Source organism: Snodgrassella sp. W6238H11 (assembly GCF_016100525.1).
Classification (GTDB): domain Bacteria; phylum Pseudomonadota; class Gammaproteobacteria; order Burkholderiales; family Neisseriaceae; genus Snodgrassella; species Snodgrassella alvi.
Window position 1 is genome coordinate 461372 of sequence record NZ_JACFSH010000001.1, and the last position, 57671, is coordinate 519042.

Consider the following 57671-nt stretch of genomic DNA (forward strand, 5'->3'; position numbering starts at 1 on the left):
GGCATGTAAAAAAGAAACAATTTCCAGAGCAATTGACGAAGTAACAACCCAGTCAGCCCTGGCCTTAACTTCGGCACTGGTATTGGCGTAAACCACAACTGTCCGATCCGGATACTGGTTGCAGAAAGCAGTAAATTCTTCTGCCGGACAGCCCAGATCAAGAGAGCAGGTCGCTTCAGTATCGGGCATAAGAATAGTTTTTTCCGGACTGAGTATTCGTGCAGTTTCGCCCATAAATTTCACTCCGGCTACCAATAATGTCTTTGCCGGATGCTGTGCTCCGAAACGTGCCATTTCCAGTGAATCACCAACCATGCCGCCAGTAGCCAGAGCCAGATCCTGCAATTCAGGTTCAACATAGTAATGTGCCAGCATCACAGCCTGCTGTTGCAGTAATAGAGCTTTTACCTGTTCAATATAATTTTGCTTTTGTTGCCGGTCCAGTTGCTGTGGAATTTTAGCCCAGGCACATTGCAGCACAGCAGATTCATCTTTAGTAGTTTGTGCAGCATTCTCAGTAGCTGCAACTGATGACAATTGTGGTTTTTCGTAATCGAATGCACGCCATTGATTGGTACTTTGCATAATCGCTCCTGAAAGGAATAATTAATTATGCTCATAATGAGTATATAAGGCAATACGAAAAAGCCAAGAACTCGAATAAACTCGACTGAATGTGATAATCTGTTGCGTTCAGTTAGATACAACGGTGCTTTTGCGGTAATGTACTCAATCAGTGAATTTTGTTTTTTTGCGACAAATTCTTTACAATTAGCCAGCTTTAATAAAGGAGTTTATCCGCATGCACTCTTCAGCTGAATATTCATCTTCAAGTTATAGCGACAGTGCAGCTGAACTCGTGGCGGTATTGTTTGCTGTTACCGATTTCAGTGCGCGGGTACTTACCATAAACGATGGAAAACTATTGCCATATGGTCCGCTGAAACCTGTACATCATTCTTTACAGGCTGGTGCCAGAACCTGGGTACATCAGCAGACAGGTCAGCCATTAGGCTATATGGAACAGTTATATACATTTGTTGATGTCAAACGCAGTCATCATTGCGGCCATGCTGTTATTAATATCAGCTATCTCGGACTGGTAAAAGAAGCTGCTGAGAGTGGTTTAAAGCTGGAAGCCAAATGGCATGACTGGTATGAATTTTTTCCTTGGGAAGACAGCAGACTGCCTCAGCATAAGCAGATACTTGATCAATTAATTTTGCTGATGCAGAACTGGGTAGATGCTGCTCCGAATCAGGAAATCCGCAATCAGCGTCAGCAGCGCCTGAATTTATGCTGGGGAATAAACGGGCAGCAATGGCTGGCAGAAAATGCTCTGTTGCGTTATGAATTGATGTATGAAGTTGGCATGATTATTGAATCTCCCTATTTCGACGGTTGCCTGCCGGCCATGCTGACCGGTCGCTCCATGCAGTTTAATCATCGCCGTATTCTTGCTACTGCTGTATCTCGTTTACGAGCTAAATTGCAGTATCGTCCGGTGATTTTTGATTTAATGCCGCCTCAATTTACTCTATATCAGTTGCAGAGAAGCATAGAGGCGCTGAATGGCGTAGATTTGCATAAACAGAATTTTCGCAGATTAATCAACAATCAGCAGCTGGTTGTGCCAACCGGAACCACAGTAGTGGCTGAGCGCGGACGTCCGGCACAGCTGTACCGTTTTAATGAAAATGTTTTACAGGAAAGTCTGCTCTCCGGTTACAGATTACCATTAATTAATAACCATATTCAGTAATTAGGCTAGCCTAATTGTCATCAATTCCGTTGATAAAATAGAAATTTTCTGATTAAAAATTTTTGATTCTTGGTTTTAAACAAATAAATCTGATTAATTTGCTGAATTTAAAAACTACCGCTTTTCAAAATTATCTGCTTATTATTTGTTAACGTGTTTTCAGACTTTGACTACTAATATATACTCTAAAAGAGTATATATCCGGGCTTAACAATATGATTAGCGATTTACCAGAAATAATTACCCGACCACTGGTACAGGCTGCACTGTCAGAAGATTTGGGCAGACGCGGAGATGTTACCTCACAGGCAGTGATACCGGCAGACAGGATGGCCGCATTCAGTATTGTAACCAGAGTGCCCGGTGTGGTATGCGGTTTAGAGCTGGCCCGGCAGAGCTTCGCTCTGATGAATGAAAATCTGGAATTTACTGCATACAAAAATGATGGTGATGTTATTGCTGCCGGTACAGTGCTGGCCCGGGTTGCCGGTAATGCGCGTGCTATTCTCGCTGCCGAACGCACAGCGTTAAACTTTCTGACGCATCTTAGCGGAATAGCCACTACAACTCATGAAATTCAGAAATCAATAGCCCATACCGGAGCTCAGCTGACGTGTACACGTAAAACCATACCTAATTTGCGTATAGTCCAGAAATATGCAGTAAGAATGGGCGGGGGACGTAATCATCGCATGGGTCTGGATGATGCCATACTGATTAAGGACAATCACATTGCGCTTAGCGGGGGAGATATTATTACTGCTGTTAAGCAAGCTAAATCTTATGCCGGCCATTTGATTGCAGTGGAAGTAGAAGTTGACACATTGGAGCAATTGCGTCAGGTTCTGGATGAAGGCATCAGTTTGGTATTGCTGGATAATATGTCAATAGAAGAAATGCGAACAGCTGTGAGCTGGTGTAAGGGACATTGTCAGACTGAGGCTTCAGGTAATTTGCGACCTGATACTGTGGTAGCTGCTGCAGAAACAGGCGTAGATTTTCTGGCGATGGGTTATCTGACCCACAGCGCACGTTATCTGGATATTGGTCTGGATTATGCAGATAATCAGAATATTCTGAAAAAGTGAAAATAATCAAAATTTTGTTTTAGGACAAATATTATATCATCATTAATTAGTACAATAATATGTCTTCTATAAGAATAAATATTATTTAATAATGAAAAAACTAATTATTTGGTATAGCTGTTTTTGTTTGTTGCTGCCATTAACTGCGTATGCGGTGGTAGTCAATGATGTTACCGGTATGACGCCAGTACAGATGGTCGCTGTGATACAGCCGGAATCAACCGAAGAGGTTGCAGAGCTGGTTAAGCACACAACTGGTCCCATTAGTATAGCTGGTGGTAAATACAGTATGGGCGGGCAAACTGCAGTTCAGAATGGCGTGCAAATAGATACTCAAAAACTCAATCATGTAATTGCTTTTAATCCTGAACAAAAACTTTTAACTATAGAAGCAGGTGCAAACTGGCGTCAGGTACAGGAGCTGATTGATCCATATGGATTATCTGTGAAAATCATGCAAAGTCTGGCTGACTTTAGTATTGGTGGTTCTTTAAGTGTTAATGTACATGGTCGATATATGGGGGCAGGTCCTATTATCCTGTCTGTTGAGCAAATTAAAATAGTACTGGCAGATGGTTCAATAGTTTTAGCCAGCCCGCAAGAAAATTCGGATATTTTTTATGGTGCTATTGGTGGCTATGGTGCATTGGGTGTTATCACAGAAGTGACATTACGCCTTACTGAAAATGTAAAAGTAAAACGAATTAATGATGTGATGCCGATTAGTCAGTATTCCTCTTATTTCTCTGAGCAGATTCGTGCTGACAGAACGGCCATATTTCATAATGCCATTATTTATCCTCCTGATTTCAAAAAGGTTAGGGCTGTGACTTTTAAGCAGACTGATGAACCATTAACTATTTCTGCCCGTTTAAGACCACTTTCTGCACCTACACGCAAACGCCAAAGACAATTGAAAATTGTTGCTGCATCGGATTTTGGTAAAGAATTGCGCAAATTATATGATGATGCCTATTTTGTAAAACAGCCAGTAATGATGCGTAATTATGAAGCCAGCTTAGCAGTAGCACTTTTAGAGCCTATTTCCATGCAAGATAAAAGTTTTGCTTTGGAAGAATATTTCATACCGGTAGAAAAGTTTGATGATTTTTATCCGCAGATGATAGACATCCTGAAAAAGCATCAGGCAAATATTATCAATATCTCTATTCGTCATGCTATTCCTGATAGTGGTTCTTTGCTGGCATGGGCTCAAACTGAGGTATTTGCTTTTGTGATTTATTATCAGCAAGGAACTGATGAACAGAGTAAAAAGCAGGTAGGAATATGGACACGGGAATTAATAGATGCGGCATTGGCAAACAGAGGTACTTATTATTTACCTTATCAATTGCATGCAACTGATGAGCAATTTCAGCGCGCATACCCACGGGCAACAGAATTTTTTAAGCTTAAAGAGCGCTTAGATCCGGAGAATAAATTCAGTAATCTATTTCTGGAGCGATACCGTCCGGCAACTGCTCACTAGACATAGAGTTTGAACTTAGCTTTGAGCGAATTGAATATTTCCAGAGAATAAAGATGAAAAACTGGTGTGGTATAGTATTGCCACACCAGTAATCAGAAAAAAATCAGTTGATTATCCGTAGCGACGCTGAAATTCCTGCATGAACTCTACTAAAGTTTCAACTCCCTGTAAGGGCATGGCATTATAAATACTCGCCCGCATTCCACCCATTGATTTATAGCCTTGTAATCCGCTTAAACCATGAGCACCGGCTTGCATTACAAATATTTTATCCAGCTCTTTTGTGGGTGTATGGAAAATAACATTCATCTGTGAGCGTGCATGCTGTTTCACATTATTGATATAAAATCCATTGCTGTTATCAATGGCAGAATACAAAGTTTCAGCTTTAAGGGTATTAATGGCCTCCATATGTTCCACGCCACCGTGAGTTTGCAGCCAGCGAAATACCAGACCAGAAATATAAATCGGATAAGTTGCCGGAGTGTTGTACATTCCCTGCCGGCTGATATGACTTTGATAATTCCACACATCAGGTATTCGTTCAGAACAACGATCAAGCAGATCTTCCCGAATAATCACAATAGTAGCACCTGATGGTCCGATATTTTTTTGTGCACCGGCATAAATAACGCCAAAATCTGCTACATTTACCGGTCGTGATAAAATTTCGCTCGACATATCGCAAATAACAGGGGGCAAACCATCTGGTTTGGGAATATTGCGATATTGCAGGCCATGTACTGTTTCATTAATGCAGTAATGAACAAAAGCAGAATTTGGATCCACATCCCAGCTTTCAACCGGCGGTACATCTGTGTAGTTATATAAATCACCACCATGTGCTGCCAGATGTATTTCTGCATCGGAAAGTTTACCCATCTGGCTGTGTGCGATACGGCTCCAGTTACCGGAGACTACTGAATCAACCCGCTTAAAACCATTGGCCAGATTCATTACGACCATATTGAACTGGGCACTGGCACCGCCCTGCATGAACAAAACTTTATAGTTGTCCGGAATATGCATGAGCTGGCGCAGATCCTGCTCGGCATGGTGCAGAATACTGATAAAAGCATCTGATCGATGGCTCATGGTCATGACTGAGCAACCAGTACCGTTATAATCCAGCATTTCAGCCTGTGCTGTTTCTAATACGGCCTCTGGCAGTATTGCAGGACCGGCAGAAAAATTATATGTGTTCAGTGTTGTCATGAATAAATTTAAACCTGTTACAGAAATGTACTGTTGTTGATTAATTTCAGTGCGTTTGATGGTTGTGTATACACCGGCAGTCTGTTTACAGATTAATGTTGCAATCTGTCAGTGAACTGGTGAAATTCTAGTTGCTTGATAATGGGAAAGCAAATACAAAACCGTTTTGCATGTAAAGTAGCAAAAGTATGGTTATTTCTGCCTGTTAGTATAATGGATTTAGTTTAAACCACTTTTTTTTTACGTTTGAACAGGTAATTTTTCTATAAATAATCGGATTTATTCTGAGATAAGCCATCAGTCTTAACTTTATATTCAGCCCTCACTGCTTTTATCCAGTGGGATAATATTGGTTGCCCCCAGTTTTTGTAGTTCCTGTAATACATATTCCCAGGCTTCTGGTAAAAAACCAGAATTTTCACTATGTGTTTTCAGACCGAATTCCAGACGGTAATAATGTATTTGTTCTTCTGCCGGTAAATCATCACGAATGGTGGGTAAACTAAAAGTTTTAATCCCAGGCCAGTTTTGTTCAATTGCTTCCATCAATGGCGTAATTTTGGACTCAGGTACACCATCAACCAGAGCTGCTTTAGTCACCAGTTTTTGCCGGAAAAAATTTTGCTGGTAATATTGACTCAGTACCCACTGAGCCATAGGGTGTGCCATTTGGGGAAAGCCCGGGAAAAAATAATGCTCATTGATTGAAAAACCAGCAATGTTATTGAAAGGATTAGGAATCAGTGCTGAACCCTGTGGAAACTCAGCCATTTTTGCCCGTTGTAAATGTGCAGGGCTGTCAAGTGAATCTCCCTGTTTCAGTGAAATGGTTTCAATTGCTTTCAGTGCTTCCGGATGAGGTGTTAACGGCAGGTTTAGTGCCTTTGCACAGGCCTGACGAGTATGGTCGTCTGGTGTGGCACCTATGCCGCCGGTAACAAAAACAGGTATTTTTTCTTTAAATGATTCAATAAGCTGTCTGGTAATAACTGCCTGATCATCTGGTAAATATTGCGCCCAGGCCATATATAAACCGTGTTGTTGTAATAATTGTTTGAAAAAAACAAAATGGCTGTCCTGACGCGAACCATTCAGAATTTCATCACCAATTATAATGATACCGAATTGCATACGAATACTCCTGTATTTGCGGCAGTTGTTGCATGATAGCTATAACCTGTCTGCCGAATAAAACATGAATGTTGTTTTATGTGCTGAATTATTTTAATGTGCAAGTGTAGTGTTATTTTAGCAAGGATGTACTTATGAATATCAAAAAATTAGCAGTTTCCGCTCTGATTGCCGGCAGTCTTGCGGCCTGTGCACATACATCTGACCGTAAGGTAAGTATGCGTGCCGTCACTGTTCCGCAGTTAAGTGCCTATGACTGGCAGCTGGCTGAAGCTACTGACCGGCATGGTCGGCCGTTACCCGGTTTTACATCCGGTTCATCTATGACAATGAATTTTTCCGGTCAGCGGCTGAATGTTTCCGGTGGCTGCAATAATATCAGTTCTAACTATCAGTTAAATGATCAGGATATGCAAATTCAGGCTCCGGTAAGCACTATGAAAGCCTGTGCGCCTGATATTATGGCGCAGGATTCTGCAGTTGTGGCTTTTATGGATGGTCAGAAATTACATGCAGGGCTGCTTAATGCTGAGAATGACCAGAATGCGCAGCCACAATTATGGATTGAAAACCGGCGCGGCGAACATTTGCTCTGGCGCGGTGTCCCTGCTGCCGTTGCTCAGTATGGTCAGCCTACTGTGGTATTTTGGGAAATAAGTCCGCAAACCCAAACCTGCCAAACTGCACAGGGTGAAGCTCAGTGTTTGAAAGTCAGAGAAATTAGCTACAATGATCAGGGCGCTAAGGTTAAAACTGGTGTATGGCGTAATTTTGCCGGAAAGATTGATGGCTGGCAGTTTAATCCGCAGGAAAATCAGGTATTACGTCTGAATGTATATGAGGTTAAACAGGCTGATGTAACGGGTACTGCTGCAGATAACCAATATGTTTATAAGCTGGATCAGATAATCGAACGCTCAGTAGTGAAGTCTCCGAAGCATAAACATAAATAAAGTTTTCTATAATAGATAAATAAAAAGGCAATGAAAAAAATCATTGCCTTTTTATTTAACGGATATTTTGTATTCAATACATCCTAAAAAGTTGAGAATTTACTGTTGCAAATAAACATCCGGCTGACTGTTGGCATTATTCAGTATTAATGTTTTTCTGCCATTATGCTGAGTAATTTTACCTTTACGGGTAACTGATTTGCTTTTTCCATCTTTGCTAATCTGATTCTGATAAGTAAAATTCTGATTCGGATCAATGCGGAAAGATGTCGTTTCACTATATTGATGGCACTCTGGCTGTTTGCAGTTTTTAAAAAGCTTAACCTGATTATCATCCTGAATAACTGATGCGGATAATCTGTCGATTTCTTTTTCAATTTGCTGTTGCTGATGATACATTTGAGCTAAGATTTTATCTGCATCATCAAATTCATTATTATCAGCGAAGTTTTTATGGCTGGCTGCCAGAACAGGGTTAAACTGTAAACCGATTGTTACCGTTAACAGAAGTAATTTCAGTATATTCATATACTCACCCTTGATTAAATTTATAAAAATTTAATATTAATATCTTTTTATATCTCATTAATTTTGAAAATAAGTGAGAAATATATAATCGATTTCACAGAAATTTTAAAAGGGTTCGCAAATATATTTATCATCTTTACTTTCACTTGTATCATCTTTATCTTTACTTGTATCTTTTTTACAAAGTGACCACCCTTCTACAGAATTATAGACAACATTTTTGGTTTCTCCTGAATTTGCCGCAGTTGGTGTGGCTGTCAAAGTATAACTACTTTCTTTATAATCTCCCGTAATAGTAAAGAATTTTTCGCTTCTTTTTTTGGTCAGCTGAGCATCAGTATAGGTATTGAATGTTTTATTCAAGGAGTAATAACGTTCTAATAAGCTAATATTTTCTGACATGTCGGCTCTGACATTTTCTTCTCGTGCCTTAATCACATAATTCTGATATGTGGGATAGGCAATTGCAGCGAGTATGCCAATAATAGCCAAAGTAATCAATAAATCAATAATAGTAAAACCATAAGTGTGGCGTCGCATCACGTTCTCTTTCTTTTATCAATGCTTATGATCAATTGTTTTCAACAATAGTTTGGTCAGGCTGTACCAGTACATATGGTCTGACAACTACTGCCCACATCGGCTGGTTACAATCAAAATATTGTTGTGCCATTATATCGTTTACTTTACCAATTTTACCTTCTTGAATCAAAAGTGCAATGGCAGCAGAGTTATCAGTAGCTATCATGTGGGCTATATTGACCAAATCCAGTTCTGGTGCAACATATATGCAAACACCCCGGGCAAAGTGAGTTTGCAGTTCATGCCAGTTGATACGGGCAGTTTCCAGATTGAGTTTCTGTTCTAATGGCAGAGGATGGTTTGAAGTAAGATTATTCGAATGCATGGGTAGATAAACATTATTTGTAAAAGCATTCCGTTTTAAATTCATATACGGAATGCCTGCTGATGATTAATTAATTTAATTATTTTGCCGGTGCGGATGCGGGTTGAGTAGCTTGAATACCCCATGATTCAGGGTACTTATAGCCGGCAAAGCGCTTGAATGCATATTGTTTAAATGCAGCTGAATTATATGCGGCTGTTATGTCTTTTACCCATTGGCTGTCTTTATCAGCAGTGCGGATTGCTGACCAGTTAACATAAGTATAGCCGGGTTCCAGATACAGGGCAGATGTAAATTTTAAGCCAGAACTGGTCGCAAAATTACCATTGATCACTGCAAAATCAACATCATGACGCGAACGAGGTAATTGAGCAGCTTCCAATGGTACCAGTTTGATGTTTTTATTATTACCTGCTATGTCGGCAAGTGAAGCTTTAAGAGGATTAATATCGGTTTTCAGAGTAATCCAGCCTAGTTTGTCCAGCATAACGAGAGCACGTGCCAGATTGGACGGGTCATTGGGTACAGAAACACTGGAGCCTTCTTTTACTGCACTCAGTTCATGCATCCGGCCGGTATATATTCCAAGCGGACCAGTAGGAACCTGAAATGCCGGCATAATATCTAAGTGGCGTGATTGGGCAAAATCATCCAGATAGGGTTTATGCTGGAAAATATTGATGTCAATAGATTTATCTGCTAATGCCAGATTAGGGCGCACATAATCAGTAAATTCGAGTAATTGTACCCGATATCCCTGCTTTTCCAGTTCTGGTTTTACCTGATCTCTGACCATATCGGCAAAATCGCCTACAGTAGTGCCGATAATAATTTCTTTTTTATTTTGTTCAGTGGAAGCTGCAGATTGAGTGTTTTTTTCGCCGCTACAGGACGCCAGAGTGAGGATACACAAACTTAATAAAAGGAATTTCAAATAACTTTTCACTATGATACTTTCTTTTTTATGTTTTAAAAATTGAAACGGATATTGACTATATTGATACTGTTTTCTCTTTACTATTACAGTCAGATATAGGCGTAAACACATATATACTGAGCCAGGCTGCCTAACAAAACAAATAAATGCCAGATACCATGTCCATGACGAATTTTTTCATCATTGACAAACCAGTATATGCCGATGCTGTATGCCAGCCCGCCGGCAGTCAGCCAGAATAACCCTGGTGCAGACATCCGGTGAATCAACGGATAAATAGCAACAATAATCAGCCAGCCCATAATCATATACAGGACTAATGACAGGATACGGGTTTTACTTTTACGTCCGATAGTCACTTCCTGAATAATACCAAATATTGCCAGTCCCCATGATATGCCAAAAATTGACCAGCCCCAGCCGCCGTGTAATGTGGTAAGGGTAAAAGGTGTATAACTGCCTGCAATTAACAGATAAATCGCACAATGATCAAACTTTTGTAATACCGCTTTGGCCCGATGAGAATAAATTGAATGATAAAGTGTAGATATACCATATAAGAATATCAGACTGGCACCATAAATAGCTGAGCTGACAATACGGTAAGCATCTCCGTACATGGTGGATTTAATTAATAAAAATACGGTGCCTGTAATGGCAAGAATAAAACCGATAAAATGAGAGTACGCATTAAAGCGTTCACCGCGATACATATTTTGCTTGCTAAGGTAATTTGTGAGATGACTATCGTTTCACTAGCGCCCTAAAGGTGCAAGTGTTTTTTATTTTTATTATTGTGCCGGTATTTATTCACGTGCAGGTCTATGGCTGTTCAACTGCTTGCAAGCACAGTAAAATAGACAATTTTGCAGACTATCAGAAATTTCTCGTCATGCTGACTTTTCAGGAAATTATTTTTACATTACAAAACTATTGGGCTAAACAGGGCTGCGTGGTGTTACAGCCATTGGATATGGAGGTAGGAGCGGGTACCAGCCATCCGGCAACCTGTTTGCGTGCACTGGGGCCGGAACCATGGTTTGCAGCCTATGTGCAGCCGTCACGCCGTCCTAAGGACGGGCGTTATGGAGAAAATCCAAATCGTCTGCAACATTATTATCAGTTTCAGGTCGCTCTGAAGCCTGCTCCTGATAATATTCAGGAGTTATATCTGGCATCTTTACAGGAACTGGGTATAGATCCCTGTCAGCATGATATCCGTTTTGTTGAAGATGACTGGGAAAATCCGACTCTGGGTGCCTGGGGACTTGGCTGGGAAGTCTGGCTCAATGGTATGGAAGTGACTCAGTTTACTTATTTCCAGCAGGTAGGTGGTATGGACTGTTCGCCTGTATTGGGTGAAATTACCTATGGTATTGAGCGGCTGGCAATGTATCTGCAGGGTGTTGAAAATGTCTATGATCTGGTTTGGGCTAAAACTCATGACGGCCGGATTGTCACCTATGGTGATGTATATCATCAGAATGAAGTCGAGCAGTCTACTTATAATTTTGAATTCAGTAATGCAGAATGGTTACTGGCACAGTTTAATTATTATGAAACCGAAGCTAAACGTCTGCTGGCTGTAGAGGATATCAGTCTTGCATTACCAGCCTATGAATTAGTACTTAAGGCAGGACATACGTTTAATTTGCTTGATGCACGCGGCGCTATTTCTGTAACCGAGCGGGCTGCTTATATCGGCCGTGTTCGTGCTTTAAGCCGTGCAGTTGCACAAAAATATGTAGAAAGCCGTGAAAAACTTGGTTTTCCGTTACTGAATAAAAATACTACTAATCAGACTGCCTGAAACTGAATGAAAGTAATACTTGCATGAATGCTCCTTTATTAATTGAACTGCGTACTGAAGAGTTGCCGCCAAAGGCACTGAATAATCTGGGTGAAAGTCTCGCCGCTGGAGTTGTTGAGGGTCTGGAAAAGGCACAGCTGATTAGCGGTGTGGCTGATTATCAAGTATTTGCTGCACCCAGACGGCTGGGTGTTCTGGTGCAAAATGTTAAAGCGGTGCAGGCAGACCAGCAAATTGTGAAAAAAGGTCCCAGTGTAACAGCGGGTATGAAAGATGGTGAGCCTACCAAGGCTTTGCAGGGATTTGCCCGCAGTAATCAGGTAGAAATCAGTCAGCTTAGCCAGATTAATGATGGCAAACAAATGGTATTTGCCTATGAATATACTCAGGCCGGTTTACCACTGAATGCCTTGTTAAGCGATATATTGAATCAATCTATCAAAAAACTGCCTATTCCGAAAGTGATGCACTGGGGTAGCAGTACCTTTACTTTTGTCCGGCCTGTACATGGACTGGTGATGATGCATGGTAATGAAACGGTTACTGGCAGTGTCCTGGGATTAAACAGCCAGAACTGGACTTTAGGTCACCGTTTTCTGAGTAAAGACAGAATTATTTTTAACCATGCTTCAGAATATGAAAAGGTATTATTGGAGCAGGGTAAAGTAGTAGCCAGCTTTGCCGAGCGCCAAGCCCGTATTGAGCAGGGTTTAACTGTAGCGGCTGATGCACTTCATGCTCAAGTAGCCTATGCAGAAGGCTTGCTGGATGAGGTTACAGCTTTGGTTGAATGGCCAGTAGTTTTACAGGCGGGTTTTGATGAGCGCTTTTTACAAGTGCCGCAGGAATGTCTGATTTTAACCATGCAGCAAAATCAGAAATATTTTCCGCTGTTAAACAGTGATGGCAAACTAATTAATCGTTTCCTGCTGGTATCTAATCTGCAAACAGAAAATCCTGGACATATTATTCATGGAAATGAGCGTGTATTACGAGCCCGTCTGGCAGATGCCGAATTTTTCTACCGTCAGGATCAGAAAACGACTCTTGAAAGTCGTCTGCCTCGTCTGCAAAATGTGGTTTATCACAATAAGCTGGGTAGTATTGCAGAAAGAGTTCAGCGTATTACTCAGCTGGCAAAAGCTATTGCACCGTTACTTAATGCTGATGTAGATAAGGCTGTACGTGCTGCTGAGCTAGCTAAAGCTGATTTACTGACCGACATGGTAGGGGAGTTCCCTGAGCTACAGGGAACAATGGGTAAATACTATGCTTTGCATGATGGTGAAAATGCTGATGTTGCTGTAGCAATTGAGCAACATTACTGGCCGCGTTTTGCTAATGATGTTTTGCCGGACAGTTTAACTGGTACAGTGGTTGCTCTGGCAGATAAACTGGAAACTTTGCTCGGTATCTGGGGTATCGGACTTATTCCGACAGGCGATAAAGATCCGTATGCATTGCGCCGCAGTGCATTGGGTATTTTACGAATGCTGATGCAGCATAATCTGGCGCTGATGCCATTATTACAGGCAGCATTTGATACATTTGCTTCAGGCAGACTGGCTGAAAATACTGTCAGTGAAGTAGCCGGGTTTATGCAGGCCAGATTGGCAATTCTGTTACAGAATTCCTTTGCACAGGATGTAGTGGCTGCAGTACTGGCCGGTAAGGTAGAAAATCTGGGTGAGCTGGAAGCCAGACTTGCCGCAGTAACCCGCTTTAAACAGCTGGATGAAGCTACTGCACTGATTGCAGCTAATAAACGTGTTCATAATTTACTGAAAAAAGCAGATATTTCTGCTTTATCCGCTGTTAATCCAGATCTTTTGCAGCAGCAGGATGAAAAACAGCTCTATCAGGCAACTGAGCAGGTTGCAGAAAAAATTCAAGCTGTGCTGAAACGGCAGGATTTTGCTCAGGCATTAACTGAGTTGGCCGGAATTAAAGAAAAAGTGGATGCATTCTTTACTAATGTGATGGTAATGGATGAAAATGAAGCTATTAAGAATAACCGTCTGGCTTTATTACTGTGTTTATCGCAGCAGATGAATGCTGTGGCCGATATTGCCTTATTAAGTGAGTAAATAATAGCAGACATTTCTGCTCATTCTTAAATAGTGGATGAAAGCTAAATTATGATATTTGATAATATAGTATTCCATACAGAAGAAGATTATCCGCCTGCGTTGTCACTGGCTAATGCTGCTACACATATGGGTTATTACTGGTCATGGGCTGTACGCCGGGGTTTATATAATCCGCAATGGGATGAAGCGGCAGAAGAAGATATGGCAGCATTGAAAGCTCAGGTTATGAGCGGAGCTGAATTTGTTCTGAATAATATGGCCGGTTGTCTGGAAGACAGTGATTTTAATGATGAAGGACGACGGTTTTCGCTTTATTACTATGAAGATGAAGATGAGGGCTATGGTCGTTTTATGGAAGATTATGTGCAAACATTAAATACGCCGGCCTTGCAAAGTTTTTATCATGTAGAAATTAATGATGAAAATCAGTCTTTACTTGATGGCGTATTTGATAGTGCTTTGATTCAGTGGCGGCAAAGTTTGAAGCCGGTGCAATAAGGTTGATTATGGCATTGAATGGAAAAGGCAAATTAATCATACTGGATCGCGATGGTGTGTTGAATGTTATGCAACCACAGCCCATCAGCGATCCTGATCAGTGGCTTCCCTTACCGGGGAGTATGGATGCTGTTGCCTTTCTGACTCAAAGTGGTTATACCGTTGTTGTGGCGGAAAATATGTCTGGTATCGGGCGTAATCAGGTCAGTATGCAGCAGCTGAATGAAGTACATAGTAAAATGCATACTCATATACAGAAAGCTGGCGGCCGCTTAAGCGGGGTTTGGTTTTGTCCGCATACCGGTAATGCTAAATGTAAATGTCGTAAACCTGAACCGGGTCTGTTATTGGATATTCTGGATCGTCTGCATATGAAAGCAGAAAATACCTGGCTTGTCGGAGATGGTATTCGCGATATGCAGGCAATTGCCGCAATTGGCGGTCATCCTGTACTGGTTTTAACCGGTAAAGGCAAGGAAACATTAAAAATGGAAGAATTGCCGGAAGATACTCAGGTGTACGATGATTTGCTGGATTTTGCCAAATATTGTCGTACTCTGGCTGAACAGGCAGCCGAGGAATAATATAACATGCTGTTGTTGCGTAATTTGATTTACTGGTTTTGTTTGTGTGTATTTTCATTAATCTGGCTGGTGGTAGTAATTGTTTCCATGCTGGTACCAAAAGGGGTTACATGGACAACCACTGTGTGGGGAAAATCTCTTTTCTGGATGCTGGAGCACATTATCGGTTTGAAATACGAAGTTACCGGTCGGGAAAATATTCCGCGCGAACCCGGAATTGTGTGCTGTAAACACCAATCCGGCTGGGAAACGCTGGCCATGCTGGTATTTTTCCCTGATCTCGCCTTTGTGGCTAAACGCGAACTTTTTCGTATACCGGTTTTTGGCTGGGCACTGAAATGGCGCGGCACAATAGGTATTGATCGTAAAAACCCTAAAGCGGCAAATGCCCAGATTATTAGTCAGGGGAAAATATGCAAACAAAAGGGAATGTGGATTTGTATTTTTCCGGAAGGTACACGAATTAAGCCAGGTTTCCGTGGCCATTATAAAAAAGGTGCTGCCCGAATGGCACAGGAACTACATATGAATCTGGTGCCGGTCGCATTAAATAGTGGCGAATTCTGGCCTAAAGATTCCTTTTTTAAATATCCGGGTAAAGTAACAGTCGTGATTGGTGAACCGATTCATTATGAGTCAGCTCATAATCCGGAAGAATTAATCAGAATCTGTGAGCAATGGATAGAATCCGAGCAAGTAAAAATTCAAGGGGTGGGACCGTTTGCACCAGAGCATCCGCAAGTACCAACGCCGTTTGTGCCGCATTAATTGATATTAGTTGAATATTGATACTTTTTTATTTGTGAAATAGTGTTTTGCTGAATCCTGAGCAGATAAATAGATAGCCTATTTAATTTTTTTTAAGGCTGAATCTGAAACGGGATATGAATGATATGGTGTGCTGGTTAATAGAAGTGTCTGCTTGTCTCAGATAGTAATTTATTTACATTTTTAACAGATTAGTTGTCATGTCGGAATTTCTTCACACAACTACAGATGGCGATACCATCAGGCTGAAATTACGGCGTACAGCAAAAAAAAATATTATTGTACGTCCAGCATCAGGTTGTTTACTGGATATTAACGTTCCGCCATTTGTATCAATGAAATCTTTGTCTGAATGGCTGAACGTTAATGAAATCGCTATTAAAAAACTGTGGCAGCAATCAGAAAAAATAGCGGCAGCATTACCTGAATTTATCTGGTTTCGTGGTCAGGCATATCCTTTTACTCAGATATCCGTACTAACAAGAGTGCAGTGGCATAAGCAATATGGCTTTTTAGTACCACTGGTAAATTCACAGTCACCCTATGTACTTTTGAAAGCATGGTTAAAACAAAGTGCCAAAAAGGAATTGTTACTACGCTTGCAATATTGGGCAAATGTAATGCAGTTGCAGCCAATGGCAATGACATTAAGTCAGGCACGAACTTTTTGGGGAGTATGTCGCCGGCGTAGCGGAATCCGTCTGAACTGGAGATTAATTGGCGCACCTGCTGATGTGGTGGATTATGTCTGTATTCATGAGTTGTGTCACTTGCGCCATGCCAACCATGGTAAAGCTTTCTGGGCAATGGTTGCAGAATACTGTGCTGATGCTGATAATGCTCGTAAGTGGCTAAAAAAATATGCTAATGAGTTGTTTGCTCTAGATAAATTCAGCTAAAGTCTCACTCTGGAAAATTTGGTAAATTTCGGCTGTTTTCAATACTGATACAAAATAAAAAGCAGTCATACTATTTTTATCGTATGACTGCTTTTTGTTATTCAGCTTTAAATGCTGATTTTTATTTTTGGCTGTCAGCTAAAAATGCTTACCTGTTATTTTTAAGTTTAGCCGGCATCAACCGCAAGTTGTTTCATAATGTTTTTAATAATCTGGACACGTTGCATAACGTCTTCAATACCAATGCTAACTCTGAGTTTATCTGCTCCAGTCAGACGGTAGTTTTTATCACTTTGCATAATGGCTACAATAGTTGCGGGATTAATGCGATGATGTTTGCCAAAAGTAAAAGTAATGGCTTCACTACTGGCGTCAATTGAGTCTATGCCTAAGCTGGCTGCTTCAATGCGTAAATGATGGCTGGCAATCAATGTAGAGACAGCCGGTTCGGGAAGTCCGAAACGGTCGATCAGTTCTTCGAGTATCTGGTCTATCTCTGCTTCGGTTTCACAGCTTGCCAGGCGTTTGTACAACACCAGTCGGGCATGAATATCCGGGCAATAACTTTCCGGCAGCAGAGCAGGGCTATGCAATTTAATGTCACTGGTAATACCCAGCGGGGCATCCAGATCCGGCTCTCTGCCTTTTTTCAAATTGCGCACGGCCTGCTTGAGCATTTCGGTATATAAAGTAAATCCGACCTGAATCATTTCACCAGACTGTCCTTCACCCAAAATTTCGCCGGCACCACGGATTTCTAAATCCTGCATAGCTAATGTAAATCCGGCTCCCAGATCATCAGCCATTTCTATGGCTTCCAGACGTTTCTGTGCATCTTTGGTCATTGCATCCGGTATCAGTAGATAGGCATATGCCTGATGATGAGAGCGGCCTACACGGCCACGCAGCTGATGCAACTGGGCCAGACCAAATTTATCAGCTCGCTCAATAATAATCGTATTGGCATTGGGAATATCAATTCCGGTTTCAATAATAGTTGAACACAGTAACACGTTATAACGCTGCTGAAGAAAATCCCGCATAATCTGCTCCAGTTCGCGTTCACGCAGTTGTCCATGAGCGATACCGATACGGGCTTCAGGTAATAAAGTAGTTAATTTTTCATAAGTGTTAGCAATGGTATCAACTTCATTGTGCAGAAAAAACACCTGTCCACCACGTTTCAGTTCGCGTAATACGGCTTCTCGTATTAAACCATCGCTGTAAGGACGAACAAAAGTTTTTACAGCCAGCCGGCGGCTTGGAGCTGTGGTAATCAATGAAAAATCACGCAGGCCTTCCAGTGCCATACTTAATGTACGTGGAATTGGTGTTGCGGTCAGTGTAAGCACATCTACATTAGCACGCAGGCGTTTAAGCTGTTCTTTCTGACGTACGCCAAAGCGATGTTCTTCATCTATAATAACTAGTCCCAGATTTTTAAAATGGACATCCGGCTGAACCAGTTTATGGGTACCAATCACAATATCTACTGTGCCGTCAGCCAGTCCGGCAAGTGTGGCCTGTGTTTGTTTACTGGTATTAAAGCGGGAAAGCTGGGCAACTTTAATCGGGAGGTCTGCAAAGCGATCAGCAAAATTTTGTGCATGCTGCTCGACAAGCAGTGTAGTTGGTGCAAGTACTACCACCTGTTTACCAGCCATTGCTGCTACAAAAGCGGCGCGTAGCGCAACCTCAGTTTTACCAAAGCCGACATCTCCGCAAATCAGTCTGTCCATGGGCTTTTCAGCACATAAATCTTTTATGGTCGCAGCGATTGCCGCAGCCTGATCTTCGGTTTCTTCATAGCCAAAGCCATTGGCAAAAGCCTGATAATCCATTTCATTCAGACTAAAGCGGTGGCCTTGCTGAGCTTCACGCTGAGCATATAGATTTAATAATTCGGCAGCAGTATCTCTGGCTTTTTCCGCGGCTTTATGTCGTGCTTTATCCCATGCTCCATGACCCAGTTTATGCAAACTAATGTTATCATGAGCACTGCCTGCATAGCGGGAAATAAGCTGGAGCTGACTAACAGGTACATATAACTGAGAACCTTCAGCATACTCCAGTAGCATCATTTCACAGGCACCTTCACCTAAATCCAGGGTTACCAGACCCTGATAGCGTCCGATACCATGTTGTTCATGTACCACGGGATCACCAATTTTGATTTCAGCCAAATCGCGCAGCATGCCGTCAGAAACAGCACTATGTTTGCGTCTTGTACGCCGGCCGCGAATTACATACTGGTATAAATCAGCCTCAGTAATAATGGCCAGTTGCTGATCTGTCAGCAGGCAACCGTAACTTAACGGCGCAATAGTCAGGCAGAAGCTGGAATTACTGTTCAGAAAGTCCTGCCAGCTATTGACAATATCTGGCTGTAAACTGTACTGGCGCATAAAATTGAGCATGGTTTCCCGGCGTCCGAGACTTTCTGCGCAAATCAGTACCCTTCCTGACCATTGCTGGAGAAAATTTTTCAGTGTGTGCAGCGGATCATCAGCCTGTCTGTCTACTGCGACACTTGGCAGCGTATAAGTAGTGTCTTCACTGATTTGCGGAACAAGACGCGCATAAGATTTAATACGTGCTCCGAACTGGTCTTCACTAAGATAAAGATAATCTGGTGCCAGAGGTGGATAGGCCGGATCGCCCTGTGCCAGAATGTAGCGTTGTTTGACATCCTGCCAGATGCGGGCAGATTCTTGATGAATATCACCCAGACAAACCAGAATGGCTTCATCATCAGTGTAATCAAAGATACTGACGCATTCTTCTTCAAAAAATAAAGGCAGGTAATACTCAACACCCGCTCCGAAATGTCCTTCAGATACTGCATTATAAACAGTTGCTTTTCGGGCGTCGCTATTGATTTCTTCCCGAAAGCGGCTGCGGAATATTTTCTGTGCATCACTGTCGGTTGGAAATTCATGTGCCGGTAACAGACGAATTTCATTTACTGTGGTTAATGTGCGCTGGCTGTCTGCATCAAATGTTTTGATGGTATCAATTTCATTGTCAAATAAGTCCAGACGAAACGGGGTGTCACTGCCCATTGGAAAAATATCGAGAATACCGCCACGCATGGCGAATTCTCCGGTCGCTACCACATGAGAAACATGGTTGTAGCCGGCTTCAACCAGGCTATGTTTCAATGCTTCAATATTCAGTTCCTGCCCGGTTTTCAGCCAGAAAGTATGTCCCAGCAAAAATGAAGGAGGGGCAATTTTTTGCATGGCTGTTGCCAGCGGTAACAATAAAACGTCAACCAGTCCATTTTTTAGTTGCCACAGTGTACTTAGTCGCTCTGATACCAGTTCCTGATGAGGAGAAAAATGTTCGTAGGGCAGAGTTTCCCAGTCGGGGAAAAACATGATACGTGCAGCAGGATCAAAAAATTGCCATGCTGCCTGAATACGGATTGCCTGTTCGGCATCTGCAGTTAAAATAATTTTCAGTTTTTTTTCAGGTAAATGCTGGCTAAGTAATAATGGCAGACTACCAGCATTTAAATCAGACCAGATTACAGTCTGTCTGGTTTTAGGCAATGCGAATGAAGCAGCAGCGGGCATAATTTTAGTTTTACAGATAATAGAAATTGATTGCCAGTACTTATGGGCAAGCTATGATAAGACAAGCCCTGATAAGCAGACAATTGAAACAGAATTGTTTGGAATGGGTGAATAACAAGTCAGTTTCAGACACAGTCCTGAAATTATGGCTATTATTACATAATAATAATTAATATAGCGAATACAAATACATCACAGCGATAGTAATCAGAATGGCAAATGCACAGCCAATTTTGGCAACCACACCAACAACCAGACCAATCAGTGTGGCAAAACCTACCTTGCCGGCAGCGACCAGATTGCGTCTGGCAATAAATTCACCGGTTGCTGCACCAATTAACGGCCCCAATACCATGCCCGGTAAGGCAAAAAACATGCCAATAATCGCACCAATAAAAGAACCCCAGATAGCTCTTCTGCTTGCACCACTATGCTTAGCGCCCAGCATACCGGCCATATAATCCAGAAAACAACCAAATAAAGTCAGTATACCTAAAGTAATTAATGTGGGTGCTCCCATAATCTGATAATTGCTGCTCAATGCCAGTAACCATGCACCTCCGAACATGAGAGGCAGACCCGGTAAAGCAGGCATAAATGTACCTAATAAACCAATGAGTAATAAAACAATAGCCAATATTACCAATACTGCATTCATGGCAAATTAGTCCTCAATAAAATTCATAATATAGAATAGTAAAATGGGGGATGCGGTTGTCACATACAAGGATAAATTTTGTAGTGTAGATAAAAAATATGTAATCAGCCGGTGAGTAATAACAGATAATTTTATCAGTTTGGCATGGTATCTGTATATTAGTGAGCAGTTACAGTACAGACAATCTGTATAAAATATAAATGATAAATAAAGCTACGTTATTTGTTGAGACTGAATGATTCAATATCAATACATTAATCAGATTGAATATCAATGCTATTTATTAAAAATTGTTGTTCTTAAAGATAAATATTCGATATTGAAAAAAAGGCAGCCTTTAAAAAGCTGCCTATGCCAAATAAACTTTAATTAATCTAATTTTTTAAAGTGTTTGCGGCGTTCCTGTTCGCTCAGGTAGCGTTTACGCAGGCGAATGGTTTGCGGAGTAATTTCTACCAGTTCATCATCATCGATAAACTCTACCGCCGCTTCCAGAGACATCAGTACCGGCGGAGTCAGACGCACTGCTTCATCTGTGCCTGAAGCACGGACATTAGTCAGTTTTTTGCCTTTCAGCGGATTAACAACCAGATCATTGTCACGGCTGTGAATACCGATAATCATGCCTTCGTAAATTTTTTCGCCCGGATTGATAAACATACGACCGCGGTCTTCCAGATTCCATAAAGCATAGGCTACAGCATCACCTTGTTCTTGTGATACCAGTACACCATTGCGGCGGCCGGGTATTTCTGCTTTTACTGGTGCGTAATTATCAAATACGTGGCTCATCAGTCCCTGACCACGGGTCATGGTCATGAATTCACCCTGAAAACCAATCAGACCGCGCGCAGGAATACGGTATTCCAGACGGGTACGGCCTTTGCCGTCGCTTTCCATATTGGTCAGTTCACCACGGCGGCGACCCAGTTCTTCCATTACAGCACCCTGAGTATTGTCTTCTACATCGACAGTCAGGTTTTCGTAAGGTTCGCATTTAACGCCGTCAATTTCACGGAAAACCACACGTGGTTTGCCGACAGCCAGCTCATAACCTTCACGGCGCATATTTTCAATCAAGATAGTCAGATGAAGCTCACCACGGCCTGAAACACGGAATACATCTGCGTCTGCTGTGTCTTCAACGCGCAGGGCTACATTGGTCAGCAATTCTTTTTGCAAACGTTCGCGAATCTGGCGACTGGTAACAAATTTACCTTCTGTACCGGCCAGCGGGCTGGTATTGACCATGAAATCCATCGTCAGAGTAGGTTCGTCCACGCTCAGCATAGGCAGCCCCTGAGGTTGTTCACGATCAGCAATGGTAACACCGATACCTATATCTTCCAGTCCGGAAACCGTAACAATATCACCGGCTTCCGCTTCTTGTAGCGGAATGCGTTCCAATCCTTTGAAGCCAAGCAACTGATTAATGCGTCCCTGACCAATCTGCTTATCTTCATTCATGATAGCTACTACCTGACCGGGTTTAATTCGTCCGTTCAGAATACGACCGATACCCAGCCGGCCGGTATAGTTATCATAATCAAGCTGAGAAATCTGTAATTGCAGAGGTTTATCTGCATCACCGGCTGGTTCCGGGGTATATTTCAGAATGGTTTCAAACAGCGGACGCATATCGGTAGATTCGTCTTCTTCATTCAGCTTGGCAAAGCCAGACAGACCAGAAGCATAAACGATAGGGAAGTCGAGCTGTTCATCGGTAGCGCCCAGTTTATCGAATAGTTCAAATGTCTGGTCAATTACCCAGCTCGGGCGGGCACTTGGCTTATCAATTTTATTGATCACTACAATCGGTTTCAGCCCTAATGCCAGTGCTTTTTTGGTAACAAAGCGGGTTTGCGGCATCGGGCCTTCCTGGGCATCCACCAGTAGTAGCACACAATCAACCATTCCCAGTACACGTTCTACTTCACCGCCAAAATCGGCATGTCCGGGTGTATCAACGATATTAATATGGTAGCCTTCGTATTCGATGGCGGTATTTTTGGCAAGAATGGTAATGCCGCGTTCTTTTTCAAGATCGTTGCTGTCCATTACTCGTTCGTCTACCTGCTGATTGGCACGGAATGTACCGGACTGGCGTAATAACTGGTCTACCAGTGTGGTTTTGCCGTGGTCGACGTGTGCGATAATGGCAATATTACGAATTTTTTTACTCATAGGAGTGTGTAACCTAGTTTATTAGCTATTTGTAAGGAAAATTAACCTTGAATTATAACATTTACTCTGCTTTTCGTGGAATTTTTAGCAAAATCAGATGTTCTTTCAGTATTAAAGAGGCTGACTTACATCTGTGTATGTGTCATAGTTAACGTTTTTCCGGTGTTATTCCGGCTGGGTTATTTAAGGCAGTCTGTTGTAATTGTGGTATTGAAGAGGGATGCAAAACCTAGGCAATGGAACAGTTAGAATTTTTTGTTATTCCCAGTCCCTGTAAAGGTGTTTGTGAAAGCAATCATAAGGGATATTGCAAAGGCTGTCTGCGCAGCAGGGACGAGCGTCTTTACTGGTTACGTATGTCTGATACTCAGAAACAGTATGTGCTGCGTTTGTGTGCATTGCGCCGGCGCAAGCTGGAGCAAATGCAACCACAACCAGCAGACCAGACAGAACAAAATCTGATTGAGCAAATATGGCTACAGGCAGATTTTGATTTTTAGTTTTTAATAGCTGATAAGTCAGTTCATAAATTTTGATTTTGGGGGAAAAATGCATTTTCTGATTATTAGTATTCTATGTAGTGTCTCTGTGTCAGTATTACTGAAACTGGCACGCAGAAACGGTGTTAATATTGCTCAGGCCGTAGCGATTAATTACCCGGTAGCTGCTGCCTGCACCTGGTTTTTTTTACGTCCGGATTTTTCTGATTGGCATACTTATAGCAGTCACTGGATTATTTTTCTGGCTTTAGGTATTGGTCTGCCGCTCGGCTTTATTGTGCTGGGGCGGGCTATCGAACAGGCGGGAATGGTAAAAACAGATGCTGCACAGCGCCTGTCGCTATTTATGCCTATAGTGGCCGCATTTGTGCTCTTTGGAGAAACTTTAAGCACTAACAAAATTATCGGAATTGCACTGGCACTAATGGCCTTGCTTACCTTGCTGTATCGTGAGAATCCGGCTAAAAGCAAAGGAAAAGGCGATTTTTTAAGTACTGCCGGCTATTTATTCGGTGTGTGGCTTTGTTACGGAACTACAGATATTCTGTTTAAACAGATGGCGAAAAGCGGAACAGCTTTTGCACCGACCTTGCTGGTGTCATTTATCCTCGCTGCCATTCTGATTATATGTTATCTGTGTTTACGCAGAACAGTCTGGAATGCGGCCAGTATTCTGGCAGGTCTGATACTGGGTGGTTTAAATTTTGCCAATATTCTGTTTTACATTCGTGCACATCAGTATTTTCAGCAAGACCCTTCGCTGGTGTTTGCCGGTATGAATCTGGGTGTAATAACACTGGCCACTATTATTGGCGCTTTTGTGTTTAAAGAAAAAATCAATGGTTTGAATGCTGCCGGAATTGTACTGGCGATTGCTGCAATCTGGTTTCTGTTCTATGGCAGCAGGCTTAATTCTTTGTTGTAGCTGATTTATATTGAAAAGCTGTTCTGAAAATCAGAACAGCTTTTTTTGATGAGCTTAGCCGACATTACTTAATTGTGCCAGCTGCTGAGCCTGATGCTCGGCAATTAATGCCTGTGTCAGCTCAGATAAATCACCATCCATAATAAAATCCAGTTTATGCAGAGTAAGATTGATGCGATGATCGGTTACTCTGCCTTGGGGATAATTATAAGTTCGAATACGTTCACTGCGGTCGCCGCTGCCAATCAGGCTTTTACGTTCAGCAGCCTCTTTGGCATGAGCAGCATGTTTCTGCTGTTCATACAGTCGGGAGGCAAGTACTCGCATTGCCTGTGCTTTATTGGCATGCTGTGAACGCCCATCCTGACACTCCACTACCATACCCGTTGGTAAGTGAGTAATACGTACGGCAGAATCCGTCTTGTTAATATGCTGACCGCCGGCACCGGAGGCACGGAAAGTATCAATGCGTAAATCGTTCGGATTGAGCTGTACTTCAGCAACTTCATCGGCTTCCGGCATAATGGCCACAGTACAGGCTGAGGTATGGATTCTGCCCTGACTTTCTGTAGTTGGTACGCGCTGAACCCGATGGCCGCCAGATTCAAATTTGAGCTGACTGTAAACATTCATGCCTGCAATTCGTGCAATCACTTCTTTATAGCCACCCAGATCGCTTTCACTGGCGGATACAATTTCTACCTGCCAGCCCATACGTTCTGCAAAGCGGGTATACATGCGCAATAAATCGCCGGCAAATAAAGCTGCTTCATCACCACCGGTTCCGGCACGAATTTCTATGAAAATATTCTTGTCATCATCTTCGTCTTTTGGTAACAAAAGTTTTTGCAGCTCGCCATCCAGCTGAGTAATCTGATTACGGGCAGTATTGATTTCTTCAGCCGCAAATTCTTTTAATTCCGGGTCTGCCAGCATTTCTTCTGCGGCAGCTAAATCAGTTTCTGCCTGTGTATACTGGCGATAGGTTTCTACTACCGGTGTAAGCTCGGCATGTTCACGGGTAAGGCGACGATATTCGTCAATATTGTCCGTGACATCAGGAGAAGCCAGCAAAGCGGTTACTTCTTCCAGACGCTCAGTCAGGTGCTGTAACTTGTCTATCAATGAAGGTTTCATCTGGTATTCCGTATTAAATAAAAGCTATCAGTCCATTGAGACTGTATTAAATATATAGAGTTAAGGATTATGAATAAATTGGAGGCAGTAGCTAATGCTGCTGATTTTTTCCATGCAGCTGGTAAATCTGACAAATGGCCTCGGCCAGCTCAGGATATTGCTGACTGTCTTTATTTAAAGCTCGGGTGGGTGCATGCAAAAGGCTATTGGTTAATTCACGGCTTAAACGCTGCAATACTTCTTCAACAGGTGTACCTTTACGCAGACGGCGCAGAGCTTTAGTGACTGCTTTGCTGCGCAGCTGTTCACCCTGATCGCGCAATTCACAAATTAAAGGAACGCTATTGCGTGTCTGTTGCCATGCAATAAATTCAGCAACCTTGCCTGCAACCATTTTTTCAGCTTCAGCTGCAGCCTGTTGCCGTGCTGCCTGACCATGCTGCACAATATGCACCATATCATCAACACTATACAAATACGCATCGTTCAGTTCGCCTGCTTCGGCTTCAATGTCACGCGGTACGGCCAGATCAAGCAAAAACATCGGCATGCCGCGCCGCTGCCTGAGTGCGCGTTCTACTAAACCTTTACCAATAACCGGAAAAGGGCTGGCAGTAGAAGAAACAATTACGTCGTATTCAGCCAGAATTTCAGGTAAAGCAGTTAATATGCGTGCATCTGCTTCACAGCTTAATTTCTGACATAACTCCTGAGCCCGCTCCAGTGTACGGTTTAAAACAGTCAGGCGCCGCGGACATTCTGCGGCAAAATAGGTGGCTACCAGCTCAATCATTTCACCGGCACCCACCATTAAAACATTCAATGCTGAAATATCAGGAAAAATCTGTGCGGCCATTTTAACTGCAGCAGCAGCCATGGATACAGAGTTTTCTCCGACTGCACTTTCATTGCGAATTTCTTTTGCTGCTGCAAAAGTTTTTTCAAACAGAGCATTCAGCTGCTGATGCAGCGTATTCCGGCTGCGGGCAACGCGTACGGCTTCTTTTAATTGTCCGAGAATCTGCGGTTCACCTAAAACCATTGAATCAAGTCCGCAAGCCACCCGAAAGGCATGCTGCACAGCCTGTTTATCATGGAATTGATATAAATAGGGAGCAAATTCAGATAATGGCAATTGATGGTAGTCGGCCAGCCATTGTATGGCTGTAGTTGCATTACCAATACAGTAAATTTCTGTACGGTTACAGGTAGACAGAATCATTGCTTCTGCGATTTCTTCCTGACTGCCAAGCGCAGTCAGTGCTTCTGCCAGTTCTATGGCAGGGAAAGCCAAACGTTCACGTACAGAAACTGGCGCAGTTTGGTGATTAAGTCCGATAACGGTTAAAGACATACTACCTGAAGTAATTTGCGTTTGCCCGCTACCGCGGGTAGGATAATTGCCAGCCAGACTTTATATTCTATATAAATATAAAGTTATTAAATCGGGCAATTATACGCTATCAGTGCTGAAAAAGCAGTAAATCATGCCTGAGAGTGATGTAAATAACTTTTTTCGCATGCATAAATAAAGAATGAAGAATCTGGATTTACACGATATTCGCGAAGATTACAGCCAACAGTCACTTAGTGAAGCTGATTGCTGTGAAGAGCCTTTGGAGCAATTTCAAAAATGGTTAATGGCTGCCATGCATGCCAAAGTAAATGAACCGACAGCTATGAATGTTGCTACTGTTGATCAGCACGGACGACCTAATTCACGCATTGTGCTGTTAAAAGAAGTGACAACGGAAGGCTTTGTATTTTTTACTAATTATCATAGCCGTAAAGGTCGTTCTTTAAGTCTGAATCCGTATGCAGCAATCACATTTTTCTGGCCGGAACTGGAGCGTCAGGTACGGGTGGAGGGAAATGTACAACAATTACCCGCAGCAGAATCAGATGCCTATTTTCAGTCCCGACCTTACAGCAGCCGTATTGGCGCATGGGCCAGTGAACAAAGCTCTGTAATTAATAGTAAAACCGAGCTGATGGCGCGCGCAGCAAAACTGGGAGCAAAATATTTGTTCAATGTACCCAGACCGCCGTATTGGGGCGGATATCTGGTTAAACCCGAGCTGGTAGAATTCTGGCAGGGAAGACCAAGCCGTTTACATGACCGTATTCAGTATACAAGACAAAATAATCTCTGGATTAAACAGCGCTTATCGCCTTAAACATCTTTTGTGCCTATATCGATTCAGAAGTTGAAGGCGCGGTTGCTGTAGCCGGACTGTCCATAAGAATTTTGTTTTGAATAAAATCTTCAGCCTGAGTTTTCAGGCTGAAACGATCATTTGTTTTGTTTTCTGCAATATTCAGCAACGCAGAAAAATCTACTTTTACTATAATTTCCGGCATAGATACTATATTCCACAGACTACGCAATAAACTGGTTTTGCCGGCAAATGCTACTTTAGATGTACGCAATCCCTGAGGGTTGTAATAGCGCATGGCTACTGCCATCACGGGTGTATCTGCATCTATTGCTGCCTGAAACAGGGCTGCTTTAAACGGCAGGGTAGTCATTCCCTCAGATGTATACGCTTCGGGAAAAAACAGGACGTTTTTACCTTCATGTAATGCCAGTACTATGGCTTTGATGACCGGATTAATATCCTGTCTCGACTGACGATTAATATAAACAGAGCCTCCGTTTGTAGCCAGTCTGCCGATTACCGGCCATGATTTGACACTTTGTTTAGCAATAAAGCCACCGGGGATATAGGACATTAATACGAAAATATCCAGCCAGCTAATATGATTGGCTACAGTAAGCCAGGGCATACTTGCTGTATCAGGTAATAATAGCTCAGAGTTTACCTTTACGTGCAGAATATCTAGTAAATTGTGCGCAATTGAAATTAATTCCTTATTTCGCTCTGTTTCATTCAGGTTCTTAAACCGATTTACCCGTCTGATTGTCTTAACCAGCCATACAGCCAGTCTGAAAATACGCGAAAAACGGGTAATTAAAGAAGTATGTTCTGATTTTGTCATTGTTATTTATCGTTTTTTCTGGCATTGAGGACAATAAAAACTGCTTCTTTGTCCCAAAATCATTTTTTCAATCGGATGCCCGCACTGCGGGCAAGGTTCACCGGCTCGCCCGTATACCTGATGTTGTAGCTGAAAATAACCACTTGTGCCAGCACTATTTACAAAATCTCTTAAAGTACTGCCACCGGCCGTAATGGCCTCCTTTAATACCTGTTTAATTTCTGTAGTTAATGCACTAATCTGCTGTTTATTCAGCTTCATAGCCGGAGTGGCCGGATGGATACCAGTACGGAACAATGCTTCGTTAGCATAGATATTGCCTACACCGACAATAATTTTATTATCCATAATTGCTGTTTTAATCGCACGTTTCTGGTTTGAAAGTTTTTGTTGCAAATAATCAGTATTAAAATCCTGGCTGAGTGGTTCAGGTCCGAGGTTAGCTAATAAAGGATGCTGTTCAATGAGTCCGATAAACCATAAAACAGCTCCGAAACGTCTGGGGTCATGAAATCGTAAGAGCGTACCATTACTAAAAGCAATATCTACATGATCATGCTTTTGTACCGGCGGTGCAGTAAAGTCAGTAAAGACGCGTAAACTACCCGACATACCCAGATGAATAACTAATGTACCTGAAGCTAATTCAATCAGCAGGTATTTAGCTCTGCGTCTGACTGATAATACCTTTTCGCCGCCAAGCAGTTCGCCTAGATTATCTATTATCGGCCAGCGTAAACGCGGCTGACGCACTTCTACCTTGGAAATAGTTTGATTTTCAATAAAAGGAGCGATTCCGCGCAGCGTTGTTTCTACTTCAGGTAACTCGGGCATAATTTATTTATATTATTCAGAATAAAATCGTTACAATAGCATCATGAAAACAAAATTTAAAGCACGTACTGTGTCAGTTTTAATCAGATAAAATTGCCATAAGTCATACGCAGCTAAAATTGTCTGTGTTAAAGTAGCAAATTATTTTACCCTAATAGTTTATTCTTTAAACGGCTGCAAATTTTATCATGCCGGTTAAAGTATTTAATAACTGAACACATATTGCATGATAAACCGCGATTAGAAAAAAATTGCCTGCACAAGTACAGAACTGTTATTTATTTATGATTCAGTGTCTACGTAAACTGATTTGCATATATGGAGAAGTTTAATGCCTCGTTGGATTCATCGTATTACCCCGATTGTTTTAAGTTTAATGGCTGTACATATGGCCAATGCCAACAGTTTGTCAGAGCAGCATAAACCAGTACCATTGATTCAAACTAAAATTGAGCGGATAAATAATCAGGTTATGGCACCGGATGATGCAGATTCGCTGCAACGGCGTCTGGCTATTGCCGGCCGTGCCAATGATATTTTTACTTTGTTTGCCACAGAACTTATTTATTCTCAGGGTAAAACGGATCAGGCTCTGGCCGCAGATATGCGAATGCTTGAGCATACACAGGAACCGGAGGTAGCTGAACGGGCAATGGAAATGGCTCTCGGCGCAAATAAAATCACCGAAGCGCAAACCATTGCTAATCGCTGGCAGGAAATCGAGCCGACAGAGACACCAGCCAGACAGCGCCTGATGTGGGAGCTGGCTATTGCTAAAAATGATGTGCCACAAGTATTGAAAAATGCAGATGCAGTTTTATCCCATGCCAATGATTATCAGCTGCGCCGGTTGTTTTTAAAAATGGCACAATTCCGGTTAAATAACCTGGATGCCACTGATGAGTTAAATGCACCGATTCACAAAACAGCAGTTTTACATCCTGAAATGGCAGAAGCCCTAATTGCCGATGCTATTTATGGTGCAACTGGTGCGCATAAAGAGCAAACCATCAAAGCGTTACAATCACTGGTTCATCTGGATACTGATATTTTTCCAGCCAGCCAGCTGACACTGAACCTGATTAATCTTAAGCAGCCACAATATCTGCTGGATTTTTACCAGCTAACCGGTGTGGACACCATGCCAGCTAAATGGCAAAGTCTTTATATAGAATTGCTGATTAAAAATAATCAATTACAACTGGCATATCAAACTTTGCAGCCATTGCTTGAGAAAAGTAAAAGCGCGGATCTGTATTTGCAGGCAGTTTATCTGGCTGTCAGTCAAAAAGCTGCTACAGCTACCCTTGCCGGCTATGCAGAGAAAATTGTAGAACTGGGGAATTCCAATCAGCGAAGTAAAGCGGCCATGATGGTGGCTATGCGCTATTATGATGAACATAATCTGCCGGCTTCCCGTTCGTGGGCGACTAAAGTCAATGATCCGCAGTTTCTCTTTGATCAGGCACTTATGATGTGCTCAATTGAAGCAGAACAAAAACACTGGAAAGCAGCTCAGCAATGGTTAAATAAAGTTCAGACAGATAAAACACCGGCAGGTACTTTTTTCAGCGGATCGGATTTGCTTCGTTTACAAACATTTGTAAATAGTTCTTCACTTACTGACCAGAAATATGAACAATATCTGAATAGAGTGATTAATGAAGCAGAACATGGTGATACCAGAACACAGGTAGAAAATGTTGCGCCGTTATTACTCCTTCGTGGGCTGTTATATGCAGATAAATTTGATGAGCCGGCAAAAGCAGTAGCAGATCTGCGCCGGTTTGTGAAAATGCGACCTAATCAGATAGAGGGGCTTAATGCACTGGGTTACACCTTGTTAAGTCTGTCAAAAGATCGCTGGCAGGAAGCACAGCAATTGCTGGAGAAAGCCTATGCTCAGAATAACCAGTCACCGGCAATTAATGACAGCCTTGGCTGGGCTTATTTTCTTAATGGTAATGTAGAAAAAGCGCTGCCTTTATTAGAATATGCATATCAGAAGCTGCCGGAAAGTGAAGTAGCTGCTCATCTGGGAGAAGTTTACTGGCAGCAGGGACGTGAGGACGAAGCTCGTCAGATATGGGCTCAGGGCTGGCTTAATAAAGCCAGTGACCATAAAATTCTGAATCAAATACTAAGTAAACACCAAATCAGACCGAATAGTCTGCCTTTAACTACAGCAAAGAAAGCAGAAACTCAGGCCGATGCAGATATCTATTTACAACAGGCAGGAATTTTATTTAGCAACAGAACCAATGAACCGGCTTTGATTGATAATATTAATAAAGTCATTCAGACCGGTAACAGACTTCAGCAAAGTCAGGCAGCGCTTCTAGCTGCAACTTATTACTTTGCTAATCAGGATATGGACTCTGCGCGTAAGTGGCTGGATAAAGTAACTGATAGTGAGTTAGTCAGAGATAAAGCCTATCTGATGGGTATGATTGAAGTAACCCAAAATAATATACCGGCTGCAAAGCAGTGGTTAGATCGGATGAATCAGAATAAAGAATCAGCTGTTTCCGATGATATCGATACCATTGTATTATCAGTTTCTATTGATAATAAAACTCTCGATCCGAAGGTTTATGTACAAAAGCTGACACAGATGCTAAAGGATGCAGACACAAAAACCGCAGTATCTGAGGATAATAAAACAGACATAAAAGCATTCCTTCTGTATTCACGAGCAACAGCTTATAGTGAAAAATTGGATCAGCCGAAAAAAGCAATAAAAGATATTCGCGCTTTTATTGAATTAAAACCTGATGATGCGGAAGGATATAATGGACTGGGCTATACTATGCTAAGTATGCCAAAACGCTACTGGGCAGAGGCTTTATCGATTTTGCAGCATGCAAGTCAGCTGGATAATCAGTCCTGGGCGATTCAGGATAGTCTGGGGTGGGCATATTATCTGAATAACCAGCCTGAAAAAGCGTTACCGCTTTTACGTTCAGCCTATCAGCTTCGTCAGGAAAGTGCCATTGCAGCACATCTGGGTGAAGTGCTGTGGCAGCAAGGAGAGCAGGAACAGGCACGAAAAATCTGGGCACAGGGATTAGCTAATAAAGACTCTGACCAGAAAGAGTTACAACAAATTTTGAAAAAATTTAATGTAAATCCGTCTAGTCTGACTACTGCACCAAAATCACAAAACAATAAATAGCCGGATACCAATTACCGACTTTACTAACTGAACTATTGAGATTTACCGGAAAAGCTGCCGTATGCATCAAGTGTCAACGGCAGCTATTTGTTTAATTCTAAAACACAAAATTAACTTCACACAGCTCATACAACTAATTCTGATAATATTACAATAATAGACATTTATAGATACCGGAATAATAATGATATATTCATATTTGCGTAAAAAAAATCTTTATCTGGCAGCAGCTATTACCAGCCTGGCTTTAAGTGCCTGTAGCAGCCTCATACCGGACAGAATAACATCAGCATCAGACTGGCAGGCCGGTAACGAAAATGATGTTTCTGGTTTTGACAGTTCCGGACGTCTGGCTATCAAGGATCAGGGTAAAGGAAGCTATGCAAATTTTAGCTGGCAGAATACCGGTAGCGTACAAACGATTGAAGTTAAAACACCATTGGGTAATAGTGTAGGGGTTTTATGTACTGACAGCTCAGGTGTAATTGCAGAAGACAGTAAAGGACAGGTAATTACTGCAGCCAGTATTGAGGAATTAAGCCAGCGTATGCTTGGTTTTGTGCTTCCGTTTGATCACTTGAATCAATGGGTGCAGGGATACTGGATTGCAGATGAACCTTATCAGTTATTGCCCAACGGCAAACTTAAACAGTCTGGCTGGATTATCCAGCGTCAGCAACAAAACGGAAGCCGTAATCCGCGTATTGTACTGTTAAATAATGCACGCTTCGACATCAGACTGGTGTTTGATGAATATACAGATACTGATGATAGTGCAAAATCAGCACAATGCGAATTGCGTCAAAGATTATCCTGATTAATTATTTAAAAATATGAATAAATCTCCAGCAGCTGATGCACGGCATTTTCTGGCGCCGGCCAAGCTGAATCTTGATTTGAGAATCGTCGGACGGCGCGCCGACGGCTACCATTTACTTGAAAGCATTTTTACTCTGATTGAGCTGTATGATCATATCTGGTTCAGCGTAAATCAGACAGGCTGCATAAAATTACATACACCAACTAACGGCATTACTGAAGAACAGGATTTGTGTGTGCGTGCAGCCCGGTTATTATCCGACCATACCGGCACTAAACACGGAGTGGATATCTGGCTGGAAAAACAGATTCCTGTTGGTGGCGGACTGGGTGGTGGCAGTGCGGATGCGGCAGTCGTATTAATGGTGCTTAACCATTTATGGCAGCTTAATCTGAGTAAGACAGAACTATTACAGCTTGGCGTGCGCTTAGGTGCAGATGTACCGTTTTTTATTTTTGGACAAAGTGCATTTGCTCGCGGTATTGGTGAGCAATTAAGCCCGATATCTTTGCCAAAACAATGGTATGTGATTATCAAACCTCCGGTGCATGTTAGTACGCCGAAAATATTTGCACATAAAGACTTGACACGTGATTCCAAGCCACGGATAATGCCAGACTTCCAAGCAGGACAGCACTGGCGCAATGATATGCAGAGCGTTGTTTTAGCTGAGTATCCAGCAGTAAAAGCGGCATTTGATGTTTTGGCTGAATACGGTTCACCAATGATGAGTGGTTCTGGTGCATGTGTGTTTTTGTCATTTAATTCTGAAAGTGCGGCACAAGCTGTTTACAATAAAGTTTCTTGCGTGCATCAGGCATATTGTGTTGCTTCCCTGACGAGGCATCCGTTTTATCAATGATGTGTGTAGTTGGGGAGTCGTCAAGTGGTTAAGACACTGGGTTTTGATCCCAGTATGCGTAGGTTCGAATCCTACCTCCCCAGCCAGTTGCTTGATAAAAAGCATTGGGGAGTCGTCAAGTGGTTAAGACACTGGGTTTTGATCCCAGTATGCGTAGGTTCGAATCCTACCTCCCCAGCCACATTTCGAGCAAATAAGCAGTAAACCCTATTGGGGAGTCGTCAAGTGGTTAAGACCCCGGATTCTGATTCCGGTATGCGTAGGTTCGAATCCTACCTCCCCAGCCAATTCAGATAAGCGTGTAAGTTTACTTACACGCTTATTTAATGTGTAAATGACAAATTGTTATTTTATAGCACGTGCAGATTGCCATAAGTGATATAATTTGCCATTAATCCCGTACGGAAAACTTCCAATCGGGAAACAAGCAAGTTTGTATAACTGTTTTCACTTTTTGTGATAATTAGCATGGTTAAGCCTGAAAAATGCAATACAGTTTCAATCCTAGTAATAGAATAGTGTTACTATTTTGTTGTGTTGCTATCAGGTATCGGCAAAATTGATTGATTAAATCTGTTTTAACCATGATACTTGCAGCTATCAGTATATACAGAATATTTTTCAAAGAGGTGGTCATTGCTTTTGAATTTAAAAGTAACGTAAACGGGTTAACAGCGAAATGAGCAACGAAATTCATAACGTTGAAAGCCATTACTTGTTTAAATGACAGATACACTACAACCCAAGTGGTGATATGAAAGCTTTGGATTAATGTTTAATCTACCTCACACAAATCAAACCAAACCAAAACAGGACTCAGGTACAACAGAAATGGCAGCATACGACAGTTTGATGGTTTTTACCGGCAATGCGAATCCGGAGCTGGCAAATAACGTAGCCAGACACTTGGATATTTCTCTGGGACGTGCTTCAGTTGGAAAATTTTCTGATGGCGAAATTGCAATTGAATTACTCGAAAATGTACGTGGTCGTGATGTATTTATCGTACAGCCTACCTGCGCACCGACTAACGATAACTTAATGGAAATCCTGACAATGGCTGATGCACTCAAGCGTGCTTCAGCCGGACGGATTACTGCAGCCATTCCTTATTTCGGCTATGCACGCCAGGATCGCCGTCCGCGTTCAGTACGTGTGCCGATTTCTGCCAAACTGGTAGCCAATATGCTGTATTCTGCTGGTATCGACCGCGTACTTACAGTTGACTTGCATGCTGACCAGATTCAGGGCTTTTTTGATATTCCGGTAGACAATATTTATGCTACCCCCATTCTGGTGCATGATATTGAAAAGCAGCGCATTGATAATCTGACAGTTGTCAGCCCTGATATCGGTGGTGTAGTGCGCGCCCGTGCCGTAGCAAAAACACTGGGCACTGATCTGGCCATTATTGATAAACGCCGGCCAAAAGCCAATGTGGCAGAAGTAATGAATGTAATCGGTGAAATTCAGAATCGTACCTGCCTGATTATTGATGATATGATTGATACAGCAAATACCTTATGTAAAGCTGCATCAGCATTAAAAGAACGCGGTGCAGAACGCGTGCTGGCTTATGCTACTCATCCGGTATTTTCCGGAGCGGCGATTGAGCGTATTGCTTCATCAGAAATCGATCAGGTTGTAGTCACTGATACTATTCCTTTATCTGAAGCTGCACAGAAATGTGATCGGATTCGTCAGGTAAGTATTTCAGGCCTGCTTGCAGAAACTGTACGTCGTATCAGTAACGAAGAATCTGTGTCATATCTTTTCAATGAAGATGTGGCCATACCGGGAGCAATGTTTCTCCCTTAATACCCCCAAGCCGTCTTAAGCTGGTCGCGGCCGATGACGGCATTATTAACTTTGGAGTAGTTATGTCTTACGAAATTAAAGCAGAAATCCGTGAAGCTCAGGGCACTGGTGCGAGCCGCCGCCTGCGTCGCGAAGGTAAAGTACCGGCTGTATTGTACGGCGAAGGTACCGAACCAGTAGCCATTACAGTAGATCATCGTACTTTATGGTACGCACTGGAAAAAGAATCTTTCCATACTGCTATCATCAAACTGGATGTTAATGGCAAAACCTACGACGTTATTGTACGTGATTTCCAGATGCATCCGTTTAAACAACAAGTACAGCACATTGATTTCCAGGCCGTTGATGCAAATAAAGCTATCAATATTCGTGTTCCGCTACACTTGCTGAATGCTGCTATTTCTCCGGCAGAAAAATTGCAAAGTGGTCGTGTGTCTCTGCTGGCTACCAGCGTAGAAGTAAATGCTTTACCGAAAAACATTCCAGCTGTATTGGAACTGGATGTTTCTACCATCAGTGCCGGTGAAATTCGTCACCTGACCGATTTAGTGTTCCCAGAAGGTGTGACCAGCGTTGCATTAAATCGCAATGAAAATCTGGCTATTGCTTCTGCTACTGGTAAAAACAAATAAGCAGTAAAAAATACCTACATCTGATTAGTATTTTACCTAAAAGTAAAATGCCATTGAAAACTGAAGTCTGTAGTAACAGACTTCAGTTTTTTTAAAGTAATGTGAGTAATAATTTCTAAATTTAAATAATTACAATTTAGCACATATAGCAAAACGTAAAGTTAAATTTGAAAAATCAGAAATAAACGGTCTGCACAAGAAAAATATATAAAAATATTTTATTTCATTCAAATTACGTTTTATAAAATAAGTAATGCATACTAATTATTTTATAAATATATTAATAACATAAAAAAGTCAAAAATATAAAAAAGCTTTTATCTGATTCAACACAGATAAAAGCCTTTTTAGAAATTAATTTAATCAATTATAACGCAGCATCAGGACTTTTTACGGCCTGGTTTTTTGCGTGAACCATTACTACGTGACTTCTGAATGGCAGCAGTTTTTGTTTTGTTTGACTTAGTTTTCTTACCGGGTGCTTTGCGCGGCTGTTTAACAGTGGCTTTAAGCTGTTTCTGAATATTTTGCGCATTATTTGTCCGGCGACGCTTACCACTATTCGTGCTAATCAGCACCAAATCAATCCGGCTCGTATCCAGATCCGCGCGAGCTACTTTGACTACAACTTTATCACCCAGCTTAAAGCGGATACCACTGCGCTCTCCGACAATGGCCAGCATTTCAGGATGATAATTAAAATAATCTTCACCCAGATCGCTGATATGAACCATGCCGTCAATATAAACATTATCTAAAGTAACAAACAAACCAAAATTTGCCATACCGGAAATCGTACCGGAAAAAACCTCACCGATTTTGTCCTGCATATAGTAAGTTTTAAGCCAGTTTTGCACATCACGGCTGGCATTGTCAGCTCTGCGTTCTGCCAGTGAACAATGCACACCCAGTTCAGACCACGACTTTGGCTGATATTGTTTATGCTGTAAAATGGCCTTAATGGCTCTGTGAACAGTCAGATCAGGATAACGCCTGATTGGTGAAGTGAAATGTGTATATGCCGGATAGGCCAGACCAAAATGGCCAATATTTTGTGGTTCATAAACCGCCTGCTGCATTGAGCGTAACAGCATAATACTGATTACATTCCGATCAGGCCGTTCTTTGATTTTTTCGCTTAGTTCCGCATAATCTTTTGGAGTAGGGTTACTACCGCCATTTAGATGTAAACCAAGCAGCGATAATTGCTCACGCAAAGTATTCAGACGCTCACTGGTCGGACCGGCATGATTACGGTATAGAGCAGGATGTTTATGATGTTTGAGAAATTCTGCAGCACAGACATTCGCAGCCAGCATACATTCCTCAATCAGACGATGAGCTTCATTACGCTCAACCGGTATAATACGTTCAATTTTACCTTGCTGATTGAACAGCATCTGGGTTTCTATACTATCAAATTCCATGGCACCACGCTGCAGGCGTTTTTTCAGTAAAATCTGATATAGCCGGTATAAACTCAGTACATGTGTTTTCATTGGGTCATCAAACTGGTCATTACTAATCCAGTCCCATGCCTGTGTATAGGTAAGCCGTGCATGTGAGCGCATTACCGCCGGATAAAATTCATAACTTTTAATATTGCCTGCATAAGTAATCACCATATCGCATACCATGCACAGGCGATCCACATTCGGATTAAGGGAACAGATGCCATTAGATAAATTCTCCGGTAGCATCGGAATAACCCGCCGTGGAAAATAAACACTTGTAGCACGTTCCTGTGCATCCTGATCAATAGCATCATCAGGATGGACATAATGGCTAACATCAGCGATAGCAACGACCAGGCGGTAATTACGACCAATTTTTTCTGCATATACCGCATCATCAAAATCGCGTGCTGTTTCGCCATCAATAGTAATAAGCGGTAGCTCGCGCAGATCTTTTCGGTTTTTTCGCTCATCAGCTTTAACATGATCAGGTATTTTAGTGGCCTGAGCCATACAGGCCTGACTAAACTGATAGGGTAAATGATGTTTGCGTACTGCAATTTCAATTTCCATACCACTGTCAGCATAATCACCAAGAATTTCTGTAACACGTGCCACAGCTGCCTGAGTTGCATTCGGATAGGACTCAATTTTTGCTACCAGAACCTGACCGGCTTTAGCTTTACCCAAAGAGTCAGGCTGTAGCACAATACTTGCTCCCAGACGTTTATCTTCAGGCACCAGCATAGCTATGCCATGTTCAATTGTGAGTCGTCCTACCACATCTTTATTAGCTCGTTCGATGACATCCAGCACCTGACCTTCACGCCGCCCGCGACGGTCAGAACCAGCCGGTCTTACAGTGACAATATCTCCGTTCATTAACCCGCACATCTGGCGAGCGTAGAGAACAAAATCACTGCCGTCAGCAGGATTTAACGGTACAGCAAAACCAAAGTCATCTTTGTGTACTTCAATCCTGCATTTAACCAGCGCCAGTTTATTAGCTACACAAACAGCACCGCGGCGATTAATTAGAATCTGTCCGTCTCGTGCCATAGCATTTAAACGGCGCTCAAAAAAAACTATTTCTTCATTAGTAATATTAAGTTTCTGCGATAATTCAGTCATTTTGACCGGAATACCGACTTTATCCAAAACAGCAATAATCCATTCCCGGCTGGGTAAAGGATTGGAATAACGTTGTAATTCACGTTTTAAATATGGATCTTGATGGCGTAAATCTGATTTTTTTTTCATAGAGTATTGACAATCTCTTTAGAGAATATATAATGCACTTCCTCAGTTAAAGACATACTTTAACTGAAAGTTGCAATATATGCAAAAGCCCAGGTGGCGGAATTGGTAGACGCGCATGGTTCAGGTCCATGTGCCAGCAATGGTGTGGAAGTTCGAGTCTTCTCCTGGGCACCAGAATTCCAAAAAAAGATATCTAATATTTAGATATCTTTTTTTATTTTGTAAAACTTAAATTAATAATAATCATATTTTAGAGATTTGCAGATTAGCATAAAATTTGCATACTCAATCTACATTTGAATTATTAATTCAAATATCAATTTATTTTGTATCAAATATATAAATAATTTTCAAAATAAAAAAGCTATTTATGTTCCGTAGCCGGAAGCTGATTAAATGCCCATTCTTTATCCGTGCATACCCGTGCGAGTACTAAGCCTAATGGTAAAGCCAAGACAATAAGCATTGCCTGTGCTCCCCAGTTAATAGCATTGATAATATCGTTTTGCTGTAAAAAATACATAGCGCGAAACATATAAATGCCGGGTACCATAATACATACTGCCGGTACCGATAAAGCAATACGCGGACATTTACTATGGCGGCTAAAATAAAATGCACTGATACCGACAATAAAAGCTGCTATTAAAGAAGCTGCCTGAATAGGTATATTAGTCAGGTCTATCATTTCCAGCCGTAAAGTATTGGCATACATGCCGATAAAAGCAGTCATTAAAGCAGTTTTTACCGGACTGTTAAAAAGCAGGGAAAAACCAAGTACACCAAAAAAGCTGGCAATCAGACGAAAAAAAGCTGTCCATACCGGGTAAAGATTAGGTGAGAGCATAGCTTCCGGTGCCATATGAATTCCGGCTGCAACTACCCATGCGGCAAAAGTGGCGCAAAAAATTACAGTTATGGCATAACCTATACGCTGAATACCAGATGAAAAATCCAGTTTAGCTAAATCCAGCACTCCGGTTATCAAAGGAAAGCCGGGTATCAGAAACAGCATAGAAGCTATATAGCCGGCGGTGTGCTGAATATTTACTTTTAGCAAAAGATGGCTACCGCCAATAATCAGAAAATACACACTAGAAGCGACAGCTGCGGCCAGCATGGTGACAACAAACTGATTCAGATGTTTATGTAAAAGGGTTTTTCTTAGCGCCTGGCCAAAACCAGAGGCAAAAAATACACCCAGCATTTCAATCAAACCACCACCGATTAAAAAAGTAAAAGATGAACACGCAACCGCAGCAAACAAAGCTGACTGTCGTAAACTATATAGAGCTGGGTGATTTTCAATTTCTGACAAAGATTTATCAAGAAAGCGAATCAGCTCGCTTTCACTCATTTGCTGATAACGGGCCTGTGTTTCTATCAGCAGAGTTTCAAGCAATTGGATATTATTAGTATTAATTCCAACTCCTTGAATTGTGGTAACCTCAGTTTTAAATTGTTTCCCATTACGGCAGGTAGAGTTGATTTCAGTAAGCGTAATATGTGCCTGATTTTCCACGCCGAGCATATAAGCGACATGACGCATTGACTGCTTAATGCGATAACTACCGGTACCTGCTGCCAGACAAATTTTACCAACGCGTAAAACCAGATCCGATTTGATATTTAACTGAAGCTCATCAGAAGAAAGAGTCAAAGACATAATACTTTTTTTATAAAAATAGTAGGCTAGTATTATAACGCTTGTAAGTAGATGTTGCTTAATAAGAAATATTATTTAATTCACTTCCTGGCTACCGTAGCAAATAAATATATTCGGCGTTTCAAATTTAATAATCTCCTAAAAAAATAATTATTAAAATATCTTGTTGTCAAATAGTTCTAAAATAATTAACTCTATGATAATTTTTATATATTATTAGTTGAGTTCTTCAGGTTTAATTTCTGGGTATTCTATAAACGAACATTGAATGCTGCTCAAGTTAATCAAAGCTATATACAACATCGAGTAAAGATATAATAGGTAATATAGCATATAAATATGCTATTTACATAAATACTAAATTTATGATAATAAAAAATTGTGTGTTTTATAATAATTCTCAGGTAATTTATATGATGATATGGTTATGCAAATCAGGAAAAGGAAGACATGTAAATATGATGAAATTATGATCGTATAAAAATTTAACAGAGCTATTAAAAAGAAAAGATGAAAAAGTTAATTTTTTGAAAAGGGATCAAAATAATGAAGAAAATTTTATTATTTATATTAACATTTATAAGTAACAATGCTTTTAGTAAAATCAGTCTAATTGATGAGATGCTTAATAAGCTAGATAATAAAATACAAGCTAATTATATTATTATAAATCAATTATCTGAAATTATTTTAAAAAAGAGATATTGATATTTATCAGCAGGAATGGGAAAAAGAAGTTAATAAAAAATGTAATTGGGTCTATTCTAATATTGATATTTATTTATTTGGTCAGGAAGATAAATTTAGTTATCCATTATGTTTACTGAATGAACAAAATGCTATGATTAATGAATTAATTTTACTAATGAATCATAATAAAATTTTAGTGAATAATGAAATACAACAATATTTTACTAATATTCCAGAACAAAAACAGTACAATATTTATTTTAATTTATTAACGGAAAAATATGCTTTAAAGTTTTGTAGTTCACTTTATCCTTCAACTGGTATTAAAGAATGTATAAACCGATTTCTGTTGACTCAATATATTCCCGAAGAATATGAATTTAAACTTACAGTGGATAAGGGTTATTTGTATGATTCCCCCAATTTATCTGATAAAACAAGAATATATTTGGTTAGAGGAGATCAGATAAAATTATTAAGTTATAAAAATAATTTTTATAAAATCGAATATACATCAAAAGAAAATAAGATAATAAAAAAATGGCTCCAGTGCACTGCTATTAATGCTTGTATTTCAGATTAATAATACAAAAAATTTTAATTATTAATTTATAGTCGACTTGATATTAAGTAACTTAAATCAAAGAGAACATAACCTCTATGTTTAATTGAGATTTGATAAGAGAATTAAATAAAATTGTACAAAGGAGAATTTAAGAAAAAATGATGTAGAAAAATATTAAGCAAAACAAAATCAGCAATTTATAATCAAAAAATCATAAAAAACACTTCTGCAAATAAAAATTTTTTGAATCAAATGGGTGTTAGCAGATAAAAAAAGCCAATTTTATTATTAGATTATAGTGGGTAAGTAGGTAATTTAATTAAGTTAGCAGCGATTTTACAATATTTACAGCATGTATAAATGTATATGCTTTGTTCACCGCACAATAAAACATTCTTATACTTACTGCTACTTTTAAGTAATTTAGAGTTACAAAGTTATATACTGGGGTGTGGTATTTCTCTTAATAAAATTCGCAGATATATTATGTATTCAGAGTAGAAATAAATTGATTTAAATTAATATTAGATGTTTCTAAAAAGTAAGCAGCTTTTCCTCTAAGGAATAAGCTGCTTTTGTTTAAACAGAAAATTTATTGATTAATCTGTGCTGTTAGTTCGCGGGTTTCATGAAAACGAATATCCGGCCAGCGTTCTTCTGTCAGAGACAGGTTTACACGGTTGGGAGCCAGATAGGTTAGGTTACCACCTGCATCTGTAGCAAGATTAAGTATGTTGGCTTTTTCAAATTCAGCCAGTTTTTTCCGGTCAGAGCAGGATACCCAGCGTGCTGACCAGATGCTGACAGATTCAAATACGGCATCAACGCCATATTCGTTGGCGAGACGGGCAGTAACTACTTCAAACTGCAATACACCTACAGCACCGAGTATTAGATCGCCGCCATTGTGGGGTCTGAATACCTGTACTGCACCTTCTTCACCAAGTTGTTGTAATCCTTTTTGCAGCTGTTTCATTTTCAGCGGATTTTTAATTCTCACAGCACGAAACAGTTCCGGTGCAAAAAACGGGATGCCGGTAAAGGTGAGGCGTTCTCCTTCGGTGAAGCTGTCGCCAATCTGGATGTTACCGTGATTAGGGATACCGATAATATCACCAGCAAAAGCCTCTTCAACCAGTTCACGGGTATGTGACATGAAGGTGACAACACTGGATGCAGCAATGTCTCGGTTAAGACGCAGGTGTTTGATTTTCATGCCCCGGGTAAATTCACCGGAACACACGCGTAAAAAAGCAATACGGTCGCGATGCTTGGCATCCATATTGGCCTGTATTTTGAATACAAAACCGGAAAATTTGTTTTCAGTTGGTTCGACCACCCGCTCTAGTGTTTCTCTGGGCTGCGGAGCCGGTGCCCAGTCAATCAATGCATTGAGGATTTCCTGAATACCGAAATTGTTGATAGCTGAACCAAAGAAGACAGGTGTCAGCTCGCCACGCAAAAATGCGTCTAAATCAAATTCATTTGAAGCAGCCTGCACGAGCTCAATTTCTTCGCGCAGTTGCTGAATTTCAATCGGAAAGAGCTCATCCAGTCGGGAATTATTGATACCTTTGATTACATCAAATTCATGTGGCAGCTTCTCGCCACCGGCTTCAAAGAGGTAAATCTCATCATTCAGGATGTGATAGACACCTTTGAAATTTTTTCCCATACCAATCGGCCAGGTAATCGGAGCGCAGCGGATATGCAGTATGTTTTCAACTTCATCGAGCAGTTCAAGTGAGTCGCGAACTTCGCGGTCATATTTGTTCATGAAGGTAACAATCGGTGTGTCACGCAGGCGACAAACATTTAAAAGTTTGATTGTTTGTGCTTCTACGCCTTTGGCAGCATCGATAACCATCAAGGCACTGTCAACGGCAGTGAGTACGCGATAAGTATCTTCAGAAAAATCTTCGTGGCCGGGTGTATCAAGCAGGTTAACAACATGTTGACGATAATCAAACTGCATCACAGATGAGGCTACGGAAATACCACGCTGTTTTTCGATTTCCATCCAGTCTGATGTGGCAAATTTACCGGATTTTTTTCCTTTTACTGTACCTGCAGAGAGGATAGCTCCTGAAAACAGTAGCAGTTTTTCTGTTAGGGTGGTTTTACCGGCATCCGGATGGGAAATAATCGCAAATGTGCGGCGTCGTGCCGCTTCCTGGGCAATCTGACTCATGATTTTTATATTCTGAAAACAATAAAAACAAGACGGCTGTGGCCGTCTTGTAAAGAGATACATATTGTAGCACAGGTTGATATGAAATCTGTTAATTGGATATTTTAGTGCTGTTAATCATAATTTTTTATGAATATAAATTTTGTTTATCGGCTGTTTACCTGTGATTTAAACCGGTTAGTCATTAGCTGTAGAAAAAAAGCATTTTTTTATTATTAAAACTTGGTTGTTACATTTTAGCTGCGCCTGGGCAGCATTGTGTTTAATAACAGCCAGTGCCAGTGAAACTGAGTCTTTTTGTACCTGATTGATAATCAGCCCCGCTTCTTCATTGTTGCTATCATATATGCTGTCTCCGTCGGAAAGCGGGGTAGTACTTTCAATAAGTACCAAGCCGCGTTTTACCTGACCGCGGTACTGGGCCCGGGCGATAATTTCCTGTCCTGGATAACATCCTTTTTTAAAATGCACGGCACCGATAAGCTGCTGATTGAGCATTTGTGCCACACATGTTTCTGTGGTAGCTGCACTAATCCATGGATTGCCGCATGTGATTTCATGAGTTTTCCATGCTAGGGCATTTTCTGTATTCAGTGGTGGTAGTTGATCGATTTTGCCGATACTGACCAAAGAGTGATCTGGCAGTTGTATATGCCAGATCTGATTTGTCATCGTTGCTGATAAAACGTATTGAGGTTGTTCTGGTGTATTTGATACAGGAATATCATTTGGTAAACAAACTGCTACACCCCATTCAGGTAAGGTTTCCAATTTTACTTTGCTGCGCAAAATGTACATTTGCAATTTTTTCTGTAGTGTTTCACACAGATCGGCTGCAGAAATCAGAATAATATCGTCTCCTCTGTTAAGTAGAAGCATATTGGCGATGACACGGCCTTTAGCTGTGTTGTAAGTTGCCAGACATGCCTGTCCTTCTGCAAGATGATTAATGTCATTTGAAAGTTGATTATGCAAAAATGTGGTGCGATCTTCGCCGCTAACTCGAATAAGGCCGAAAAAGGGCATCAGGGTAGATGCTGTGTGTGTCATGTATAAATCCTAATTAATCGTTTTGCTTATTATAAGGTTGGAATTTTTAATATACAAAATAAAAGCTCCGTCCAGAGAAGGTACGGAGCTTTGATAAGGGGCTAATGAGCAGAGAGGATCATTTTCCTTCTACTTTGGCTTTAAGCTGCTGATACATATCAGGATGCTCAGTTTTAAGCAGTTCAGCCACTTCCATGTTTACGCGATTAAGTTTGCTTAATTCCAATTGTTCAACATGTACCAGACGAACCAGTTCACGAACTGGCTTCGGGATATTACGACCTGCTTCATAACGGGAACCGCCAGACTGAGTAACGCCAACCTGACTCCAGAACTCAATCTGATTCAGACCAAGTTTTTTACGGATTTCGCGCACATTGTTAATAGGCTTGAATGCTTTCATGATTTTTATACCTTAAAAAGCGAGTTGTCTATGTTTAGTTGAATTAATTAATATGGTCATTCACAGATAATTATTTATTTTGATAAAAATTTATCAATAAATGTTATGAAAAATGTTTTACCATTATGCATAATTATCTATGGACATCAATATTATCACAATTGTTTTTACATTCAATACAATATTGCTATTGTTTTATTAAAATGCGGTATAACAGGATAATACAAATTTATTTTAATTAATCTAAATTAAGATTTATTGCCTTATATCAGATATTCGTGCAGCTTAAATGTAAAGTTATGATATTTTAAAGTGAATTAAGGTTTGCCTGTTAATGGGCTGACTGTGAGTATTTCATAGCCGTCATCAGTAACCAATACCTCGTGTTCCCATTGTGCAGAGAGTTTGTGGTCTTTGGTTACAACAGTCCATCCGTCACCTAATATACGCAAATGACGTTTACCTTGATTAACCATTGGTTCAATTGTAAATATCATACCGGGTTGCAATTTTAATCCTGTATGACGACGACCATAATGCAACACTTGTGGTTCTTCATGGAATCCGCGTCCAACTCCATGTCCGCAAAATTCCTGCACCATGGAGTAACCTGCATTTTCTGCTACTTGCTGGCAGGCGTAACCAATATCCCCAAGTGTCGCGCCCGGCTTAACTACAGAAATACCGGCCATCATACTCTGGTGAGTGATGTTAATGAGACGGCGTGCCTGAGGGCTGATTTCTCCGACAGCATACATGCGGCTTGAGTCGCCATGAAAACCATCTTTGATAATGGTGACATCTATATTTAATATATCGCCATTTTTTAGTGGTTTATCATCAGGTATGCCGTGACAGATTACATGGTTAACAGAAGTACAGCATGACTTGGGAAATGGCGGGTTGCCATAACCTAACGGGGCAGGATAGCCGCCCTGAACATTGATATGGTAATCATGAATCAGACGATCAATTTCATTGGTGGTGATTCCCGGTTTGATAAACTGGCCTATGTAGTCAAGAGCTTCGGCAGCCAGCCGGCCAGCAACACGCATTGCAGCAATTTCTTCTGCATTCTTAATAATCACGGCCATGATTTTTCCTTTTAGGGTAATTAAAACAATTCAGTTAATGTGTACAATAATTTAAGCATTGACCAGTAAACTTAGTTCATCAGCAATGTTTTGTTTACGCATAAGGCTTTCACCGATAAGAAAAGTGTTAACCTGATGTTGTTGCATCATATGAATATCGTTTGTGGTGAAAATACCACTTTCTGTCACAATAGTTTTTCCGGTTAATGCAGGCAGAAGTTTGATAGTTTGTTTTAAATCTACTTCGAAAGTACGCAGATTACGATTGTTTACTCCCCATAGCGGGGTACGCATATTAATGCATTTTTCAAGCTCGTCTTCGTTATGAATTTCGAGTAATACAGTCATACCCAGCTCGTGAGCAATGGCTTCATATTCGGTTAACTGGGTACGGCTTAATGCTGCTGCAATAAGTAAGATTGCATCTGCATTGTATGCCCGGGACTGGTATACCTGATAGACATCTATGATGAAATCTTTGCGCAGTACCGGTAGATTGCAGGCATTGCGTGCGAGATTCAGATAGCCAAGGCTACCCTGAAAATAGTTTTTGTCTGTTAATACAGACATGCAGGCTGCGCCACCAAGCTGATAATCTCTGGCAATTTTTTCTGGAGAAAAATCAGGACGAATCAGTCCTTTAGACGGGCTAGCTTTTTTAACTTCGGCAATAATGGCAGCTTTTCCCTGATGATGTTTTGTATGTATTGCTTCAAGAAAAGGGCGCGCAGGGGCCTGGTCATAGGCTTTTGCACGTACTTCAGCCAGTGATTCAACCGTTTTGGCGGTAACCATTTCGGTTTTTTTTGTGGCAATAATTTTATTTAAGATATCACTCATGGTTTTTTTGTCCGGAGTTACATGCTGAAGCTGAATTAATGAAAAAAGTGAAAGGTGAATTGTGTGAAGAGAGAGAAGTAATGTTCAGGATGCTGTATCTTCACTAATTTCCGTTTTCAATACCTGAAAAATAGCCCGGAAAGCTTTTGGTGGCTTTCCTGCAGCCTGTTCCTTACGGGCATTGCGGATTAATGTACGCAGATTGTTGATATCAATATGCGGATAACGGCTGATAATTTCAGTGAGGCTGCTGTCATCGGAAATTAAACGATCACGCAGATTTTCCAGCCGTTGTAAGTAAGCATTATGTGCGCTGTTTTCACCTTTGAGGCGAGCCAGATAATCACTGATTGGTTTGGTATCGGTTTCGCGCATGAGACGACCGATAAACTGAGCTTGACGTTTCAGTGCGCTGTTCGAGGTAATTTTCTGGTAGCTTAATACTGCCTGTAATAAATCCTCTGACAAATTTATTTTTTTCAGTGTATCAGCAGACAGTTTAGTTAGCTCCATACCTAATTGCTGCAAATCATTCATTTGCTTTTTCAATTGGGTTTTACTTACCCATTCTTCGTCTGCACGGGACTGACTGTCTGTATTACTGTTCATATATGTATGTGTTACGTGTATATCGAAATTTCAAGTATCTATTTTAGCAAAAAATCCATATCATTTCAGTTGACATGTATGTTTAACTGCTGCCAGTGCTGAATTCAGCATGTTAGAATGCAGGCTTCTTCGCATGAGAGTAGATTAATGTTTCATCATAGTGCCGATCAGTTACAGGAGCTGTGCCAGCAGGCAATAAATAAAGCCAGAAAGCAGGGAGCCAGTTCTGTTGAAATTGATATCAGTGAATCTGCGGGTCAGAATGTACAGGTACGCCAGCAGAATGTCGAACATATTGAGTATCAGCAGGATAAATCTCTTGATGTAACTGTTTATGTGGGACAGGCTAAAGGGCGTGCAAGTACTGCTGATTTTAGTAATAAGGCAATTGACGAAGTCATCGGAGCAGCTTTGAATATTGCCCGTTTTACTGCTCAGGATGATTGCGCCGGTTTGGCAGATGCGGCATTACTGGCAACGGAATTCGGTGATACAGAATCTTTTTTCCCCTGGCGGCTGTCTGCTGATGAAGCAATTGAGATTGGTAAAAAAACCGAACAGGCAGCACTTGATACGGATGAGCGTATTAAAAACTCCGAAGGAGCAGAAGTACAGACTGATCATTATCAGTTTGTATATGCCAACAGTAATGATTTTTGTGCTTATCAGCGCGGCAGCAGGCACAGTATTTCCTGTAGTGTAGTGGCTGCGGACGCTTCCGGAATGCAGCGTGATTATTGGTACGATTTAGCGCGTGATGCACGAGATCTTGCTGATGCTGAAATTATCGGACAGACAGCGGCAACACGTACAGTACGGCGTCTGGATGGCAAGCCTGTGGCTACAGGAAAATATCCGGTAATTTTTGATACTACTATAGCCGGTAGTCTAATTGGTCATCTGGTAGGTGCTCTGAGTGGTAGTGCGTTATATCGACAAACCAGTTTTCTGGTAGATAGCCTTGGTAAACAGATTATGGCGCCCTGGGTATGTCTTACAGAGAAACCACATGTGAAAAAAGCGCTTGCCAGTACATATTTTGATGCTGAGGGTGTAGCCACACATGAACGTACTGTTATCAATGAAGGCTCTGTTGCGGGTTATTTTCTTGGTAGCTACAGTGCGCGTAAGTTAGGTATGCGTACTACTGGAAATGCAGGTGGTGTTCATAATTTATATCTTAATCATACCCATGCCAGTCAGGACGATTTATTGAAAACAATGGGAACCGGTTTATTGGTTACTGAGTTGATGGGGCAGGGTGTAAATGCTATTACTGGTGACTATTCGCGAGGTGCGGCAGGTTTCTGGGTAGAAAACGGAGTGATTGCCTATCCGGTAGAGGGTATTACAATCGCTTCACGTTTACAGGAAATGTTTATGGCGATGGTTGGTGCAGCAGATGATGCGTTAAAGCGCAGTACGCATAAAGTTGGATCTATTCTGATAGATAATATGACTATTGCTGGTGCCTGAAACGTAAATGATTATGGGAATTTGTTTGATTAATAGACGGGCAGAAAGTAGAAATGTTTGGTAACTGTCTGCTTAAAAGGATTGAAAATGAGCTTCCGTAAAGCATTGTGGTGTGTATTTTTTCTGGCTGTGCTTTGTGCAGCTGGTTCTTTTGTTGGTCAGTATGTTCTGGGTATGAACCCGTGTGTGCTGTGTATTGTTCAGCGTGTTGCGGTTATTGCCACTGGGCTTCTGGCATTTTTGTGTGCCTGCTGTCCTAATCGCAACAGTATTGAGCGGGTGATAAATGCTATTTTGGTCAGTCTGGCACCCATAGGCGGACTGGGTGTAGCTATATATCAGATATATATTCAGCATCTGCCATTGATGGATCAGCCATCTTGTGGTGCACCGTGGACTTTCCGTCTGCGTGATGCGCCATTGTTTCATTGGTATGAACCGATTATTCGCGGTACAGGTAATTGTGGTGAGGTTCAGAAAATTTTAATGATACCTTTACCGATATGGAGTGCGTTATTTTTTACAGCCGTATTGATTTGGGTCTGGGTATGGTTTTGGCGAAGCCGTAAGGGCTAAAACCGGGCTGTGTTTCTTGCTGAAAACAGATTTGTTCGAATGAATGCTATGGTATGAATGCTAGATTTTTACTGAAGACTATTAGTCATATAACACTGGCCGGGTTTCTGCTATACAGCCTGTCTGCATGTAAGGACAGTGGCGGATGGTATGGCGGTAATGATGATTCACCGGATGACAGCAGCAGAATTTTAAATCAGCCTTCTCAGATAAGCAGACTAATACCTGCTCGTGTAAAAGAACGAGATGCGTGGGCTGTGGATATCAGCCGGATAATGGATGAGCTGAAAATCAATAAAACACAGGAAAATATATGTAGTGTAATTGCCGTTGTAGATCAAGAGTCTAATTTTGTTGCTAATCCAACTGTTCCGGATCTTGGTAATAAAGCAATTAAAGCTTTTCAGACAGAAGTGCCGCAAAAATTTGTCAGACAGTTCGGACCTGCTCTGGGACCGGCAGTTTCACGCTATTTTACTTCAGTACTGGTTAATGAACCCAGCAAAGAAAACAGTTTCCTGATACAGATGCGTACGGTTAAAACCGAACAGCAGCTGGATTTAATTTACCGGCAGATATTTGCTTATGTTTCAAAGCAGTTTTATGCAGATTCAATTACCAATGCCGCAGCTAAGTTTATGGGAAAGGATATCGGAGAAGATAATAATCCGATTACAACAATTGGTTCAATGCAGGTATCAGTAAAATACGCACGTGAACATCAGCGTGATAATGCTCCGGTAAATGAATTACGTGATTATATGTATACACGTGAAGGTGGTTTATATTATGGTATTCACCGGCTAATGAAGTATCCAGCAGCCTATGATAATGCTCAATATCGTTTTGCTGATTATAATTCCGGCATGTATTCCAGCCGTAATGCGGCTTTTCAGCAAGATATAAATAAACTGCTTAATACAGATATGGCTCTGGATGGAGATTTATTACTGTATGATAAAGATGATAAGGCGCAATCAATGCCAAGTCAGACTGAAACTGCACTGAATCAGTTATTTGCCGATCATGGTATGCCAATGAAACCGGAGCAGATACGTGCAGATTTATTACAGGAAAAACAGGCAGAATTTGAAAATACATCCACCTATCAGAATGTAATTACTTTATATAAGCAACAGTTCGGTAAGAATCCGCCATATGCCATTATGCCGCAGGTTGTAATTAGCGGACCAAAGTTAAGCAAAGATTATAATACCAACTGGTATGCTACTAATGTCACACGTCGTTATGAAACTTGTATGCGGCATGGTGGCGGCACCGGACGCCATCGTAAAAGATAAATTCAAACACAAAAAAGCCAGTATATGAATATACTGGCTTTTTTATTGGATTAGCCCTGATTTTTTTGTTTTGCTTCAAGGATTTCCCAACGTTCAAGTTTTTCCAGCAGCAGCTCTTCTATTTCAGCAATACGTGTTTGCCATTCAGTTGCCAGTTTATAGTCATTTTTGAATATTTCCGGATCGGAAAGTTTATTATTCAGCTCTTGCTGCTCTGCTTCGAGAGCAGCAAGCTCGTCGGGTAAGCTGGCGAGTTCACGTTGTTCGTTGTAGGAAAGTTTATCGTTGCGTCGGCTTTTTTGCCGGTTTTTATCAGGATTAATGGTATTTTTGCTTGTTGTGGGCGCTGGTGTTAGTAAGCTTTGTTCACGTTTTTGGGCGTCAATATAATCCTGATAACCGCCTATGTATTCTTTTAACTGACCATTACCTTTGAAAACTATGGATTGAGTAACTACATTATCCAGAAAAGTACGATCGTGGCTGACAAGAAATACAGTGCCGTTATAATCCCGCAATAACTCTTCCAGTAATTCCTGCGTATCGATATCCAAATCATTTGTTGGTTCATCAAGTACCAGAATGTTGGCTGGACGAGTAAATAGTTTGGCCAGTAATAACCGGTTGCGCTCGCCACCAGAAAGTGATTTGACTTCACTACGAACTCTGGCCGGAGAAAACAGAAATTCTTCAAGATAACCAATTACGTGTTTACGCTGACCGCCAATATCAATGTAATCATTACCCTGACCTATAGTATCAAAAACAGTATCGTTTTCATTTAATGCACTACGAAACTGATCGAAATAGGCAACTTCCTGACGTGAACCCAGCCGAATTTTGCCTGAGGTTGGCTGCAATTCACCTAAAATCAATTTTAAAAAGGTGGTTTTGCCAACACCATTTGATCCTATCAGACCAATTTTGTCACCGCGCTGAATAACACAGGAGAAATCACGCATAATAAGGTGTTCACCATAAGCAAATCCGGCGTGTTCAAGCTCTGCTATAATTTTCCCGCTGGCTTCACCACGATTTAAATTAAAGCTGACCTGACCCTGCACCTCACGACGTGCAGCGCGTTCGCGGCGTAGTTGTTCCAGCCGTTTAACCCGCCCCTGGTTACGTGTGCGGCGTGCTTCAATTCCTTTGCGAATCCATGCTTCTTCCTGAGCATGAAATTTATCAAAAAGCCGGTTATGTTCAGCTTCAACAGCCAGTTCCTGTGCTTTTTTTTCACTATAAGCACTAAAACTTCCCGGGTAACTACGTAAATGTCCGCGGTCTAATTCGATGATACGCGTAGCTACACGATCCAGAAAGCGTCGGTCATGTGTTACGACAATCAGGCTGCCGGCAAAATTACCAAGCAGATTTTCCATCCATTCTATCGCTTCAATATCCAGATGGTTGGTTGGTTCATCCAGTAACAGGATATCAGGTTTTTGTACCCATGCCTGAGCCAGAGCAACGCGCTTTTTCTGACCACCGCTTAAATTGCCAATCAATTCGTTTTCCGGCAGTTGTAATTCACTTAAGGTTTGCGCAATTAAGGCATCAAATTGCCAGCCGTTACGGTTTTCCAGCTCATTTTGTAATTCAGTTAACCGATTCAGACTGGCTTCATCACCTATATTCTGGCTGAGCTCATGATACTCACGTAACAGATTTTGCAGTTCACCCAATCCTTGGGCTATGGTGTCAAATACAGTGGTCTGCGGGTCAAAAAAAGACTCCTGCGGAACATACACAACTTTTTGGTTGTTTTGGATGGTCAACAATCCGTCATCCAGTTTCTGTACCCGGGCCAGAATTTTCAGTAATGTGGATTTCCCGGCACCATTGCGACCAATAAAGCCTATTTTTTCACCTGCATCCATTTGCAGAGATGCATGATCCAGTAAGGGGTGGTGACCTACAGCAAAGCAGGCATTATCGAGTGACAAAATACTCATGATTAAAACGGATATGTTCTGATATCAATTATGAAAACGAGTGTATTGTATCAGTTTAACAGTTAATATGTTGCTATTGTCCTGTATATAGAATAATTAAAAAATCCGGCATTTTTTGTCTGGTTGACCTTTACCATCAAAAAAATGATTTTCTTCATCGCAGCGGCTGGTACTGCTTTGACAGATAAATATTCTGCCATCCTGATTTAGTTTGATAATTCGGGGTTCAGCTTCAGTATTAATGGCTACAGCTTTAAGTGTGAAATGCTCTTCACGAGCAAAACTCGGGTTCCCTTGTATACGAAAACAGAAATGCTGATTTTTACTGACAGGTAATTCTGGCCAGTTGTGCTTGTTTTGTTTATAACTAAGATGTTTCTGATAATGTACAGCAAGAAATTGACCATTAATCAGCAGTGCCGCCTTCGCCTGATTTAATCGTGCCTGTAACTGATGCTGACGATAATATGGATAAGCTATAACGGTTAATATAATGATAACCGCCAGAGTAACCAGAAGCTGAAGCATGCTGTAGCCCTGTATATTTTTACGGGTAAAACGCGGATGATATCTGACTGGTAACTGATGGAATATACGAACCATTATGGAAAAAAACAATCAATATTTTAGTATAATATTATATATAAATATATTTATTTTGTATATTTTATTCATTTAAATGATGAATTAATTGTAAATTTTTAAAATTTTATCAATGTTTTTATATAAATATAATTCGCTTAATTATTTTATGCATATTTAATTATTATATGCTCAGAAATAATAATCTGATATTGAGAATTAAATTACTTTTGTCGATATTGTAAAAATAAAAATTTTTATTTTTACAAACAGTACAACAAACTTTGTGCTGACTTCTGCAACGACGATAAAAAAACGGGCAAATAATGCCCGTTTCAGTAACAAGATTTGTAATGGAATTATCTAGGATGTAAGCTTTCCATCCGAATCATGGTAACCGGAGATAATACTCGTGGTAATGCCTGAATTCTGGCCATTGATTGTTTGATAAAACGTTCTTTAGTTGAATGTGTCAGGATAACAATTTCGGCAGATTCCTTATTAATCATACCTTTTTGGATGAGAGCCTCAATAGAAATATTTTCTGCAGCAAGAATATTCGCAATTTCTCCCAGCACACCTGGTTCATCGCAGGCAGATACACGCAGATAATAACTGCTGGTGATTTCATCCATTGGCAGAATGGAGATATTTTGTAATGAATTAGACTGAAAAGCCAGATAGGGAACCCGGTAGCTGGCTTCAGCATTCTGTAATCGGGTTACATCAATAATATCAGCCATTACCGCACTGGCAGTTGGGCCGGCACCAGCACCAGCACCATAATAGAGTGTCTGCCCAATCATATCTGCCTGAACAGATACAGCATTCATAACTCCTTCTACTTTTGCCAGTAATCGGCTTTCAGGGATTAAAGTAGGGTGTACACGCAGCTCAATACCTTGCGGAGTTTTGCGGGTAATACCAAGTAATTTAATGCGATAGCCTAGTTCCTCAGCATAACAGATGTCCAGACTCTCCAGATGACTGATGCCTTCCAGATAACACTGGCTAAAATTAATCGGGGTTCCGAATGCCAGTGCGGAAATAATACTTAATTTATGACCGGCATCATGACCTTCAATATCGAATGTAGGATCGGCTTCTGCATAACCTAGTTCTTGTGCTTGTTTTAATGCTTCCAGAAAGGTACTGCCTCGGGTACGCATTTCACTCAGAATGAAATTACTGGTGCCATTGATAATGCCGGCAATAGATTCGATATGGTTGGCAGCCAGCCCCTCACGTAAAGCTTTAATAATGGGAATACCGCCGGCAACTGCAGCTTCATACATCACCATTACATTGTGTTCAGAAGCCAGTCGGAAAATTTCGTTACCGTACTCTGCCAGTAGTTTTTTATTGGCCGTAACGATGTGTTTTCCGTTTCTGATTGCCTGAATCACAGCGTCTTTAGCTATTGTTGTACCGCCAATCAGTTCTACCACAACATCAACATCAGTTGCATTTACTACTTCAAATACATCATCACTAACAAAAGTGCTGTTACCGCATATTTCTCGGGTACGTTCAATATTACGACTTGCTGCACGGGTAATAATTAATTCGCGACCAAGCCGGCGAGTAATTTCATCCGCATTATTCTGTAATAACTTGACGGTACCACCACCTACTGTGCCGACGCCCAGCAAGCCTATACGCAGAGGCTGCATGTTTACTCCTTCAAATAGACAAATTTAATTTATGGACTGCCTGATACTTGCAATTTTACGTGAATAATCTACTATGCTAGCCGAAAACTGCTTTTTTGACTACTACAGCCATAGTATGTTGTGTGGTTATGCATAAGGAAATTTTAATGCAAATTGAAGAAATCCGGGATAAACAAGGATTATGGATTGAGGAAGTTGATACCGGAAAAATTACTGTAAACGGCCGGCAATATACTCAACCTGTATGTATTACTGCTGATGAGGTGCTCACACTGGATAAGCAAGCAGCTAGTGAGTTAACCATTGATGATTTTATTCAGGCTTTACAGTTTAAGCCTGAAGTGATTTTAATCGGTACTGGAAATCATCATGTGTTTATTCATCCGCGTCTGACTTCACAATTAGTCGCAAAAGGAATCGGTGTAGAAAGTATGTCTACAGCTGCTGCTTGCCGTACTTTTATGGTATTGCGCAGTGAAGGCCGCAGTGTCTGGGCATGGTTGTGGCCGTTAACAGAAGAGTAGTATGTATTTAAATATATTACTTTTAAAAAATAATAATTTAGAAATAATCAGTATCAGGGTTACGGATAAAAAATCAGGCTGCCGGTATCTTTAACCGGAACCTGATTTTTTAATAGTTACGTAAGTTATTATTTAACTGCTGTGCTGTTCTGACCTTTGATAATGCTCATGCCAGCACTTACCAGACTACCAATATCTGCAACATTAGCAGGCATAATCAGAGTGTTATTGGTTTTTGCCAGTTTAGCAAAAGCATCTACGTACTGTTCAGCCACTTTCAGATTCACAGCTTCTGTACCGCCCGGTTCTTTTACTGCGGCAGCTACCTGACGAATTGCTTCTGCGGTCGCCTGTGCAACCAGACGCAAAGCTTCAGCTTCACCTTCGGCGCGATTAATTTGCGCTACTTTGGCACCCTGTGATTCATTGATAGAAGCTTGAGCTTCACCCTGTGACTTCTGAATTTCAGCTTCACGCTGACCGGCCGCCAGATTAATCTGTTCCTGCTTGATCCCTTCAGACTGAGCAATACGTGCGCGTTTTTCCCGTTCGGCTGTAATCTGAGCCTGCATTGAGCGCAGAATTTCCTGAGGTGGAACCAAATCTTTGATTTCATAGCGCAATACTTTAACGCCCCATGAAACCGCTGCTTCATCCAGAGAGGCAACCACGGTATGGTTAATATCATCACGTTCTTCAAAAGTTTTATCCAGTTCCATACGACCAATAACTGAACGTAATGTTGTTTGAGCCAGTTGGGTAATGGCAACTACAAAGTTACTGGAGCCATAGGATGCAAGTTTAGGATCAGTTACCTGAAAATAGATAATACCATCCACTGTAAGCTGTGTATTATCGCGGGTAATACAAACCTGACTGGGTACATCCAGTGGTATTTCCTTTAAGGTATGTTTATAAGCGACACGATCGATAATCGGAATAATAAAATTAAGACCGGCTACCAGAGTAGCGTGATA

The 57671-nt window shown here is 41.2% G+C and carries 50 protein-coding genes and 4 tRNA genes (2 of these 54 running past the window's edge); 27 read left to right on the forward strand and 27 right to left on the reverse strand.

Going from position 1 to position 57671, the window contains the following annotated elements:
* Window positions 1–585, reverse strand: the 5' end (the start) of a protein-coding gene (nadA, locus tag H3V00_RS02025; RefSeq protein WP_084586298.1) for a quinolinate synthase NadA. Its footprint begins 639 nt before the window's first position; only the first 585 of its 1224 coding nucleotides appear in the window; it begins with the start codon at window positions 583–585; the stop codon falls past the left edge of the window.
* 217 nt (window positions 586–802) lie between these two features.
* Between nadA and H3V00_RS02030 the strand changes: the two genes are divergently transcribed.
* The 3 genes from H3V00_RS02030 to H3V00_RS02040 all read left to right on the forward strand — a co-directional run bounded on the left by H3V00_RS02030 (window position 803) and on the right by H3V00_RS02040 (window position 4339).
* Window positions 803–1762 (forward strand): hypothetical protein, encoded by a 960-nt coding sequence (locus H3V00_RS02030; protein ID WP_198206573.1) that lies wholly within the window; start codon window positions 803–805, stop codon window positions 1760–1762.
* Between the two features lie 215 nt (window positions 1763–1977).
* Window positions 1978–2850: a carboxylating nicotinate-nucleotide diphosphorylase gene (gene nadC / locus H3V00_RS02035; protein WP_198206572.1), complete on the forward strand. Its 873-nt coding sequence runs from the start codon at window positions 1978–1980 to the stop codon at window positions 2848–2850.
* A gap of 127 nt (window positions 2851–2977) precedes the next feature.
* On the forward strand, window positions 2978–4339 hold the full coding sequence (locus H3V00_RS02040; protein WP_198231790.1) for an FAD-binding oxidoreductase: 1362 nt from the start codon (window positions 2978–2980) through the stop codon (window positions 4337–4339).
* Between the two features lie 111 nt (window positions 4340–4450).
* Here the strand turns inward: H3V00_RS02040 and serC are convergent, their stop codons facing one another.
* Both serC and H3V00_RS02050 read right to left on the reverse strand, forming a co-directional pair.
* Complete coding sequence (serC, locus tag H3V00_RS02045; RefSeq protein ID WP_198206570.1) at window positions 4451–5554, reverse strand: 3-phosphoserine/phosphohydroxythreonine transaminase; 1104 nt, start codon at window positions 5552–5554, stop codon at window positions 4451–4453.
* A 315-nt stretch (window positions 5555–5869) separates the two neighbouring features.
* Window positions 5870–6685, reverse strand: a complete 816-nt coding sequence (locus tag H3V00_RS02050; protein ID WP_198206569.1) for a molybdopterin-binding protein — start codon at window positions 6683–6685, stop codon at window positions 5870–5872.
* A 134-nt stretch (window positions 6686–6819) separates the two neighbouring features.
* Here H3V00_RS02050 and H3V00_RS02055 point away from each other — a divergent pair, with 134 nt between their 5' ends.
* Entirely contained in the window at window positions 6820–7638 is an 819-nt protein-coding gene (locus tag H3V00_RS02055) for a DUF4377 domain-containing protein (protein ID WP_198206568.1), read from the forward strand.
* A 99-nt stretch (window positions 7639–7737) separates the two neighbouring features.
* Here the strand turns inward: H3V00_RS02055 and H3V00_RS02060 are convergent, their stop codons facing one another.
* The 5 genes from H3V00_RS02060 to H3V00_RS02080 all read right to left on the reverse strand — a co-directional run bounded on the left by H3V00_RS02060 (window position 7738) and on the right by H3V00_RS02080 (window position 10723).
* The gene (locus H3V00_RS02060; RefSeq protein ID WP_037391941.1) at window positions 7738–8166 is read right to left on the reverse strand and encodes a hypothetical protein; all 429 of its coding nucleotides are present in this window, start codon (window positions 8164–8166) and stop codon (window positions 7738–7740) included.
* A gap of 105 nt (window positions 8167–8271) precedes the next feature.
* Window positions 8272–8706 carry a type IV pilin protein gene (locus tag H3V00_RS02065; protein WP_025330580.1) on the reverse strand — a complete coding sequence of 145 codons (435 nt, stop codon included), beginning with the start codon at window positions 8704–8706 and terminating at the stop codon, window positions 8272–8274.
* 31 nt (window positions 8707–8737) lie between these two features.
* The gene (locus H3V00_RS02070) at window positions 8738–9118 is read right to left on the reverse strand and encodes a DUF2288 domain-containing protein (protein WP_232335897.1); all 381 of its coding nucleotides are present in this window, start codon (window positions 9116–9118) and stop codon (window positions 8738–8740) included.
* Between the two features lie 34 nt (window positions 9119–9152).
* On the reverse strand, window positions 9153–10025 hold the full coding sequence (locus tag H3V00_RS02075; protein WP_084565705.1) for a MetQ/NlpA family ABC transporter substrate-binding protein: 873 nt from the start codon (window positions 10023–10025) through the stop codon (window positions 9153–9155).
* Between the two features lie 74 nt (window positions 10026–10099).
* Window positions 10100–10723, reverse strand: a complete 624-nt coding sequence (locus H3V00_RS02080) for a hemolysin III family protein (protein WP_198206566.1) — start codon at window positions 10721–10723, stop codon at window positions 10100–10102.
* Between the two features lie 179 nt (window positions 10724–10902).
* Here H3V00_RS02080 and glyQ point away from each other — a divergent pair, with 179 nt between their 5' ends.
* The 6 genes from glyQ to H3V00_RS02110 all read left to right on the forward strand — a co-directional run bounded on the left by glyQ (window position 10903) and on the right by H3V00_RS02110 (window position 16659).
* On the forward strand, window positions 10903–11820 hold the full coding sequence (glyQ, locus tag H3V00_RS02085; RefSeq protein WP_025330584.1) for a glycine--tRNA ligase subunit alpha: 918 nt from the start codon (window positions 10903–10905) through the stop codon (window positions 11818–11820).
* Between the two features lie 23 nt (window positions 11821–11843).
* A complete protein-coding gene (gene glyS, locus H3V00_RS02090) occupies window positions 11844–13907 on the forward strand; it encodes a glycine--tRNA ligase subunit beta (protein ID WP_198206565.1) in 2064 nt (687 codons plus the stop codon).
* Between the two features lie 51 nt (window positions 13908–13958).
* Entirely contained in the window at window positions 13959–14408 is a 450-nt protein-coding gene (locus H3V00_RS02095) for a cell surface protein (RefSeq protein ID WP_180214728.1), read from the forward strand.
* 8 nt (window positions 14409–14416) lie between these two features.
* Window positions 14417–14992 (forward strand): D-glycero-beta-D-manno-heptose 1,7-bisphosphate 7-phosphatase, encoded by a 576-nt coding sequence (gmhB, locus tag H3V00_RS02100; protein ID WP_025330587.1) that lies wholly within the window; start codon window positions 14417–14419, stop codon window positions 14990–14992.
* A 6-nt stretch (window positions 14993–14998) separates the two neighbouring features.
* Window positions 14999–15760, forward strand: coding sequence for a 1-acyl-sn-glycerol-3-phosphate acyltransferase (locus H3V00_RS02105; protein ID WP_037475573.1), 762 nt, complete (start codon window positions 14999–15001; stop codon window positions 15758–15760).
* A 200-nt stretch (window positions 15761–15960) separates the two neighbouring features.
* Entirely contained in the window at window positions 15961–16659 is a 699-nt protein-coding gene (locus tag H3V00_RS02110) for a M48 family metallopeptidase (RefSeq protein WP_084587065.1), read from the forward strand.
* A 167-nt stretch (window positions 16660–16826) separates the two neighbouring features.
* Here the strand turns inward: H3V00_RS02110 and mfd are convergent, their stop codons facing one another.
* The 3 genes from mfd to typA all read right to left on the reverse strand — a co-directional run bounded on the left by mfd (window position 16827) and on the right by typA (window position 23079).
* The gene (mfd, locus tag H3V00_RS02115; RefSeq protein ID WP_198206564.1) at window positions 16827–20237 is read right to left on the reverse strand and encodes a transcription-repair coupling factor; all 3411 of its coding nucleotides are present in this window, start codon (window positions 20235–20237) and stop codon (window positions 16827–16829) included.
* Window positions 20238–20406: 169 nt separating this feature from the next.
* Window positions 20407–20895, reverse strand: coding sequence for a DUF456 domain-containing protein (locus H3V00_RS02120; protein ID WP_084551564.1), 489 nt, complete (start codon window positions 20893–20895; stop codon window positions 20407–20409).
* A 369-nt stretch (window positions 20896–21264) separates the two neighbouring features.
* Window positions 21265–23079 carry a translational GTPase TypA gene (gene typA / locus H3V00_RS02125; protein WP_025330592.1) on the reverse strand — a complete coding sequence of 605 codons (1815 nt, stop codon included), beginning with the start codon at window positions 23077–23079 and terminating at the stop codon, window positions 21265–21267.
* Window positions 23080–23315: 236 nt separating this feature from the next.
* On the opposite strand from typA, the gene H3V00_RS02130 reads away from it, so the two are divergent.
* Both H3V00_RS02130 and H3V00_RS02135 read left to right on the forward strand, forming a co-directional pair.
* Window positions 23316–23579 carry a DUF1289 domain-containing protein gene (locus tag H3V00_RS02130; RefSeq protein ID WP_084565588.1) on the forward strand — a complete coding sequence of 88 codons (264 nt, stop codon included), beginning with the start codon at window positions 23316–23318 and terminating at the stop codon, window positions 23577–23579.
* Window positions 23580–23628: 49 nt separating this feature from the next.
* Window positions 23629–24504, forward strand: coding sequence for a DMT family transporter (locus H3V00_RS02135; protein ID WP_078474919.1), 876 nt, complete (start codon window positions 23629–23631; stop codon window positions 24502–24504).
* 54 nt (window positions 24505–24558) lie between these two features.
* Here H3V00_RS02135 and prfA read toward each other — a convergent pair whose 3' ends face one another.
* A complete protein-coding gene (gene prfA / locus H3V00_RS02140) occupies window positions 24559–25641 on the reverse strand; it encodes a peptide chain release factor 1 (RefSeq protein ID WP_198206563.1) in 1083 nt (360 codons plus the stop codon).
* Window positions 25642–25732: 91 nt separating this feature from the next.
* Entirely contained in the window at window positions 25733–26995 is a 1263-nt protein-coding gene (gene hemA, locus H3V00_RS02145; protein ID WP_198206562.1) for a glutamyl-tRNA reductase, read from the reverse strand.
* Window positions 26996–27185: 190 nt separating this feature from the next.
* Between hemA and pdxH the strand changes: the two genes are divergently transcribed.
* Complete coding sequence (pdxH, locus tag H3V00_RS02150; protein WP_198206744.1) at window positions 27186–27818, forward strand: pyridoxamine 5'-phosphate oxidase; 633 nt, start codon at window positions 27186–27188, stop codon at window positions 27816–27818.
* A gap of 13 nt (window positions 27819–27831) precedes the next feature.
* On the opposite strand, the gene H3V00_RS02155 is transcribed toward pdxH, so the two are convergent.
* Both H3V00_RS02155 and mutM read right to left on the reverse strand, forming a co-directional pair.
* Window positions 27832–28641 (reverse strand): lysophospholipid acyltransferase family protein, encoded by an 810-nt coding sequence (locus tag H3V00_RS02155; protein WP_198206561.1) that lies wholly within the window; start codon window positions 28639–28641, stop codon window positions 27832–27834.
* 6 nt (window positions 28642–28647) lie between these two features.
* Window positions 28648–29475, reverse strand: a complete 828-nt coding sequence (gene mutM / locus H3V00_RS02160; RefSeq protein ID WP_198206560.1) for a bifunctional DNA-formamidopyrimidine glycosylase/DNA-(apurinic or apyrimidinic site) lyase — start codon at window positions 29473–29475, stop codon at window positions 28648–28650.
* Between the two features lie 331 nt (window positions 29476–29806).
* Between mutM and H3V00_RS02165 the strand changes: the two genes are divergently transcribed.
* The 8 genes from H3V00_RS02165 to H3V00_RS02200 all read left to right on the forward strand — a co-directional run bounded on the left by H3V00_RS02165 (window position 29807) and on the right by H3V00_RS02200 (window position 36785).
* Window positions 29807–32650 (forward strand): tetratricopeptide repeat protein, encoded by a 2844-nt coding sequence (locus tag H3V00_RS02165; protein WP_198206559.1) that lies wholly within the window; start codon window positions 29807–29809, stop codon window positions 32648–32650.
* Window positions 32651–32834: 184 nt separating this feature from the next.
* Complete coding sequence (lolB, locus tag H3V00_RS02170) at window positions 32835–33467, forward strand: lipoprotein insertase outer membrane protein LolB (RefSeq protein WP_084554317.1); 633 nt, start codon at window positions 32835–32837, stop codon at window positions 33465–33467.
* A 16-nt stretch (window positions 33468–33483) separates the two neighbouring features.
* A complete protein-coding gene (gene ispE / locus H3V00_RS02175) occupies window positions 33484–34332 on the forward strand; it encodes a 4-(cytidine 5'-diphospho)-2-C-methyl-D-erythritol kinase (RefSeq protein ID WP_084547774.1) in 849 nt (282 codons plus the stop codon).
* 10 nt (window positions 34333–34342) lie between these two features.
* A tRNA-Gln gene (locus H3V00_RS02180) sits at window positions 34343–34418 on the forward strand.
* 19 nt (window positions 34419–34437) lie between these two features.
* Window positions 34438–34513: transfer RNA gene (locus H3V00_RS02185), tRNA-Gln, on the forward strand.
* Window positions 34514–34543: 30 nt separating this feature from the next.
* Window positions 34544–34619 (forward strand) — tRNA-Gln (locus tag H3V00_RS02190).
* A 544-nt stretch (window positions 34620–35163) separates the two neighbouring features.
* On the forward strand, window positions 35164–36150 hold the full coding sequence (locus H3V00_RS02195; protein WP_025330604.1) for a ribose-phosphate pyrophosphokinase: 987 nt from the start codon (window positions 35164–35166) through the stop codon (window positions 36148–36150).
* A 62-nt stretch (window positions 36151–36212) separates the two neighbouring features.
* Window positions 36213–36785 (forward strand): 50S ribosomal protein L25/general stress protein Ctc, encoded by a 573-nt coding sequence (locus H3V00_RS02200; RefSeq protein WP_025330605.1) that lies wholly within the window; start codon window positions 36213–36215, stop codon window positions 36783–36785.
* A gap of 380 nt (window positions 36786–37165) precedes the next feature.
* Here the strand turns inward: H3V00_RS02200 and rnr are convergent, their stop codons facing one another.
* Window positions 37166–39499, reverse strand: a complete 2334-nt coding sequence (rnr, locus tag H3V00_RS02205; protein ID WP_198206558.1) for a ribonuclease R — start codon at window positions 39497–39499, stop codon at window positions 37166–37168.
* An 87-nt stretch (window positions 39500–39586) separates the two neighbouring features.
* Here rnr and H3V00_RS02210 point away from each other — a divergent pair.
* A tRNA-Leu gene (locus H3V00_RS02210) sits at window positions 39587–39673 on the forward strand.
* A gap of 190 nt (window positions 39674–39863) precedes the next feature.
* Here the strand turns inward: H3V00_RS02210 and H3V00_RS02215 are convergent.
* A complete protein-coding gene (locus tag H3V00_RS02215; protein ID WP_198206557.1) occupies window positions 39864–41165 on the reverse strand; it encodes a threonine/serine exporter ThrE family protein in 1302 nt (433 codons plus the stop codon).
* Window positions 41166–42006: 841 nt separating this feature from the next.
* On the opposite strand from H3V00_RS02215, the gene H3V00_RS02220 reads away from it, so the two are divergent.
* Window positions 42007–42438, forward strand: coding sequence for a hypothetical protein (locus tag H3V00_RS02220; protein ID WP_100125598.1), 432 nt, complete (start codon window positions 42007–42009; stop codon window positions 42436–42438).
* A gap of 574 nt (window positions 42439–43012) precedes the next feature.
* Here the strand turns inward: H3V00_RS02220 and H3V00_RS02225 are convergent.
* The 6 genes from H3V00_RS02225 to yjgA all read right to left on the reverse strand — a co-directional run bounded on the left by H3V00_RS02225 (window position 43013) and on the right by yjgA (window position 48607).
* Window positions 43013–44611, reverse strand: coding sequence for a peptide chain release factor 3 (locus H3V00_RS02225; protein ID WP_084551554.1), 1599 nt, complete (start codon window positions 44609–44611; stop codon window positions 43013–43015).
* A gap of 177 nt (window positions 44612–44788) precedes the next feature.
* Complete coding sequence (locus tag H3V00_RS02230) at window positions 44789–45661, reverse strand: folate-binding protein YgfZ (protein WP_198206556.1); 873 nt, start codon at window positions 45659–45661, stop codon at window positions 44789–44791.
* Between the two features lie 118 nt (window positions 45662–45779).
* Window positions 45780–46064, reverse strand: coding sequence for a DNA-binding transcriptional regulator (locus H3V00_RS02235; protein WP_025330612.1), 285 nt, complete (start codon window positions 46062–46064; stop codon window positions 45780–45782).
* A 317-nt stretch (window positions 46065–46381) separates the two neighbouring features.
* Window positions 46382–47158: a type I methionyl aminopeptidase gene (gene map, locus H3V00_RS02240; protein ID WP_025330613.1), complete on the reverse strand. Its 777-nt coding sequence runs from the start codon at window positions 47156–47158 to the stop codon at window positions 46382–46384.
* Window positions 47159–47209: 51 nt separating this feature from the next.
* Entirely contained in the window at window positions 47210–47998 is a 789-nt protein-coding gene (trpC, locus tag H3V00_RS02245) for an indole-3-glycerol phosphate synthase TrpC (RefSeq protein WP_084565600.1), read from the reverse strand.
* 84 nt (window positions 47999–48082) lie between these two features.
* Window positions 48083–48607 carry a ribosome biogenesis factor YjgA gene (gene yjgA, locus H3V00_RS02250; RefSeq protein ID WP_025330615.1) on the reverse strand — a complete coding sequence of 175 codons (525 nt, stop codon included), beginning with the start codon at window positions 48605–48607 and terminating at the stop codon, window positions 48083–48085.
* Window positions 48608–48724: 117 nt separating this feature from the next.
* Here yjgA and pmbA point away from each other — a divergent pair, with 117 nt between their 5' ends.
* The 3 genes from pmbA to H3V00_RS02265 all read left to right on the forward strand — a co-directional run bounded on the left by pmbA (window position 48725) and on the right by H3V00_RS02265 (window position 51960).
* The gene (gene pmbA / locus H3V00_RS02255) at window positions 48725–50083 is read left to right on the forward strand and encodes a metalloprotease PmbA (protein ID WP_232335895.1); all 1359 of its coding nucleotides are present in this window, start codon (window positions 48725–48727) and stop codon (window positions 50081–50083) included.
* Between the two features lie 87 nt (window positions 50084–50170).
* Window positions 50171–50659, forward strand: a complete 489-nt coding sequence (locus tag H3V00_RS02260) for a disulfide bond formation protein B (RefSeq protein WP_084565601.1) — start codon at window positions 50171–50173, stop codon at window positions 50657–50659.
* A gap of 53 nt (window positions 50660–50712) precedes the next feature.
* Window positions 50713–51960 (forward strand): DUF1615 domain-containing protein, encoded by a 1248-nt coding sequence (locus H3V00_RS02265; protein ID WP_084565602.1) that lies wholly within the window; start codon window positions 50713–50715, stop codon window positions 51958–51960.
* Window positions 51961–52010: 50 nt separating this feature from the next.
* Here H3V00_RS02265 and H3V00_RS02270 read toward each other — a convergent pair whose 3' ends face one another.
* The 3 genes from H3V00_RS02270 to H3V00_RS02280 form a co-directional block, all read right to left on the reverse strand.
* Window positions 52011–53915 carry an ATP-binding cassette domain-containing protein gene (locus H3V00_RS02270; RefSeq protein ID WP_084565603.1) on the reverse strand — a complete coding sequence of 635 codons (1905 nt, stop codon included), beginning with the start codon at window positions 53913–53915 and terminating at the stop codon, window positions 52011–52013.
* A 96-nt stretch (window positions 53916–54011) separates the two neighbouring features.
* Window positions 54012–54518 carry a type IV pilin protein gene (locus tag H3V00_RS02275; protein WP_198206555.1) on the reverse strand — a complete coding sequence of 169 codons (507 nt, stop codon included), beginning with the start codon at window positions 54516–54518 and terminating at the stop codon, window positions 54012–54014.
* 338 nt (window positions 54519–54856) lie between these two features.
* Window positions 54857–56170 carry a homoserine dehydrogenase gene (locus H3V00_RS02280; RefSeq protein ID WP_198206554.1) on the reverse strand — a complete coding sequence of 438 codons (1314 nt, stop codon included), beginning with the start codon at window positions 56168–56170 and terminating at the stop codon, window positions 54857–54859.
* A 146-nt stretch (window positions 56171–56316) separates the two neighbouring features.
* Between H3V00_RS02280 and H3V00_RS02285 the strand changes: the two genes are divergently transcribed.
* Window positions 56317–56694, forward strand: coding sequence for an Mth938-like domain-containing protein (locus H3V00_RS02285; protein WP_198206553.1), 378 nt, complete (start codon window positions 56317–56319; stop codon window positions 56692–56694).
* Window positions 56695–56822: 128 nt separating this feature from the next.
* Here H3V00_RS02285 and H3V00_RS02290 read toward each other — a convergent pair whose 3' ends face one another.
* Window positions 56823–57671 carry the 3' portion of an SPFH domain-containing protein gene (locus H3V00_RS02290; RefSeq protein WP_025330623.1) on the reverse strand. 105 nt of this gene lie beyond the right edge of the window, so the window shows 849 of its 954 coding nt (coding positions 106–954); its start codon lies off the right edge, out of view; it ends in the stop codon at window positions 56823–56825.

Coding starts and splice junctions, on each gene's coding strand:
- H3V00_RS02080 (WP_198206566.1), bottom strand. CDS start 10,723: ATGTATCGCGGTGAACGCTTTAATGCGTACTCTCATTTTATCGGTTTT.
- lolB (WP_084554317.1), top strand. CDS start 32,835: ATGATATATTCATATTTGCGTAAAAAAAATCTTTATCTGGCAGCAGCT.
- H3V00_RS02260 (WP_084565601.1), top strand. CDS start 50,171: ATGAGCTTCCGTAAAGCATTGTGGTGTGTATTTTTTCTGGCTGTGCTT.
- H3V00_RS02215 (WP_198206557.1), bottom strand. CDS start 41,165: ATGTCTTTGACTCTTTCTTCTGATGAGCTTCAGTTAAATATCAAATCG.
- pmbA (WP_232335895.1), top strand. CDS start 48,725: ATGCAGGCTTCTTCGCATGAGAGTAGATTAATGTTTCATCATAGTGCC.
- H3V00_RS02280 (WP_198206554.1), bottom strand. CDS start 56,170: ATGCAGCCTCTGCGTATAGGCTTGCTGGGCGTCGGCACAGTAGGTGGT.
- rnr (WP_198206558.1), bottom strand. CDS start 39,499: ATGAAAAAAAAATCAGATTTACGCCATCAAGATCCATATTTAAAACGT.
- H3V00_RS02225 (WP_084551554.1), bottom strand. CDS start 44,611: ATGAGTCAGATTGCCCAGGAAGCGGCACGACGCCGCACATTTGCGATT.
- H3V00_RS02235 (WP_025330612.1), bottom strand. CDS start 46,064: ATGAAAGCATTCAAGCCTATTAACAATGTGCGCGAAATCCGTAAAAAA.
- glyQ (WP_025330584.1), top strand. CDS start 10,903: ATGCTGACTTTTCAGGAAATTATTTTTACATTACAAAACTATTGGGCT.
- H3V00_RS02165 (WP_198206559.1), top strand. CDS start 29,807: ATGCCTCGTTGGATTCATCGTATTACCCCGATTGTTTTAAGTTTAATG.
- H3V00_RS02130 (WP_084565588.1), top strand. CDS start 23,316: ATGGAACAGTTAGAATTTTTTGTTATTCCCAGTCCCTGTAAAGGTGTT.
- serC (WP_198206570.1), bottom strand. CDS start 5,554: ATGACAACACTGAACACATATAATTTTTCTGCCGGTCCTGCAATACTG.
- H3V00_RS02105 (WP_037475573.1), top strand. CDS start 14,999: ATGCTGTTGTTGCGTAATTTGATTTACTGGTTTTGTTTGTGTGTATTT.
- ispE (WP_084547774.1), top strand. CDS start 33,484: ATGAATAAATCTCCAGCAGCTGATGCACGGCATTTTCTGGCGCCGGCC.
- nadC (WP_198206572.1), top strand. CDS start 1,978: ATGATTAGCGATTTACCAGAAATAATTACCCGACCACTGGTACAGGCT.
- H3V00_RS02030 (WP_198206573.1), top strand. CDS start 803: ATGCACTCTTCAGCTGAATATTCATCTTCAAGTTATAGCGACAGTGCA.
- H3V00_RS02270 (WP_084565603.1), bottom strand. CDS start 53,915: ATGAGTATTTTGTCACTCGATAATGCCTGCTTTGCTGTAGGTCACCAC.
- prfA (WP_198206563.1), bottom strand. CDS start 25,641: ATGAAACCTTCATTGATAGACAAGTTACAGCACCTGACTGAGCGTCTG.
- H3V00_RS02110 (WP_084587065.1), top strand. CDS start 15,961: ATGTCGGAATTTCTTCACACAACTACAGATGGCGATACCATCAGGCTG.
- H3V00_RS02155 (WP_198206561.1), bottom strand. CDS start 28,641: ATGACAAAATCAGAACATACTTCTTTAATTACCCGTTTTTCGCGTATT.
- mutM (WP_198206560.1), bottom strand. CDS start 29,475: ATGCCCGAGTTACCTGAAGTAGAAACAACGCTGCGCGGAATCGCTCCT.
- H3V00_RS02265 (WP_084565602.1), top strand. CDS start 50,713: ATGAATGCTAGATTTTTACTGAAGACTATTAGTCATATAACACTGGCC.
- H3V00_RS02285 (WP_198206553.1), top strand. CDS start 56,317: ATGCAAATTGAAGAAATCCGGGATAAACAAGGATTATGGATTGAGGAA.
- H3V00_RS02220 (WP_100125598.1), top strand. CDS start 42,007: ATGATTAATGAATTAATTTTACTAATGAATCATAATAAAATTTTAGTG.
- yjgA (WP_025330615.1), bottom strand. CDS start 48,607: ATGAACAGTAATACAGACAGTCAGTCCCGTGCAGACGAAGAATGGGTA.
- glyS (WP_198206565.1), top strand. CDS start 11,844: ATGAATGCTCCTTTATTAATTGAACTGCGTACTGAAGAGTTGCCGCCA.
- H3V00_RS02070 (WP_232335897.1), bottom strand. CDS start 9,118: ATGAATTTAAAACGGAATGCTTTTACAAATAATGTTTATCTACCCATG.
- gmhB (WP_025330587.1), top strand. CDS start 14,417: ATGGCATTGAATGGAAAAGGCAAATTAATCATACTGGATCGCGATGGT.
- typA (WP_025330592.1), bottom strand. CDS start 23,079: ATGAGTAAAAAAATTCGTAATATTGCCATTATCGCACACGTCGACCAC.
- H3V00_RS02120 (WP_084551564.1), bottom strand. CDS start 20,895: ATGAATGCAGTATTGGTAATATTGGCTATTGTTTTATTACTCATTGGT.
- H3V00_RS02095 (WP_180214728.1), top strand. CDS start 13,959: ATGATATTTGATAATATAGTATTCCATACAGAAGAAGATTATCCGCCT.
- mfd (WP_198206564.1), bottom strand. CDS start 20,237: ATGCCCGCTGCTGCTTCATTCGCATTGCCTAAAACCAGACAGACTGTA.
- H3V00_RS02230 (WP_198206556.1), bottom strand. CDS start 45,661: ATGACACACACAGCATCTACCCTGATGCCCTTTTTCGGCCTTATTCGA.
- H3V00_RS02065 (WP_025330580.1), bottom strand. CDS start 8,706: ATGCGACGCCACACTTATGGTTTTACTATTATTGATTTATTGATTACT.
- map (WP_025330613.1), bottom strand. CDS start 47,158: ATGGCCGTGATTATTAAGAATGCAGAAGAAATTGCTGCAATGCGTGTT.
- H3V00_RS02275 (WP_198206555.1), bottom strand. CDS start 54,518: ATGGTTCGTATATTCCATCAGTTACCAGTCAGATATCATCCGCGTTTT.
- H3V00_RS02055 (WP_198206568.1), top strand. CDS start 6,820: ATGAATATCAAAAAATTAGCAGTTTCCGCTCTGATTGCCGGCAGTCTT.
- H3V00_RS02195 (WP_025330604.1), top strand. CDS start 35,164: ATGGCAGCATACGACAGTTTGATGGTTTTTACCGGCAATGCGAATCCG.
- H3V00_RS02050 (WP_198206569.1), bottom strand. CDS start 6,685: ATGCAATTCGGTATCATTATAATTGGTGATGAAATTCTGAATGGTTCG.
- H3V00_RS02060 (WP_037391941.1), bottom strand. CDS start 8,166: ATGAATATACTGAAATTACTTCTGTTAACGGTAACAATCGGTTTACAG.
- H3V00_RS02135 (WP_078474919.1), top strand. CDS start 23,629: ATGCATTTTCTGATTATTAGTATTCTATGTAGTGTCTCTGTGTCAGTA.
- trpC (WP_084565600.1), bottom strand. CDS start 47,998: ATGAGTGATATCTTAAATAAAATTATTGCCACAAAAAAAACCGAAATG.
- H3V00_RS02200 (WP_025330605.1), top strand. CDS start 36,213: ATGTCTTACGAAATTAAAGCAGAAATCCGTGAAGCTCAGGGCACTGGT.
- hemA (WP_198206562.1), bottom strand. CDS start 26,995: ATGTCTTTAACCGTTATCGGACTTAATCACCAAACTGCGCCAGTTTCT.